Annotated in this window: 55 protein-coding genes and 1 pseudogene; 33 read left to right on the forward strand and 23 right to left on the reverse strand. The window is 46.9% G+C overall.

The window, feature by feature from the left end:
• Positions 1-1449: acetoacetate--CoA ligase (locus tag AC6R0S_RS05435; RefSeq protein ID WP_500637407.1), on the reverse strand; the 1449-nt coding region annotated here is incomplete at its 3' end.
• 225 nt (positions 1450-1674) lie between these two features.
• Here AC6R0S_RS05435 and phhA point away from each other — a divergent pair.
• A complete protein-coding gene (gene phhA / locus AC6R0S_RS05440; RefSeq protein WP_500637408.1) occupies positions 1675-2469 on the forward strand; it encodes a phenylalanine 4-monooxygenase in 795 nt (264 codons plus the stop codon).
• Positions 2459-2785 carry a 4a-hydroxytetrahydrobiopterin dehydratase gene (locus AC6R0S_RS05445; protein ID WP_500637409.1) on the forward strand — a complete coding sequence of 109 codons (327 nt, stop codon included), beginning with the start codon at positions 2459-2461 and terminating at the stop codon, positions 2783-2785. The genes phhA and AC6R0S_RS05445 overlap by 11 nt, the downstream gene beginning before the upstream one ends.
• 68 nt (positions 2786-2853) lie before the next feature.
• Here the strand turns inward: AC6R0S_RS05445 and AC6R0S_RS05450 are convergent, their stop codons facing one another.
• A complete protein-coding gene (locus tag AC6R0S_RS05450) occupies positions 2854-3168 on the reverse strand; it encodes a hypothetical protein (protein ID WP_334552078.1) in 315 nt (104 codons plus the stop codon).
• A gap of 225 nt (positions 3169-3393) precedes the next feature.
• Here AC6R0S_RS05450 and AC6R0S_RS05455 point away from each other — a divergent pair, with 225 nt between their 5' ends.
• The 5 genes from AC6R0S_RS05455 (at position 3394) to AC6R0S_RS05475 (ending at position 9838) form a co-directional block, all read left to right on the forward strand.
• Entirely contained in the window at positions 3394-4059 is a 666-nt protein-coding gene (locus AC6R0S_RS05455) for an SH3 domain-containing protein (protein WP_500633630.1), read from the forward strand.
• Between the two features lie 241 nt (positions 4060-4300).
• Positions 4301-6076 (forward strand): extracellular solute-binding protein, encoded by a 1776-nt coding sequence (locus tag AC6R0S_RS05460; protein WP_500637438.1) that lies wholly within the window; start codon positions 4301-4303, stop codon positions 6074-6076.
• Between the two features lie 41 nt (positions 6077-6117).
• Complete coding sequence (locus tag AC6R0S_RS05465) at positions 6118-7206, forward strand: microcin C ABC transporter permease YejB (RefSeq protein ID WP_500629389.1); 1089 nt, start codon at positions 6118-6120, stop codon at positions 7204-7206.
• Positions 7206-8243 (forward strand): ABC transporter permease, encoded by a 1038-nt coding sequence (locus tag AC6R0S_RS05470; RefSeq protein ID WP_334552075.1) that lies wholly within the window; start codon positions 7206-7208, stop codon positions 8241-8243. The genes AC6R0S_RS05465 and AC6R0S_RS05470 overlap by 1 nt, the downstream gene beginning before the upstream one ends.
• 2 nt (positions 8244-8245) lie before the next feature.
• Positions 8246-9838: an ABC transporter ATP-binding protein gene (locus AC6R0S_RS05475; protein WP_500637410.1), complete on the forward strand. Its 1593-nt coding sequence runs from the start codon at positions 8246-8248 to the stop codon at positions 9836-9838.
• An 82-nt stretch (positions 9839-9920) separates the two neighbouring features.
• On the opposite strand, the gene AC6R0S_RS05480 is transcribed toward AC6R0S_RS05475, so the two are convergent.
• Positions 9921-11699: an EAL domain-containing protein gene (locus AC6R0S_RS05480; RefSeq protein ID WP_500633632.1), complete on the reverse strand. Its 1779-nt coding sequence runs from the start codon at positions 11697-11699 to the stop codon at positions 9921-9923.
• A 303-nt stretch (positions 11700-12002) separates the two neighbouring features.
• Between AC6R0S_RS05480 and AC6R0S_RS05485 the strand changes: the two genes are divergently transcribed.
• Entirely contained in the window at positions 12003-12899 is an 897-nt protein-coding gene (locus AC6R0S_RS05485) for a LysR family transcriptional regulator (RefSeq protein WP_500630727.1), read from the forward strand.
• A gap of 11 nt (positions 12900-12910) precedes the next feature.
• On the opposite strand, the gene AC6R0S_RS05490 is transcribed toward AC6R0S_RS05485, so the two are convergent.
• The 5 genes from AC6R0S_RS05490 to AC6R0S_RS05510 form a co-directional block, all read right to left on the reverse strand.
• Positions 12911-13525, reverse strand: a complete 615-nt coding sequence (locus AC6R0S_RS05490) for a response regulator (protein ID WP_487902300.1) — start codon at positions 13523-13525, stop codon at positions 12911-12913.
• Between the two features lie 166 nt (positions 13526-13691).
• Positions 13692-14192: an RNA-binding S4 domain-containing protein gene (locus AC6R0S_RS05495; RefSeq protein WP_500630729.1), complete on the reverse strand. Its 501-nt coding sequence runs from the start codon at positions 14190-14192 to the stop codon at positions 13692-13694.
• A gap of 89 nt (positions 14193-14281) precedes the next feature.
• Positions 14282-14668: a Cu(I)-responsive transcriptional regulator gene (cueR, locus tag AC6R0S_RS05500; RefSeq protein ID WP_500637411.1), complete on the reverse strand. Its 387-nt coding sequence runs from the start codon at positions 14666-14668 to the stop codon at positions 14282-14284.
• Between the two features lie 166 nt (positions 14669-14834).
• Complete coding sequence (locus tag AC6R0S_RS05505) at positions 14835-15917, reverse strand: porin (RefSeq protein WP_500637412.1); 1083 nt, start codon at positions 15915-15917, stop codon at positions 14835-14837.
• A gap of 364 nt (positions 15918-16281) precedes the next feature.
• On the reverse strand, positions 16282-17895 hold the full coding sequence (locus tag AC6R0S_RS05510; protein ID WP_500637413.1) for a putative bifunctional diguanylate cyclase/phosphodiesterase: 1614 nt from the start codon (positions 17893-17895) through the stop codon (positions 16282-16284).
• A gap of 376 nt (positions 17896-18271) precedes the next feature.
• Here AC6R0S_RS05510 and AC6R0S_RS05515 point away from each other — a divergent pair, with 376 nt between their 5' ends.
• Positions 18272-19465 (forward strand): acetate/propionate family kinase, encoded by a 1194-nt coding sequence (locus AC6R0S_RS05515; protein ID WP_500637414.1) that lies wholly within the window; start codon positions 18272-18274, stop codon positions 19463-19465.
• Between the two features lie 400 nt (positions 19466-19865).
• Here AC6R0S_RS05515 and tyrS read toward each other — a convergent pair whose 3' ends face one another.
• Together tyrS and AC6R0S_RS05525 are read right to left on the reverse strand one after the other, a co-directional pair.
• Positions 19866-21122, reverse strand: a complete 1257-nt coding sequence (gene tyrS / locus AC6R0S_RS05520; RefSeq protein ID WP_500630733.1) for a tyrosine--tRNA ligase — start codon at positions 21120-21122, stop codon at positions 19866-19868.
• An 81-nt stretch (positions 21123-21203) separates the two neighbouring features.
• The gene (locus tag AC6R0S_RS05525) at positions 21204-22025 is read right to left on the reverse strand and encodes a LuxR C-terminal-related transcriptional regulator (RefSeq protein ID WP_500630734.1); all 822 of its coding nucleotides are present in this window, start codon (positions 22023-22025) and stop codon (positions 21204-21206) included.
• A 607-nt stretch (positions 22026-22632) separates the two neighbouring features.
• Between AC6R0S_RS05525 and AC6R0S_RS05530 the strand changes: the two genes are divergently transcribed.
• The 5 genes from AC6R0S_RS05530 (at position 22633) to AC6R0S_RS05550 (ending at position 26023) form a co-directional block, all read left to right on the forward strand.
• Positions 22633-22971, forward strand: a complete 339-nt coding sequence (locus tag AC6R0S_RS05530; protein ID WP_285357904.1) for a metalloregulator ArsR/SmtB family transcription factor — start codon at positions 22633-22635, stop codon at positions 22969-22971.
• A gap of 45 nt (positions 22972-23016) precedes the next feature.
• Positions 23017-24081, forward strand: coding sequence for an ACR3 family arsenite efflux transporter (arsB, locus tag AC6R0S_RS05535; RefSeq protein ID WP_500637415.1), 1065 nt, complete (start codon positions 23017-23019; stop codon positions 24079-24081).
• On the forward strand, positions 24074-24640 hold the full coding sequence (locus tag AC6R0S_RS05540) for a sigma-70 family RNA polymerase sigma factor (protein ID WP_500637416.1): 567 nt from the start codon (positions 24074-24076) through the stop codon (positions 24638-24640). Before arsB ends, AC6R0S_RS05540 begins: the two co-directional genes overlap by 8 nt.
• Before the next feature lie 132 nt (positions 24641-24772).
• Entirely contained in the window at positions 24773-25777 is a 1005-nt protein-coding gene (locus tag AC6R0S_RS05545; RefSeq protein ID WP_500629546.1) for a permease, read from the forward strand.
• Positions 25778-25786: 9 nt separating this feature from the next.
• A complete protein-coding gene (locus tag AC6R0S_RS05550; RefSeq protein ID WP_161441081.1) occupies positions 25787-26023 on the forward strand; it encodes a thioredoxin family protein in 237 nt (78 codons plus the stop codon).
• A gap of 113 nt (positions 26024-26136) precedes the next feature.
• Here AC6R0S_RS05550 and phoU read toward each other — a convergent pair whose 3' ends face one another.
• The 5 genes from phoU to AC6R0S_RS05575 all read right to left on the reverse strand — a co-directional run bounded on the left by phoU (position 26137) and on the right by AC6R0S_RS05575 (position 30584).
• Complete coding sequence (phoU, locus tag AC6R0S_RS05555) at positions 26137-26784, reverse strand: phosphate signaling complex protein PhoU (protein ID WP_500637417.1); 648 nt, start codon at positions 26782-26784, stop codon at positions 26137-26139.
• Positions 26785-26793: 9 nt separating this feature from the next.
• A complete protein-coding gene (gene pstB, locus AC6R0S_RS05560; RefSeq protein ID WP_500637439.1) occupies positions 26794-27558 on the reverse strand; it encodes a phosphate ABC transporter ATP-binding protein PstB in 765 nt (254 codons plus the stop codon).
• 110 nt (positions 27559-27668) lie between these two features.
• Entirely contained in the window at positions 27669-28589 is a 921-nt protein-coding gene (gene pstA, locus AC6R0S_RS05565; RefSeq protein WP_500626703.1) for a phosphate ABC transporter permease PstA, read from the reverse strand.
• Positions 28589-29521, reverse strand: coding sequence for a phosphate ABC transporter permease subunit PstC (pstC, locus tag AC6R0S_RS05570; protein ID WP_102969023.1), 933 nt, complete (start codon positions 29519-29521; stop codon positions 28589-28591). The genes pstA and pstC overlap by 1 nt, the downstream gene beginning before the upstream one ends.
• A gap of 70 nt (positions 29522-29591) precedes the next feature.
• On the reverse strand, positions 29592-30584 hold the full coding sequence (locus AC6R0S_RS05575; protein ID WP_500637418.1) for a PstS family phosphate ABC transporter substrate-binding protein: 993 nt from the start codon (positions 30582-30584) through the stop codon (positions 29592-29594).
• Between the two features lie 172 nt (positions 30585-30756).
• On the opposite strand from AC6R0S_RS05575, the gene AC6R0S_RS05580 reads away from it, so the two are divergent.
• The 5 genes from AC6R0S_RS05580 to arsJ all read left to right on the forward strand — a co-directional run bounded on the left by AC6R0S_RS05580 (position 30757) and on the right by arsJ (position 34345).
• The gene (locus AC6R0S_RS05580) at positions 30757-31128 is read left to right on the forward strand and encodes a hypothetical protein (protein WP_500637419.1); all 372 of its coding nucleotides are present in this window, start codon (positions 30757-30759) and stop codon (positions 31126-31128) included.
• 76 nt (positions 31129-31204) lie between these two features.
• Positions 31205-31546, forward strand: coding sequence for a metalloregulator ArsR/SmtB family transcription factor (locus tag AC6R0S_RS05585; protein WP_500626700.1), 342 nt, complete (start codon positions 31205-31207; stop codon positions 31544-31546).
• A gap of 11 nt (positions 31547-31557) precedes the next feature.
• A complete protein-coding gene (locus AC6R0S_RS05590) occupies positions 31558-32559 on the forward strand; it encodes an ArsJ-associated glyceraldehyde-3-phosphate dehydrogenase (protein ID WP_500630740.1) in 1002 nt (333 codons plus the stop codon).
• A 12-nt stretch (positions 32560-32571) separates the two neighbouring features.
• Complete coding sequence (locus AC6R0S_RS05595) at positions 32572-33069, forward strand: cyclin-dependent kinase inhibitor 3 family protein (protein ID WP_500637420.1); 498 nt, start codon at positions 32572-32574, stop codon at positions 33067-33069.
• A 49-nt stretch (positions 33070-33118) separates the two neighbouring features.
• Positions 33119-34345, forward strand: a complete 1227-nt coding sequence (gene arsJ / locus AC6R0S_RS05600; RefSeq protein WP_500637440.1) for an organoarsenical effux MFS transporter ArsJ — start codon at positions 33119-33121, stop codon at positions 34343-34345.
• Between the two features lie 134 nt (positions 34346-34479).
• Here the strand turns inward: arsJ and AC6R0S_RS05605 are convergent, their stop codons facing one another.
• Positions 34480-34950: an arsenate-mycothiol transferase ArsC gene (locus tag AC6R0S_RS05605; protein ID WP_500637421.1), complete on the reverse strand. Its 471-nt coding sequence runs from the start codon at positions 34948-34950 to the stop codon at positions 34480-34482.
• 622 nt (positions 34951-35572) lie between these two features.
• On the opposite strand from AC6R0S_RS05605, the gene AC6R0S_RS05610 reads away from it, so the two are divergent.
• Both AC6R0S_RS05610 and AC6R0S_RS05615 read left to right on the forward strand, forming a co-directional pair.
• Positions 35573-35827, forward strand: a complete 255-nt coding sequence (locus AC6R0S_RS05610) for a hypothetical protein (protein ID WP_500637422.1) — start codon at positions 35573-35575, stop codon at positions 35825-35827.
• Positions 35828-35859: 32 nt separating this feature from the next.
• Complete coding sequence (locus AC6R0S_RS05615; protein ID WP_500637423.1) at positions 35860-36738, forward strand: alpha/beta hydrolase fold domain-containing protein; 879 nt, start codon at positions 35860-35862, stop codon at positions 36736-36738.
• A 302-nt stretch (positions 36739-37040) separates the two neighbouring features.
• Here AC6R0S_RS05615 and phnX read toward each other — a convergent pair whose 3' ends face one another.
• The 3 genes from phnX to phnW form a co-directional block, all read right to left on the reverse strand.
• A complete protein-coding gene (gene phnX, locus AC6R0S_RS05620; RefSeq protein WP_500637424.1) occupies positions 37041-37856 on the reverse strand; it encodes a phosphonoacetaldehyde hydrolase in 816 nt (271 codons plus the stop codon).
• Between the two features lie 75 nt (positions 37857-37931).
• Positions 37932-39311, reverse strand: a complete 1380-nt coding sequence (locus tag AC6R0S_RS05625) for an aspartate aminotransferase family protein (protein WP_500637425.1) — start codon at positions 39309-39311, stop codon at positions 37932-37934.
• A 26-nt stretch (positions 39312-39337) separates the two neighbouring features.
• Positions 39338-40441, reverse strand: coding sequence for a 2-aminoethylphosphonate--pyruvate transaminase (phnW, locus tag AC6R0S_RS05630; RefSeq protein WP_500629534.1), 1104 nt, complete (start codon positions 40439-40441; stop codon positions 39338-39340).
• A 265-nt stretch (positions 40442-40706) separates the two neighbouring features.
• On the opposite strand from phnW, the gene AC6R0S_RS05635 reads away from it, so the two are divergent.
• The 8 genes from AC6R0S_RS05635 to yjjG all read left to right on the forward strand — a co-directional run bounded on the left by AC6R0S_RS05635 (position 40707) and on the right by yjjG (position 50047).
• Positions 40707-41717: a putative 2-aminoethylphosphonate ABC transporter substrate-binding protein gene (locus AC6R0S_RS05635; RefSeq protein ID WP_138955325.1), complete on the forward strand. Its 1011-nt coding sequence runs from the start codon at positions 40707-40709 to the stop codon at positions 41715-41717.
• Positions 41718-42042: 325 nt separating this feature from the next.
• On the forward strand, positions 42043-43149 hold the full coding sequence (locus AC6R0S_RS05640; protein WP_005395343.1) for a putative 2-aminoethylphosphonate ABC transporter ATP-binding protein: 1107 nt from the start codon (positions 42043-42045) through the stop codon (positions 43147-43149).
• 8 nt (positions 43150-43157) lie between these two features.
• Entirely contained in the window at positions 43158-44882 is a 1725-nt protein-coding gene (locus AC6R0S_RS05645) for a putative 2-aminoethylphosphonate ABC transporter permease subunit (RefSeq protein WP_500629532.1), read from the forward strand.
• Between the two features lie 9 nt (positions 44883-44891).
• Positions 44892-45596: a phosphonate utilization transcriptional regulator PhnR gene (gene phnR, locus AC6R0S_RS05650; RefSeq protein ID WP_017635094.1), complete on the forward strand. Its 705-nt coding sequence runs from the start codon at positions 44892-44894 to the stop codon at positions 45594-45596.
• Positions 45597-45662: 66 nt separating this feature from the next.
• On the forward strand, positions 45663-46565 hold the full coding sequence (locus AC6R0S_RS05655) for an EamA family transporter (protein WP_500637426.1): 903 nt from the start codon (positions 45663-45665) through the stop codon (positions 46563-46565).
• 16 nt (positions 46566-46581) lie between these two features.
• Positions 46582-47280: an HAD family hydrolase gene (locus tag AC6R0S_RS05660; protein ID WP_500637427.1), complete on the forward strand. Its 699-nt coding sequence runs from the start codon at positions 46582-46584 to the stop codon at positions 47278-47280.
• 365 nt (positions 47281-47645) lie between these two features.
• On the forward strand, positions 47646-49214 hold the full coding sequence (locus AC6R0S_RS05665; RefSeq protein WP_500637428.1) for an ATP-binding cassette domain-containing protein: 1569 nt from the start codon (positions 47646-47648) through the stop codon (positions 49212-49214).
• Positions 49215-49372: 158 nt separating this feature from the next.
• Entirely contained in the window at positions 49373-50047 is a 675-nt protein-coding gene (gene yjjG / locus AC6R0S_RS05670) for a pyrimidine 5'-nucleotidase (RefSeq protein ID WP_500626688.1), read from the forward strand.
• Between the two features lie 33 nt (positions 50048-50080).
• Here the strand turns inward: yjjG and AC6R0S_RS05675 are convergent, their stop codons facing one another.
• Positions 50081-51448, reverse strand: coding sequence for an L-serine ammonia-lyase (locus AC6R0S_RS05675; RefSeq protein WP_500633651.1), 1368 nt, complete (start codon positions 51446-51448; stop codon positions 50081-50083).
• Positions 51449-51668: 220 nt separating this feature from the next.
• On the opposite strand from AC6R0S_RS05675, the gene AC6R0S_RS05680 reads away from it, so the two are divergent.
• Positions 51669-52541: a YdcF family protein gene (locus AC6R0S_RS05680; protein WP_500637429.1), complete on the forward strand. Its 873-nt coding sequence runs from the start codon at positions 51669-51671 to the stop codon at positions 52539-52541.
• Positions 52542-52627: 86 nt separating this feature from the next.
• Positions 52628-52813, forward strand: a pseudogene (locus AC6R0S_RS05685) (UTRA domain-containing protein); the annotation flags it as partial.
• Between the two features lie 44 nt (positions 52814-52857).
• Here the strand turns inward: AC6R0S_RS05685 and AC6R0S_RS05690 are convergent.
• Entirely contained in the window at positions 52858-53115 is a 258-nt protein-coding gene (locus AC6R0S_RS05690) for a putative hemolysin (protein ID WP_500626685.1), read from the reverse strand.
• A gap of 198 nt (positions 53116-53313) precedes the next feature.
• Between AC6R0S_RS05690 and AC6R0S_RS05695 the strand changes: the two genes are divergently transcribed.
• Positions 53314-54246, forward strand: coding sequence for an exopolyphosphatase (locus AC6R0S_RS05695; RefSeq protein WP_334552046.1), 933 nt, complete (start codon positions 53314-53316; stop codon positions 54244-54246).
• Positions 54247-54394: 148 nt separating this feature from the next.
• On the opposite strand, the gene AC6R0S_RS05700 is transcribed toward AC6R0S_RS05695, so the two are convergent.
• Positions 54395-55411, reverse strand: a complete 1017-nt coding sequence (locus tag AC6R0S_RS05700) for a GGDEF domain-containing protein (protein WP_500633654.1) — start codon at positions 55409-55411, stop codon at positions 54395-54397.
• 200 nt (positions 55412-55611) lie between these two features.
• Positions 55612-56547, reverse strand: a complete 936-nt coding sequence (locus tag AC6R0S_RS05705) for a chemotaxis protein (RefSeq protein WP_500630751.1) — start codon at positions 56545-56547, stop codon at positions 55612-55614.
• A 206-nt stretch (positions 56548-56753) separates the two neighbouring features.
• Between AC6R0S_RS05705 and ppiC the strand changes: the two genes are divergently transcribed.
• On the forward strand, positions 56754-57032 hold the full coding sequence (gene ppiC / locus AC6R0S_RS05710) for a peptidylprolyl isomerase PpiC (protein WP_334552043.1): 279 nt from the start codon (positions 56754-56756) through the stop codon (positions 57030-57032).
• Positions 57033-57220: the final 188 nt, after the last annotated feature.

Below are 57220 nucleotides of genomic sequence, written 5' to 3' on the forward strand. Positions count from 1 at the left end.
GATTAACTCGCCGCGTTGATCTGTCACGGCTTGTCCCTCTTCATCAAACACTGCGATATCCAGCCCAAGTCCGGGGCCTTGACACTCGCCTACATAAACGGGAGACAACGGGTTACCCAGGACAAAGCAGCCGCAAATGTCCGTTCCTCCCGAAATCGATGCGAGATGGAGATCGGATTTAATCTTATCGTACACATAGTGATATTGGTTGGGGTAGAGCACCGAACCGGTGGAACACAATGTCTTTAGTGACGACAGATTCACGTCATTTTTTGGTGTGTAGCCAGCTTTCTCAATCGCTTCTAGATATTTGGCTGACGTGCCAAATAGGCTGACTTGCGCGCGTTCAGCCAGTGACCAGAGTGTCGCTGGCGTTGGATAAACGGGGCTACCGTCATAAATCACTAAGGTTGCGCCACTGGCAAGGGCAGAGACATGCCAGTTCCACATCATCCAACCGCACGTGGTGTAATAAAACACACAATCATTGGGTTTGATGTCGCAATGCAATTGATGCTCCTTGAGGTGATTCAATGTGGTTCCCCCGACACTGTGGACGATGCATTTGGGTTTGCCTGTGGTGCCTGAGGAGTAGAGGATGAAAAGTGGATCGTTAAAGCCGACCCGTGCGAATTCAATGCCCCTCGGTAAACAACTCGACAGCACCGACTCCCAATCGGAAAAGCCCTCGTTGAAAAACAGATCACAGGCGTGATCCGCGAGGTATTCAATCTGACAGGTGTTGGTAATGCTCGAAATGGCGTCGCAGATCTGGCCATTTTTCTCCACCATAGAATGGGTTTTGCCACTGAATTGATAGCCATTGCAGCAAAACAAGATCTTAGGTTGTACCTGACCAAAGCGCTCGACCACACTGTCTACGCCAAAATCAGGAGAGGTAGAGGTCCACACCGCGCCGAGGCTGGTGGTTGCCAACATGGCAATCACCGCTTGAGGGCAGTGTGGTAGGTAGCCAGCAACCACGTCACCTCGCTCGACGCCATTGTGACGCAGCCACTGCTGTACGATGGAGACTTGATCGCACAAGGCTTGCCAACTCAGCTGCGTTTCTACGCCAGATTCATTGTGAAACCAAATCGCCGGATTATTTGGACGTTGATACGCATAGGCGAGTAAGTTTTCTGCGTAATTGAGCTGTGCTTGAGGGAACCAGATGGTGTCTCGACTGGCACTAAATTGACCGTGTTTCGCTAGACCTTCTCCCTTAATACACTCACCGCGATAGCCAATCACGTCACAGACTTGCCAAATTTCGAGCCAAAACTGGTTGGGGTTTTCAACAGACCAAGTATGCAAATCCTGATAAGACTCAATAGCTTGGCCTTGCATGTTGATGTGCTGAATGAATTGCGCAATGTTGGCGTTACGTTGTCGCTCAGTCGTGGGTGACCAAAGCAGTTCGGGGGAGAGAGCAGAAGAGTCAGTCATTGGCGTATCCAGTGTTTTTATTGTTTTCGTTGTTTTGATTTTTGGTGCAAATATCGCCAAAGTCAAACCTTGCACTTCTTTTCATACCCATGAAAAACAAGTAAAAAAATGGAAAATGTAAAATATTTGTTACATGAGGTTGAGTGTTGATTGAACAAGCCATGATTGTCACTCAATGTCGGTATGGATACGCTTTATGTAACAAAATTGTTATGGATTGACATCATGACCTCGTATCACTCTAAGCCTGTCGATGCGCAAGGGCAGATCGCCTGGACGGCAGAAGAACATCAGATTTGGCAAGCCTTAGTTGAGCGCCAGTTGGCGGTCGTACAAAACCGCGCATGCCAAGCCTACCTAGATGGCCTTAAGCTGCTGGATTTGCCCTGCGATCGGGTCCCGGCACTGCGCGACATTAACCGCGTACTCGCCAGAGAAACTGGCTGGCAAGTGGAGCCAGTGGCAGCGTTGATCAGTTTTGATAAGTTCTTTGCGCTCTTGGCGCAACGGAAATTTCCTGTCGCGACGTTTTTACGCTCACGACAAGAGTTCGACTACCTCCAAGAGCCAGACTTTTTTCATGAAATATTCGGCCATTGCGCCATGCTTACTCATCCCGATTTTGCCGCTTTCACACACACCTATGGCCAAATGGGGTTAGCGGCAACACCAGAAGAGCGTGTCTATCTCGCAAGATTGTACTGGTTTACGGTTGAGTTCGGCTTGGTGAAAGAAGCCGGGGCCACCAAGATTTACGGCGGGGGGATTCTCTCTTCGCCCGGTGAAACCGTGTATGCATTGGATGACGCGAGTGTAAAACGAACCCCTTTTGACCTCCATACTGTGCTGCGGACGCCCTATCGAATTGACATCATACAGCCACAATATTTTGTTTTAGAGGATCTTAAGCAGTTGTATACCCTGAGCAACATGGACTTAATGGCCCACGTCAAGCAGGCAATGCAAGCTGGCTTACTCCCTCCACTATTTGAACCAAAGGAAATCTCCCATGTTGAATGAATTGCGTTGTGAAGCGTGCCACAGTGATGCCACCCCCCTCGGCTCTGAGGAACGAAGATTGCTATTAACGGAGTTGGAGGGATGGAAAATCGTTGATCGAGACGGCATACCCCAATTGGAAAAAGAGTATCGCTTTAAAAATTATCAACTGGCGTGGGCCTTCGCCAATAAAGTCTCTCAGCTTGCTGAAGAGGAGTTCCACCACCCCTCACTACTGTTGGAGTGGGGAAAGGTCACCGTCACCTGGTGGAGCCATTCCATCAAAGGCTTGCACCAAAACGACTTTATCTGCGCGGCCAAGTGTGACCGCTTTTAACGGATAGCATAACGCCCCTCACTAGCATTCGGCTTGTGAGGGGCGTCGTCGTTTCTCAGTGCGGCGTATTAGTTTGCGGTCAGGTAACGCTGCTCTTTGGCGAGTGTTTTATCGCCATCAATAATTTCGAACGTGAAAGTGCGGCCGTTATCAAACAAGTTAGCGGCGTAGAATGTTCCTTTTGAACCACTGACGAAATGTTTGACACCGTTGCCACGGACTGTGACGTCAACACCACTGACGGGTTGTCCGTTGTCAAGTACCGTGACGATTGCGCCGTGATTTGCTGTTGCTACATCAAGGGTGTAGTTGTGGCTGTCGGCAGCAAATGCTGATGTTGCAGTAACCAAAGAGAGTGCAAGAGTGGTGATGATAGTTTTCATAGAGTATTCCTCAACAAGTAGGTGGAATTAAGTTTGCTGGAGTCTGTCTCAGCGCTTGATAGGAATATTAAATGTGATTTTGGTCGCGAAAAATCATGGTTTTTAGTTGGACTAGTTCGAAAAAATTGAACGTAGTTTTGTTTAACTTGTGTACAAAGCTAAAGAGTTACTGATAATGGTCGCTATACTCTTTACAGTAACGACAAAACGCTTGCGTATGGAACTATGAAAAAAATCATCATGGTGTTGTTGCTGCTTGTCGGTATTGCTTGTGCCGGTGGCGGTTATTACATCTTTTATTACAAGCCTCAACAAGATGCGTTGGCACTCGCCGCACAAGAGTCGGAGCCCGAGGCACCAAAGCCTGTGGAAAAAAAAGCGCCACCTGAGCCAGAACCCGAGCCCATCACAGATTATTACGTGAACCCAGCCAAACTTGGGGTGCGTGAGCAACCCGATGAACAGGCGTTTATCGAGAGTGTTGTTTATCGCGGCGATAAACTGCATGTTTTGGAAAAAAAAGACGGTTGGGGACGCATTTCCCCCTATTACGTGTATGAAGAAGGGGGGCCGGAAGTCGCTGAATGGGTGCCGATGGAGGCACTGCTCGAGGTTGCGCCCACGATTACTCGTGAAGAGCGTATTGAGACGGTCAGTGGCTACATCGAAAATTCCGACGATTTTAAAACCTTTTTTGACCGCTTTATCCAGTCCACCGACAGTTTGCTCAAAGAGGGGACTTGCTCGCCAGAAGACTTTGAAGAGTTGGGCGGTTGGGTGCGTTCTGTTACCTTCAGTAGCGACGATATCTACTTTGTCTATTGCGGCGGTTTGAAACAGGCGAACAAAATTTATCTCAACGCGCAAACGGGCGAAATCTTCTATCGCTGATCCCCAAACACATTGACGAAACCATGACGCACAGATGCTTACATCTTGGCGGGAGTTACGTATATACTTATCCAAGTATTTGAATTGCTAAACTATGTGCTCTGAGTACGGTCTTGTGCTCATAGTTTAATGGACATAGTAGGCTCAACGAGGTCGAGTTGGCCTCGTTGACAGGAAAGGATAATAAAGGGAGAGAACGATGGGCACGATCACGCGCACCCTAGTTGCCGTCGCGTTTGCGATGCACATGGCCACGTCATATGCGGCTGTCATTGAAACCACGACACTGGTGGGATTTGGTGACGCAAAATATCCGCAAGATTTCACCCACTTTGATTATGTCAATCCAGACGCCCCAAAATATGGCAAAGTGACGTATGGACAAGTCGGCACGTTCGACAACTTTAACCGTTACGCTTCTCGCGGGGTTGCGGCGGCGGCCAGTGGCGAGCTATACGATCCCTTAATGTTCTCTCCAAGCGATGAGATCGATGCTTATTACCCCTTAATTGCACAGCGTGTCCGATACTCGGATGACTACCGCTGGTTAGAGCTCGACATCAACCCGAAAGCACGCTTTCACGACGGTCAGCCTATTACTGCACATGACGTCGCCTTTACCTTCGATAAGTTTATGAAAGAGGGGGTGCCGCAATACCGCGTCTATTATCAAGACATTCAATCTGTGACCGCTAAAGATGATCTCACGGTGCGGATTGAGATGGCGACGCCCAATCGAGAAAAGTTGTTTAGCTTTGCGCAGTCCACACGTGTGTTGCCCAAACATTTTTGGCAGGACAAAAACCTCTCCGAACCGTTATCGACGCCACCTATCGGCAGTGGTGCCTATCAAGTCACCGATTATCAATCTGGCCAGAGCGTCACCTATTCACTGGTAGAGGATTACTGGGCACGCGATCTTCCCGTCAATGTGGGGCGCGATAACTTTGCGCAGATTCAATACGACTATTACCGCGATGACACCGTGATGCTCGAGGCGTTTAAAGCGGGCGAATTTGATTTTCGTCTCGAGAATTCCGCCAAGTTTTGGGCGAATTCTTACACCGGGATCAACTTTGATAAGGGATACATTGTTAAACAAGAGATCCCTCATGAGAAGCCAGAGAACACCCAAGGGTTCGTGTTTAACACCCAGCGTGATCTGTTTAGCGACCCAAAGGTTCGAGAAGCACTCTCTTACGCGATGGACTTTGAGTGGATGAACAAAAACATGTTCTATGGTCAATACAGTCGCACGCGCAGCTACTTTCAAAATACTGACTATGAAGCTAAAGGGCTTCCTGATGAGGACGAATTAGCGGTGCTTGAACCTTATAAATCTCAAGTGCCAGCGCGAGTGTTTACCCAGGAGTATCAGCCGCCAGTCACCGACGGCAGTGGTCGAATTCGCGCCCAGCTTAGAGTGGCGTTTAAACTGCTCGATGAAGCGGGTTGGGCACTTAAAGACAAAGTGATGACGAACAAAGAGACCGGTCAACCGCTCACCTTTGAACTGCTGATATACAGTCCAACCACGGAGCGTATTGCGATTCCATTGCAAAAAAATCTCAAGCTCATGGGCGTAGAGATGAACATTCGCTCGGTGGATACCACCCAATATATCAAACGCTTGCGTGACCGAGATTTTGACATGGTGTCATCGTCTTACAGCGCCAATCCTTATCCAAGTCCGAACTTAATGATCGTTTGGAACTCCAACTACATTGACTCCACCTACAACACTGCCGGTGTGATGGACCCCGTCGTGGATGCGTTGACGCTTGAGATTTCCAACAGTCAGCAAGATACGCAGGCGTTGTTGTCACTGGGTAAGGCGCTCGATCGCGTACTCCAATGGAACTTTTATGTGATTCCACAGTGGCATGTTGGCGAGTACCGCGTTGCGATGTGGGATAAGTTTGGACGCCCATCTGTGACGCCCAAATACGACCTTGGCGTTGACACTTGGTGGGTCGATAAACAAAAAGCGGACAAATTGCCAGAAAAGCGCCGCTAAACCTGTAAGGCGATATTGACCAAGGCCAATTCGAGGGAAACATGGCAGCGTATATATTTCGACGACTTTTGTTGGTGATCCCCACCTTGTGGGCGATCATCACCATCAATTTCTTTATTATTCAAATAGCGCCAGGTGGCCCTGTCGAGCAAGCGTTAGCCCAGATGGAAGGGCTCGGTTCTGGTGTTATGGAGCGTTTTGCCGGCGGTGGGAGCGAAGTCGACCTGAGTGTCTCCAATGACAATGCCGTGAGTGGTTATAAAGGCTCTCGCGGTTTGGATCCCGAAGTGGTGGAGGCGATTAAAGTCCAGTTTGGTTTTGATAAGCCGCTACTTGAGCGCTATGTCGAGATGCTCAAAAACTACGCGACTTTTAATTTTGGTGAAAGTCTGTTTAAAGGCGGTAACGTCATCGATTTGATTGTCGAGCGGTTGCCCGTCTCCATCTCCCTCGGGCTTTGGAGTACGTTGATCATCTATCTGATCTCGATTCCTTTGGGGATTCTAAAAGCGATTCATCATGGTAGTCGCTTTGATATTTGGTCCAGTGCACTGGTGATCATCGGTTACGCCATTCCCGGTTTCTTGTTCGCCATCATCCTTATTATTTTGTTTGCCAGTGGCAACTACTTCAGCTGGTTTCCCTTGCGTGGCTTGGTGTCGGCCAATTTTGAGCAGCTGAGTTGGTATGAACAAATCCTCGACTATTTTTGGCATTTGGCGCTGCCGATTTGTGCGATGGTGATTGGCGGCTTTGCGACGCTCAGCATGCTGACCAAGAACTCGTTTCTGGATGAGATCAACAAACAGTATGTAGTGACGGCGCGGGCAAAAGGATTGGACGACCGCTCTATCTTGTACAAACACGTATTTCGTAACGCCATGCTTATCATTATCGCGGGTTTTCCTGCGGCATTTATCAGCATCTTTTTTACTGGTTCGATGCTGATTGAAGTCATGTTCTCTCTTGAGGGCATAGGTCTACTCGGTTTCGAGTCGACCATACAGCGGGATTATCCGGTGGTGTTTAGCTCGCTCTACATTATGACGCTGCTCGGACTGTTGCTGAGTATTATTTCCGATCTGACCTATACCTGGGTTGACCCAAGAATTGATTTTGAGGCGCGCTAATGCAAGCGAAGAAAAGACGTAACCCGCTCAACGAAGCTCGCTGGCAACGCTTTAAGGCTAATAAGCGCGGATTTTGGTCGTTGTGGATCTTCTTGGTTTTATTTACCGTGAGTTTGTTTGCCGAGCTGATTGCCAACGATAAGCCATTGCTGGTGGAGTACGATCAGCAGTGGTATTTTCCTATCGTTCAACAATACGCAGAAACGGAGTTTGGCGGTGAGTTTGAGACCGAAGCCGATTACACCGATCCGTATGTGATCGAGCTTATCGAAGAGAAGGGCTATCTGATTTGGCCTCTGATCCGTTTCAGTTACGATACGATCAATTTTGATATTTCCGGTAGCGTGCCATCGGCGCCCGATAGCGTCAATTGGCTCGGCACGGATGACAAAGGCCGCGACGTACTGGCCCGAATTATTTACGGTTTTCGAATTTCGGTGCTGTTTGGTTTTGTGTTGACCATCATTTCCAGCGTGATTGGTGTTGCCGTCGGCGCGACGCAAGGCTACTACGGTGGTTGGCTGGATCTGTTGGGTCAGCGTTTTATCGAAATTTGGTCCGGAATGCCGACCCTATTTTTACTGATCATTTTGTCGAGCTTTGTCGAGCCGAATTTCTGGTGGTTACTGGGGATTATGGTGGCCTTCAGTTGGATGAGCTTAGTCGGCGTGGTGCGCGCCGAATTCTTACGTTGCCGAAATTTTGATTATGTCCGCGCCGCGCATGCGATGGGCGTCAGCGACGGGCGCATCATGCGTCGCCACATGTTGCCCAATGCGATGGTCGCCTCACTGACCATGATGCCGTTTATCTTATCCGGTTCGGTCACAACATTAACCTCGCTTGACTTCCTTGGCTTTGGTTTACCGGCCGGTTCGCCATCACTGGGTGAGTTACTGGCGCAAGGTAAAGCCAATTTGCAGGCGCCGTGGCTCGGTTTTTCGGCCTTCTTTGTTCTCTCTATCATGCTAACCTTGCTCGTTTTCGTCGGCGAAGCGGTACGTGACGCGTTTGACCCCCACCACCAAGGACGATAATCATGAGTACTCCTATTTTACACATAGACGGTTTATCGGTGGGCTTTGGCGCCGGTGATGCGCCTCTGACGGTCACCCATCAAGTGTCACTCAATGTCGCCAAAGGGGAGACGCTCGCCTTGGTCGGCGAGAGCGGCTCAGGTAAGTCGGTGACAGCCAATTCGATTCTCAAGTTGTTGCCAAAAGGTTCAGCCCATTATCTGGAAGGAAGCATTCAGTTTGATGGCATTGACATGCTCAGTTGTTCAGAGCGTCAGTTACGTGGTATTCGCGGCGGTCGAATTGGGATGATTTTCCAAGAGCCTATGGTGTCGTTAAATCCGCTGCATAAGGTGGGCAAACAACTGGTTGAGACCTTAGCGATTCACCGTGGCATGCGTACGACTCAAGCGCAACAGCGAGCGATTGAGTGGCTAGGAAAAGTCGGAATTCGTCACCCTGAGCAAAAAATACAGGCCTATCCGCATGAGTTGTCGGGGGGAGAACGTCAGCGCGTGATGATTGCGATGGCGTTAATTAATGAGCCTGAGCTGCTGATTGCCGATGAGCCGACGACAGCGCTCGATGTCTCTGTCCAAGCGCAAATTCTGGATCTGCTCAAAGCGCTGCAACAAGAGATGGGCATGGCGATGCTGTTTATCACCCATGATCTGAGTATCGTTCGCCGTATTGCGGACCGAGTGGCCGTCATGCAACACGGACATTTAGTCGAGACAGGGGAGTGCAAAGCGATCTTTCAAAACCCGACCCACCCCTACACGCAAAAGCTGATTCACTCAGACCCGAGAGGCTTACCTGTTCCGGTTGAACCCGACTCGCCCGCTTTGTTGACAGTGGATCAGTTGAAAGTGTGGTTTCCCATCACGGGTGGTCTGTTTAAGCGGGTAGTGGATCACGTGAAAGCCGTGACAGAGATGAGCTTTACTTTACGCAAAGGTCACTCCATTGGATTGGTTGGCGAGAGTGGCTCGGGGAAATCGACCACAGGTATGGCGATTCTCAAATTGGTCCACTCGCAAGGGCATATTGAGTATCAAGGACACGCACTGGACACGCTCGATCGCGCGGGTATGCTGCCATTTCGCAGCAAAATGCAAGTGGTGTTTCAAGACCCGTTCTCAGCGCTCAACCCAAGAATGTCGGTGGCTGAAGTGATTGGGGAAGGATTGCGCGTGCACAAGCAATGGAGTGATGAAGAGATCGATGAACAAATCTGCGCAGTGATGAAAGAAGTGGATTTGGATCCGAACACTCGTCACCGTTATCCCAATGAGTTTTCCGGTGGGCAGCGTCAGCGCATCGCCATCGCTCGAGCGTTGGTGCTCAAGCCAGAATTCATTTTGCTTGATGAGCCGACCTCGTCACTCGATAGAACCGTGCAAGCTCAAGTGCTCGATTTGCTCAAATCGCTGCAAGAGAAGTATCAGCTTAGCTATTTGTTCATTAGCCACGATCTCAATGTCGTGAAATCCTTGTGCCATTACACCATAGTGATGAAACAGGGGCAGATTGTCGATCAAGGGGAGACGCAGCAACTGTTTACCTCTCCCGCTCACCCTTATACGCAGGAGCTGGTCTCGCTGTCGTCGTTTTAGCGAGTCAGCGTGTTTTATATAGCAAGCTATTGGGGCCAGTATCAGTGGGCGAACCAAACGGTGTAGTATCGCCTTGTCGCGATTAAATGGTGGTGTAGCGGCTGGCGCTTGCCAGAGAGAGCGGTTTTGAAAACCAATAGCCTTGCAAGTAGGACGCGCCCATATCTGTGAAGATTCGCTGCATTTCGGCGCTCTCTATTCCCTCAATGACAATATCGACGCTGTAGCTTTTGCACAGTTTAGTGATGAAGGCGAGATACTCGAAGGTAGCGGGGTTTTGCAGCGAGCGCCACGCGATGGATTTGTCGACTTTGATCTGTTTTAGCGGCAGGTCAAAAAAACTATTGAGAGAGCTGTAGCCGGATCCGAAATCGTCTAACGAGAGTAAGAAACCATAACCATTGAGGCGGTAGAGTTGGTCAAAAGCACTCTGATTGCCATCAAGGATGATGGTTTCTGTCAGCTCTAGCACAATACTGCTCGTAGGCACGCCGTAGTGGTCTGCCATGGTTTTAATTTTTTTCGGAAAATCCTGTTGCAGCAACTGCAATACGGATACGTTGATATTCACCCGAACGCTCGATTGATGTTGCTGTGAGTAGGCTTTGATGAACTCGCAGGCTTTGGCAAACACAAAGTAGCCCAATTCAGACACTAAGCCTTTCTTTTCCGCTAGCGCTATAAATTCGTCGGGGTAAATTTCTCCCATCTCGCGGCTTTTCCAGCGTACGAGTGCTTCAAAGCTGGCCACGCGGTTTTGCTGGGTACAAATAATAGGCTGAAACTTCACGTTCAGCGTTTCACCTTGAATTGCCTCACCAAGTTCACGTTCGATGTAGAAGTGGCGATCGACCTTATCTTTGGTTTTGTCATCATAAACGCTGATGATTCCGTCACCTTGTTCCACTGCAAAGTGGCAGGTACGCGCAGCGATTTTAAGGGTATCTTCAGGCGCGGCATCGGTAGGGAAGTTAGGGTAGATGCCTATCACCATATCACGGCCGTACAACACGCCCTGTTCGTTGAGCGCATTTTGGTACTGCGTAATAATGCGCTGGGCGAGATCGTTCAGTGCAGCGGTGGTGTAGTCACCTTGACATAGAATCACAAAGTCATCAGAGCGAATACGGTAAATATCCACCAACACATCAGGCAGTGTTTTTAGGCTGATCAACAGGTGATTGAGCACATCGCGCATACTCTGTGAGCCATACAGGCTAAGGTAGGTACGCAGATCGCTAACATGGATATTCAGTAGATGATACTGTTCGCCCACCGGCGCGGTCAGCTGGTTGAGATCGAGGGTCAATTTTTGCTCGTTGGCAAGGCCTGTCGGAATATCAAACAGCGACGTGTGACGTAAAAACGCTTCCATATCTTTTTGTTGTGAGATGTCTTTGTGGCACCCAACCATAAAACGCTTACCGTTGATGGTTTTGGTGATAGACGTCGCTTCTAGCCAAACGTAGTCGCCGGTGGTGGCACGAATACGATATTGCGTGGTCATTTTGAGGTTGTCTTGCGCGATGTGCTCATTGACGCGACCATCGAGCATTTCTCTGTCCAATGGATGCACCAGTTTCAGCCAATCATTCAAACAAGAATGGCCGGTATTGATGCCAAATCGGCGATAAAAGGCGGGGCTATAAAAGCAGACATGTTCATTGTCAGACATGTAAAAGATACCGTCATTAAACACATCAAACATGTGCTTAAAGTGGTTGTCCATTAGGCCGTCGAGCTGAGCGCCCGAGAGAGGATGCTCAGCGTTATGGTCAATCGACTCTACCGCACCGCCGCTTTCAGCCTCTTCTGCAGCTTTGAGCGTATCAAACAGACTGTGGATGGTGTACTTAGACATATCGAAATAAAGACCTAGCCATAGATTGCTTAATCATTGATTTTATTGTGGTTATCTGCGTTAAGCAAAAATTTTGAACATTGTTTCATACATTTGATGCTACTGCCAACAATAAGCGCGTTAACTGATAACGATTCTCTATTAATTTTGATATAGATGCAGTGAATAGACAATATTATTGAGTGAGCATTCAATAATATTGATGAATGTGTGAAGAGAATCACCTAAGGCGCTGCGCATTGGCGAGTATAGTGGATTGTGCTACGGTGGCATTATCCAAAACTATCAAACTCGTCTCTTATTATGAAGTCTCAGCTTGATCTCAATTTACTTAAAGTATTGCTGCTGTTGGCGAAACATAAGCAGTTAAAACCGGTCGCAAAAGAGTTGGGAAAAACCGAAAGTGCGGTCAGTAAGCATCTCGCTAAGTTGCGAGAGCAGCTTGGTGACCCTTTATTTGTCAGAGGAGCACACGAGTTTGAGCCCACTGAGTTCACGCTCAAGCTTTTGCCTGGTGTTGAGCAAGGATTGGAGCTTATCCAATATTCGGTACAAGACAAAACCTTTGAACCTCAGTTGTATCAAAAGCCGATAAAAATCGCTTTGCCGAGCGTGGTGCAATATTTGGTAGGTAAAGATCTTCTGATTGACTTGCTAGACACGTTCCCACGCGCGCCGATTGATATCACCACTTGGAATGACTATTCGGTCAGCCACATTCTTGATGATAAAGTCGATATTGGCGTTCAATACTTTAACGGTGACTTGACGAAGAACCTCTACCAGCACAGGCTCGGGCAGTGTGATGCCAGTATTATCTGCGCCAAGCGCTATGCTGGGCGAACTCTAGACGATTTGCTTGCGATGCCGTTTGTATTAATGGAAATGAAAGGGTGGCAGCATTCGAAAGCCGCCACCAAAGTGGCATTGGCAGAGCGCGGCATTGCCATTAATGACATCGCGACCGTAGACAATATGACCTGTTTGTTTGAGGTACTTGATGAGATCGAGTGCGCCGCTTTCTTACCTAAGCTTCCCGCGCTGACCAAGCGGCCAAATCTGGCGGTGACAGTGCTCCCTGATAGCCTAATGGGAACGCCGCTGCCCCCGATTGTCAGCATATCTCGCTTAAAGAATCGAGGGAGCCCATTACACGATCTGCTGGTGAGTAAACTCAAGCAGCACGTGTTCTCCGGTTAAATCTATCGTACTTAGGCGGCGAGCTGACTTTGCAGACGAGTCAACTCGATGATGGACTCAACTTGGTATTTATCGAGAATGCGGGTCTTATAGGTGCTGATGGTTTTCGAGCTCAAAGAGAGCAGCTCAGAAATCCGCTTGTTCGAGTAGCCTTGAATCAAGTAGTTGAGAACGATGGTTTCTCGACTTGAAAGCGCCGGATGTTTTGCACTTTGCTCAGCGTCTTGCTTGAAAACCAAGTAGCCACGCACCACGCTATTGATCGATTCGGCAATGGTGGTGGTCGATTCTGTTTTTAACACAAACCCATTGGCGCCAATTTTATGCGCAGTATCGGAATAGAGTGGGTGATGGTGGCCTGAGACAAAAACAATTTTGCCTGTGTAACCGCGAGCTCGGGCGCGGCGCACAAATTCAAAACCGTCAGAGTTGTCGAGTTCAACATCAAGCACCACCAAATGACAGGGGTGTTGACGCAAATATTGCAGTGCGCTGAGTGATGAGCTGGTCGCTTCCACCTGCGCATTCGGAAAAAGTGTCTCAATGACCTGAGTAAGGGCTTCTTGAAACATGGGCTGACGGTCGATGATGAGTGTGGTAAACGGTGTGTTGAGCTGTGCGTTCATCTTTCTTTTATCTCTCTTATTGATTTACGTGAAACGCATCCATGCACTAATCGATGGCGTTAATGTAATCCAAATCTGAAAGACGGTGTGGAAAAGAGGAATTTCCGTTTCGGAAAGTCAGTCAGCGGCATGTCAACGGGGTCAACATGCCGACCATATTAATCTCTTAGAAGAAGTCGATCGACTTACGTCCGCCACTTTTGCTTGGTGTTGGCTTATCGGGTGTCGATGATGTTTGTGCGCTCGCTGGTTCGGGCTTGTGCGAAGGGCTCTGCTCAGGCGCCCGAGTCGAGGCTACGGACTTCTCTTCCTCAAGTTCCAGTGCGCTTGGCTGCGTGGCATCCACCGGATTCTCGATGTCGTGCTCTTCGCCAGTGTCATCAGCGTAGTAGTAGTCGTTGACACCGCTGCTTTCACCATCGGCACAAATGATGATGTAGTACTGCTGGTTGAACTCAATCAAATCGCCGTCCATGATCTTACGGCGTTTGCGCGTTTCTATTTCACCATTCACCGCGACATAGCCTTCAGAGATAATGTGCTTGGCTTCACCGCCACCACTGACGAGATTGGCGATTTTAAAGATCTTATAAAGCTCAATAGGTTGCGAGTCGATTTCAATACCGATCGCTTCAATTTCAATCTCTTCTGACTCATACTCAGACATAACGGGTTCTCACAAATCCTGATGCTAAACGTTTCTTGCATTACTATAATCGTGCCGCGCAGTGTACTGGCATCGACCAAAGATGCAATCTATTGCGTTAAATCTTTAATGATCGGGCACTCACTACTTGCATCGCCTGGGCAAGCGGCGACCCACTCTTTGAGCTGCTTTTCAATCTCTTGCAACTGGCGAAGCTTGTTTTGCACTTCATCCAGTTTGACTTGTGCTCTGGCTTTCACTTCACTGCTTTTACGCTGCGGGTTGTGCGCCAGTTGGACGAACTCCTTACATTCTTGCAAAGAGAAACCGGCGTTTTTGGCTCTCGAGATTAAGTTCAGCTCTTGAACCTGTTGCTCGCCATACTCCCGATAGCCGGAATCACTGCGACTTGGCGGGGTAATGAGGCCTTTTTCCTCATACAGGCGGATAGACTTGCTGGATAGGCCAGTCAGTTCTGCGACGCTGCCAATGTTCATGCGCTCTCCTTTCGTCTTATGTTTGGCTATGTTGTACTACGAAATGATCGCTGATGCACTTATCTAGTGCCCAAAATATCTTGGGCCCAAAACGAAAAAGCTCACCCCGAAAGGGGTGAGCATAGCTAGCAATATTCGCCAGCAAGGACAGTCGTTTACCTAGAACTTATAGGTAGATACGTGCGCCGATAACCCACATGTCGTTAGTATCAACTTTCACGTTTTGTGGCTTGTCGTTTAGGTCGAACTGGTAAGCAGTGTAACCTACGAAGTTTGGCTTGAAGTTGTATTCAACTTGTAGAGCCATCTCTTCACGAGTTGTTTCTTTAGCATCACCTTTCTGGAACTTACCTTCAACCATTTCGTAGTTGATGCTGAAGTTTAGGCTGTTTGGAAGTGCGTATGCTGCTAGGAATTCGTATGCCGTGCTTTCTTCCATTAGAAGACTAGATTTCACAGAACCAGTTTTTCCACCCACACTGTTCATGTTTTCATTTGAAGCGTAAACACCAGCAACGTATAGGCCTTTACCGTATGAACCGTAAGCTGCAGATACTACGTGAGATGTAGCATCGTCCTTACCAAAGCCAGATGCTGTGTTCTTGATTTCGCCAGTGTTGTAAGCGTAGCCAAGTTTAGCTCCCATGATCGAGTATGCTACTGTAGCTTGTACGCGGTCTTTTAGATCGAAAGTTAAACCAGCCGGACCTACGTTAGCTAAATCTTTTGCTTGTTGACCTTGCCATGCGAAACCGAAGTCTAGTGCGCCTGCATCACCTAGTTCAACACCGTTGCGGTAAGAGATCATGTTTTCGCCACGACCTGTACCAAATGCACCGTGGTTGTCGTAGATAAAGTCGTTAGCAAACGCGATTGGCATATCTGCTACGCCCGCTACGTCGTAGTAAGGTGCCCACTGAGTACCTGCTACTGCACGGCCGAAATCTTCATGAGTGAGACCAACGTAACCAAGACGAGTTGTGAAAGTGTTGTCACCGCCGTCTAGGTAGTTCAGTTGCCATTCGCCGCGAGCGTCAGCTGTGAAGCCGTTGCCTAGGTCTTGAGTAGCGGTGAAGTTGATGCGTGGAGAGTTCGAGCCAACGCCAGTGTCGCCTTGCTCAGAACCGTTTAGGTTAACTGATACGTGACCGCCAACGGCGAAAGTCGTGCCGTCGTTGTTGTAAAGCTCAACCGCCATTGCTGTTGAAGAAAGAGAGGCAATGGCTACTGCAAGAATCGTTTTTTTCATCATAAAGTCCATATTGAATCAGCCCATTCGATAAACGTAACGAAATGAGCGGGTTATCACGTTTGATTACGTGGGATGCACTTTATCTTGAAAGTTCGATGAAGCTCTCAAAAACATGATAAAACGTTAGAGATTTAAAATAACAAACAAAAACATAAGGTTACTGATTATGTTTTGTGTTTTTATATTTTTTATTGGTTATTTTTAGAGTGTTTTTAGGTGAAGGTGAATATGGTGGGTTTTGTGCTTTTTTGCTCCTATATGGGTCATGAATGAGTGGGTGCGAAATTTTACCTTTAGCTAACTGGTTGTACCTGTCAATTTCTACAAACATAACCTTTTGAACGGTGGTTTGAGCCCCTTGTTAGAGGCTATGGGATTGAGTGAGTGGGGCCGCTGTCTGAGTCGTGTGGTCATGAGTCCAACGAATGGCTTGATCAAGCGCCATGGCTGGGCTGTAGTAATAACCTTGGATATAGTCGCAGCCATAGCCTTTCAGTGTGCGAAGCACCGATTGATCTTCTACACCCTCAGCGACCACGGTATACCCTAAGCCGTGCGCCAAAGTGATGGCGTTGGCGACAATAGAGTCGTTGCGATCATTGGTGTCCAGTTGATATAAAAAAGAGCGGTCGATTTTGATTTGATCGACGGGCAAATCACGCAATAAAGAGAGAGAAGAGTAGCCGGTACCAAAGTCATCCAAGCTGATTTTGAACCCTAACGCCCGAATCGAAGAGAGCAGTTTCTCTGGACTGTGCAAACGGTTGATGGCGGTACTTTCCGTTATTTCCAGTACGATGTAATCGGTAATCGCTGGGTGTTCGTCAACCAATTCACGCAGTTGATTGACCAAACCTTGGCCCATCAAATCTTTGGCGGACAGGTTAATGTGAATAGGATAATGAATGCCACTTTGCTGAAATTGCGCAATATCCTGCGTCACTCGTTTTAGCACCCAATTGGTGATTGAAACGATTTTGTGGCTCTGCTCGGCAATAGGGATAAAGTCGACGGGGCTAATCACCGTACCGTCATCTTTTATCCAGCGAATCAGGGCTTCATAACCACACACCGCCTCTTTTTTACTATTGATGATCGGCTGATAGAAAATTTGGAACTCGTTGGTTTCGAGTGCCGCATCAATCTGACGTGAGATCTGTAGCTTTTGTTTCGCCCCTTGGTACATGCGCTCATCATAATGGGCAATGAGGCTGCCGTTATTTTTCGCCCAATACATCGCCATATCAGCGGATTTCATCAGCGCTTCGGCGCTCAGCCCATGATCGGGAAAGCGGCTAATGCCAATCGCCGCGCTGCTTGTCAGCTCAAACCCTTCGAGCAGAAAGGGTTGGCTCAACGCTTTGTTGATCTTCTTGGCCAATTTAAGCCCTTCTGTTCGATGCTCTAGCTTGGCAATCACCGCAAATTCATCACCACCAAGACGCGCCAACATCGCATCTTGACCCATCAAGGCACTCAATCTGTGACCGATTTGAATCAAGAGTTGATCACCACAAAAATGGCCCATGCCGTCATTGACTTGTTTGAAGTTGACAATATCGAGCAGCAGAAACTGAAAAGTGCGCCCGTTGACAATGTACTCATCTAAGGCGTCGATGCAGTATTTGCGGTTGGGCAACCCGGTGAGCGAGTCATACAGTGAGTTGTATTTCTCTTGCTCGGCTAAATCCTTTAGGCGAGAAATACTGCTTAAGCTAAAACGCGTCACCATAAAGACGAACACACTACCGGCAAAAAGAATGCTGCTGAGTGCAAACATCACATGACCGACATCACTGTCATTAAGCAAAATAAGGAAAATGGCACTGTAGCCAGCGATAAAAAGAAAGATCAGTAATGTCAGCAACCGCCAACCAATGTAGCGAGTGTTGTTGCAGATCTCACGCGCGGTCGCAAGGCTAGCGGCGAGTAGGAGAATGCCAAGGGCAATAAAGCTTATCGCAATGGTTGACACATTTATCTCTCATCAGCGGATTAACAGCAAAGTAGGGCAGCTTCACGGGTACGCAATTGACTGAACACTGCTTTTTAAAGTGTAGGCATGTTCTCGCGGGAATACCAAACGGCGTCTCATCCGACGTTTGCAACATTTAGGGTTTACGCTTGCCTTTTGTCAGATAAGAACACTCTATAGAGCCTAAAGTCGGTGACAATTTGTATTAATTTTTAGCTAAGAAAAAATTCAGACTTTGCGGCAGATCAATAAATTTTATCTGATTTGTTTAATGTTGATAAAATTAGTTGAAAGATTAAAAAAATATTGAATAATGATTTTAAGTAGATGAAGCAGACGGCTTTCCCCACTCACGTTGAAACAGGAACTCTCCCCCATGTCTAATTCGTACGTTCTAGTGATTAACTCTGGCAGTTCTTCACTAAAATTCGCAGTGATTGATTCTGCCACTGGTGACGCAATCGTTTCCGGTTTGGGTGAATGCTTTGGAATGCCCGAAGCGACCATCAGTTGGAAGTTTAATGGCGAGAAAATAGAAGAAGCGATTGACGCGCCAGACAACCATCATCAGCATGCAATTAAACGTATTGTATTACTCATTGAGTCGCTAGGTCTGGACAAGGATTTGGTCGCTGTGGGTCACCGCATTGTTCATGGTGGCGAGAAATTCACCTCAACGGTTCGTATCGATGCTAACGTGCTGGCAGAGATCGAAAACCTTTCTGATCTTGCTCCACTGCACAACCCTGCTGGCGCGAAAGGCATCAAAGCGGCGATGGACGCTTTCCCGGCACTGCCACAGTTTGCCGTGTTCGATACTGCTTTCCACCAAACCATGCCACAAAAAGCGTTTACAGGCGCAATTTCCAACGAACTGTACAAACAATACGGTATTCGTCGCTACGGCTTCCACGGTACGAGTCACTACTTCGTTAGCCGTGAAGCGGCAAAAATGCTGGATAAACCCGTCGAGTCGTGCAGCTTCATCACCGTTCACCTGGGTAACGGCGCGTCTGTGTGTGCCATCAAAGATGGTCAATCAGTCGATACCTCAATGGGCTTCACTCCGCTAGCGGGCCTTATGATGGGTACACGTTCCGGTGACCTAGACCCAGGTATCATCGAGTTCTTGATGAAAAAAGGTTGGACCCAAGAGCAAGTTTTTGAAACGCTGAACAAGAAATCAGGTTTCTTGGGCGTATCGGGTGTGACTTCTGACGCGCGCGGTATTCTTCAAGCAATGGAAGAGGGCCACGAAGGCGCGAAATTGGCATTCGAGGTATTCACTTACCGCGTCGCCAAATACATTGGCTCATACCTGATCCCACTCGATCGCCTAGATGCGGTCATTTTCACCGGTGGTATCGGTGAAAATGCGCTGGATATCCGCCGCGAGATCTTAAACAACCTAGGTCTACTTGGCTTTGTCGAAGATGTGAAGGGTAACGAAGACGCACGCTTTGGCAACGCGGGTATCATTGGTAAGTCTGAGCTGCTTAACGCGCTCGCCCTAGTGATTCCAACTAACGAAGAATTTGTGATTGCCCAACAGTCGGTTGAGTTGCTTTAATTTGATTTAAAATCAAATAGATAGAAGCGAGCCTTGTGCTCGCTTTTTTTGTTATCATATGTTGGATAGACCATCGCAAAGCAGCGCATGACGGTACCTCCATTACTCGCTCTATTGACTTCTGTAGTTCATTTTGTGCCCTTAAGTCTGCAAGGTTCGTGTTGACTTGTTTTTGCCCCTATCTGTGTTGCGAGCGTTTAGCTACTCGGTTCTCTAAAGCGTAATTTGATATACTCTTCCTTATGCCTAGATCTCCAACTAAATTTGCTAATCCACTATAAACTGCTGTGCAATATTAGACCTGCAAATATCACTAAATTATCAGCGTCATCATTTTGCCATTGCAATGTTCAATGGCAAATAATGATTTGAGGTACGGTGTGACCCTAACTGAAGTGTGTTAACCCACTATACGTCTCACCAAGTAAAAGTGCTTTTTACCGCGTTGAAGTAACCAGTACTGGTCGAACAGCGGGAAGTTCAAGTTTGGGTTTTCTGCATCAACTTTCTCGCCATTCACACTGATGGCGTTGCTGCCAATCAGTTCACGGGCAATGCGTTTTGATTTGGCTAAGCCTGACTCAACCAGAAGCTCTAACAAGTCTCGCTCAGCACTTTGCATATTGGGCAAGCCATCGAGTTCCAACTGTTTTAGCTCGCTCAAACTTAGCTGCTGTACATTGCCGCTAAATAGCGCTTGAGTGATTCGCTCTGCACTTGCTAAGCCTTCTTCACCGTGGACAAAACGCGTCATTTGCTCAGCTAGGATACGCTGTGCTTGTGGTTTGCCTTTGCTCTCTTTGTCTTGTGCTTCAATTGCAGCAATCTCATCGCAACTCAAAAAGGTATAGTAGCGCAGGAAGTGGTAAACATCGGCATCTTCCGCAGATAACCAGAATTGGTAGAAAGCGTAAGGCGAGGTCTTACTTGGATCTAACCACACTGCGCCACCTTCGGTTTTACCAAATTTAGTGCCGTCAGATTTGGTGATCAAAGGTAAGGTTAGACCGAAGACCTGCTCACCATTTTGACGGCGAGTAAGGTCAATGCCGCTAACAATGTTGCCCCATTGGTCATTGCCACCGATTTGTAGGCGGCAGCCGTACTGACGGTTTAGTTCTGCGAAGTCGTAAGATTGCAGCAGTGCGTAACTGAACTCGGTAAATGAGATGCCTTGATCTGGACGTTGTAAACGTAGCTTCACCGACTCTCGGCTGATCATGGTATTTACGGAAAAATGCTTACCTACGTCGCGGAAGAAGTCGATCACGTTAATCTTCTTCACCCAATCTGCGTTATTTACCATGATCATTGGCTTGCTGACTTGGTTATTAATCAACTGTTGAATTTGATTCGACAGATCTTGTACCCAGCCCGTTACGGTTTCTTCTGAGTTTAAGCTCCGCTCAGTGGCTTTAAAGCTCGGGTCACCGATCATACCCGTTGCACCACCAATCAGAGCAATGGCTTGATGTCCAGCGTCTTGAAAGCGCTTGAGCATAATTAGTGGTACAAGGTGGCCAATGTGCAGGCTACCTGCGGTTGGATCGAAACCGCAGTACAAGGTTTGTGGCGTAGAAAGCAGTTGTTGAACTTGGTCTAAATCGCTCGCTTGGGCAATCAAGCCGCGAGCTTGTAAATCTTCAATCAGTGTCATCGTCTTATCTTTATCTGGTTTGGTTGTATTCAGATTAAAAGGCGATGCGGAATCGAGATATATCCCTAAAGGGACAGTTTGTTATCTTGATTGAGTGATCAGGTGGTTAAGAAACAGCTGAAAGAACTCGCTCAACGACGCCACATTCAGTTGTGCGTAGATGCGTTTACGGTGGTTCTTAACGGTGCCCTCAGCCACATCTAGCTGCGTTGCAATCTCTTTGCTGTCATAGCCTTGCGCGATCAATGCCGCGATTTCTTGTTCTCGATTAGTGAGGACGGTTTGGCCAAACGATGCCAGTGCGGATTCAATCGCGGCACGCATTTGTCCTGAATAGACGTTAGGGCTGAAGACTGGTTCGGCGAGTGTAAACTCGGTTTGTTTCCAGTGCTGTTGGCACAAAGACTGAATAATCGCGAAGTAAGATTTGAGCTTGGTGACTTGAGCCTTGGTGAAGCGCTTATCGTCCTGCATAAAACCGAAGTAGAGCATCACCCAACGTGTCGGCTCGATTTCGATCAGCATACTAAGTTCATCCTTCCAGCCCGTTTGATGGTAAAACTGCTCACAGTAGACTTGGTAATCGAGATCGTTGCGCGCGACGTCTTTACCTACGACATCTTTGAGCGTGAAGATGCCTTGCTCTTTGTTGGCGTTAAGCTTCTGGTAAAACGGGTCGTTTTGAAAAGAGGTGGTGAGATAACGCTGGAACAAAAGCTCGCGTTCATTTTCAATCGAATCATACAAGTAGATAGGGTGTTTGCCTTCGCGGTAGCCGAGGATCACCGCGCAATCAAAACTCAATAACGAAGCAATAACGCGCATCAGTTTAGGCGTAAAGCTTGGTGAGTTAAGAGCAGAAATTGTCTCTGCAAGTTGAGTGTTGAATGCGTCGTTAGGCATGGGGATTCGCGAGTCAATAAAGATTGGGATAAGCATAACGCAACAGGCTGTTACCCCAAAGTTATCTGTATTGGACAATTGAATTTGGCCCCCTTCATGTCATTCTGAGTGTATGGTTGCAATACTTGAGGTAATCCAAAAAATTAGAGTGTGTTATGGTTCGTAACGCGTTTATGTCCAAATCCCTGTTAGTAGGTGCGATACTAATAGAAACCCAACCAACGAAGAATTTGTGATCGCCCAATAGTCGGTTGGATTGCTTTAATTACATTTAAAATCAAAAAGATAGAAGCGGGCTTTGTGCTCGCTTTTTTTGTGCTCATATGTTGGATAGACCATCGCAAAGCAGCGCATGACGGCACCTCCATTACTCGCTCTATTGACTTCTGTAGTTCATTTTATGTCCTTAAGTCTGCAAGGTTCGTGTTGACTTGTTTTGCCTCATTCCAATTTGGTCTCAATATTAAGACGCTAATTTCTCATAGTTATCGACTTACTTTTCCTAATCTAACTTATCTCTCAGAAGCACTGTTTAATTGGAAAATTGACATATATGAAAGATAAGATATATGATATTTCATATGTTTTATGGCATTGAATGGTTCCTATGTTTGATCCAATCCTTCTTTACAAAGCACTTTCTGAAGAAACTCGGCTTAAGTCTCTGCTGTTGATGCAGAAGCAAGGCGAGTTGTGTGTCTGTGATCTCATGGAAGCGCTAAATCTCAGTCAACCCAAAGTCTCTCGGCATCTTGCCGAATTGCGAAAACACGAGCTTGTTCTGGATGAGCGACGTGGTAAGTGGGTTTACTACCAAATCAACCCCGTGTTAGCTCCTTGGGTCAAGCAAGTGCTGGAGATCACCCTTAAGCATAATTTGACATTTATCGAGTCAGAGTTGCAGTTCATCAAAGGCAAATCATGTACGAATGTTGTGAACGAATAATGCTCTATTCCGTTGGTTTATCAATTTTAAATGAAAGAGGTTTGTATGAGTAATGTCTCAAGCTGTGTCGAAACCAGCGCATCTGAAAAAATGAGTTTTCTTGATCGATACTTAACCGTATGGATTTTTCTTGCAATGGCAGTTGGTGTCGGGATTGGCGTGTTATTTCCTCAAGTCGCTCAGTGGAACGAAAGCCTATCTGTTGGTTCAACCAATATCCCACTTGCTATTGGCCTCATCTTAATGATGTACCCGCCATTGGCGAAAGTGAACTATAGCCTTTTAGGTGAGGTAACTCGTGATAAACGCGCGATAACGCTTTCTTTAGTGATGAACTGGCTCGTGGGACCGATTTTGATGTTCATCTTGGCCATCATTTTCTTACGTGATCAACCTGGCTATATGGTGGGACTTATTCTGATTGGCCTTGCTCGATGCATCGCAATGGTGTTGGTTTGGAATGACATCAGCGGCGGAAACAAAGAGTACGGAGCAACCTTAGTTGCCTTAAATAGCGCGTTTCAGATTGTCACGTACAGTTTTATGGCATGGCTGTTTATTACTGTTTTACCCCCTTACTTTGGTCTTGAAAGTTTCGTTGTTGACATCACTATCTGGGATATTGCACAAAGCGTCTTAATTTATTTAGGCATCCCTTTCTTAGCAGGGTTCCTAAGCCGTAAGCTATTGGTCTCAGCAAAAGGTGAACAGTGGTATAACGAAGTCTTCATCCCTCGTATTTCGCCAATTACCCTGATTGCGCTTTTGGCAACCATCGTTTTGATGTTTAGCCTGAAAGGTGAAATGATCATTGAGTTACCGATGGATGTATTCCGTATTGCAGTACCACTTATCATCTATTTTATGGTGATGTTTTTTGTGAGCTTTTACATTGGGAAGCGTATGGGTATTCCTTACGACCAAAATGCATCCATCGCCTTTACTTCATCTGGTAACAACTTCGAGCTAGCTATCGCCGTATCAATCGCTGTATTTGGATTAAACTCTGACCAAGCATTTGCGGGTGTGATTGGACCTTTGGTAGAGGTGCCTGTCTTAATCGCGTTGGTTAACGTCGCCTTGAGAATGAAGCGTAAATATTATGCCTAAGAGCAGTATTTCGAAACAAACTTCAGCAGTGCCATGTCTCATTGAGACATGGCATCTTTCCGAGTCCGAGCTTTACTACTGGTTGCTTAAGCAAACAGGTGATCCTGAGCTGAGCTTTGATTTACTACAAGATACCTTCTTGAAGGCGTTAAAGCAGAAGCAAGCGTTTTGCGATATTCAAAACCAAAGAGCGTGGCTATATCGGGTAGCGCGGAATATGCTCATTGATAAGCAACGTAAGGCGAATCAAGAACAAGTTCAGGATCTGAGAGATAATGAGCCGATATGGGAAAAACATGAACTTCCCGCCGTCGATAGCCTTGCGCAATGTCTACCTAAAGCGCTATCAAAACTGACTGCGTCTGAAAGCGAAATTATCAAACAGTGTGACCTACAAGGTCTTACTCAAGAGCAGTTTTCCGAGCAAAATGGACTCACTTTAGTGGCAACCAAATCACGTATTCAGCGTGCTAGACAAAAACTCAAACACGTTTTGCAAACGCAATGTCATATACGTTTCGGCGAACAACAGCGTGTTTGTTGCTTTTTTCGAGAATAGATCGTTTCTTGAATCTAATTAAGTATCAGAGCACCCCTGTAAAATAAATATTCATAAAATTCTTTGCATCCTTTCGGCACCGACTTCGTCTTAGTCACAAAAGAAATAAATAACGAGGTTGAAGGAGCCGATATGTTTGAAGTCTTTACCCATCTTGCTGATTGGATGACCTACCAGTTATTTGCTATGCAGCAAGGTACTAAGCTGGCAGATACTATTCATTTTTTTATAGAAGACACTAGTAAAATCATGGCGTTGCTGGTCGTCATGATTTATGTCATTGCTTTGTTCCGCGCTTCTTTAAATGTTGAAAAAGTACGACACTATCTTGCGGGAAAGCGCCGTCTTTTTGGCTATGTGACGGGGAGTGTTTTCGGGGCGATCACCCCATTCTGCTCATGTTCAAGCATTCCCGTTTTTCTTGGCTTTACCTCCGCAGGTATCCCACTTGGGATCACCATGGCATTTTTGATTACCTCGCCATTGATCAATGAAATCGCAGTATTGCTTCTGTTTAGCCTACTTGGGTGGAAATTCACCATCATGTACGTCCTGATTGGAATGCTTATCGGGATGTTGAGTGGCTGGTTGCTGGATCTGATAGGAGCAGAGCGTTGGTTACAGCCATTTGCAGCAAAAGCCATGCAGAAAGCCCAAGCCCAACAGCATACTCAGGGAAATCTGAACGTTAGTAACGAAGAGTCTGCAATCACGCTTTTGTATCGACATCAGTTCGCCAAACAAGAAATGGTTGAAATCATCGGTCGGGTTTGGAAATGGGTGTTTATTGGCGTGGGTATAGGTGCAGGCTTACATGGTTTTGTACCTGATGGCTGGATAGAAGCCCACTTAGGCGCAGGTCAGTGGTGGTCGGTTCCAGCTTCAGTCTTAATTGGTATCCCTTTGTATTCCAATGCCACGGGGGTGATTCCTATCATGGAGAGTTTACTGAGAAATGGTCTTCCCATTGGTACGACATTAGCGTTTTGTATGAGCACTGTCGCTGCAAGTGTCCCTGAATTTGTCATGCTAAAACAAGTGATGCAATGGCGCTTACTGGGACTTCTTTTTAGTCTACTGCTGACAGCATTTACTGTTATGGGGTGGATATTTAACTTACTGTTCTGGCAATTTTAGGAGATAAACATGAAAGCATTTAAAGTACTAGGGTCAGGTTGTGCCAACTGCGTTAATACCGCGAAACTGATTGAGAAAGTTGCGGCAGAGCAAGGCGTTGATGTTTCGGTTGAAAAAGTAACCGACCTTGAAACGATCATGAATTATGGCGTGATGTCTACACCAGGCGTTGTCATGGATGAAGAAGTGGTTCACGCAGGTGGGATCCCAAGCTCCGAGAGCGTGATTAATTGGTTATCTCGTTAACACAATATGAATGATAAAAGCCTTCCGTAAGGAAGGCTTTAGAAACAGGCGATAGATAATTGGTAGCTACTGATAGAACCATTAAACTTTCGTGACTCTCATAAAGTGCGCTTTTAAGCGCCATTCACCATAAACTGTACATCTGTGGCTATGTCACTGATATGATCGCCAGCTCGCTCTAGCCCTTTCGCAATGAACAACAGTTCAACCAGTTGTTGAGATGAAGTGTTTTGCTGGTTAAAGCCCTGAATGAGTAGTGTGTATACATCTCGATAATAGGCATCGAGCGTATCATCGCCTTCCCAGACAACATTCGCCTGAGTGGCATTTTTAGTATTGTATGCCTCAATGACACTACGCAGCATTGTCACTAGGTGTAAATGCATCTGGTGGAATATCTCATTAAGTTCATCAGGAATAACTTGCTTGAATTGACTCGATTTTACCGCCATCGATTTTGCATAATCACCGACACGTTCTAACCTGGGTGCGATGCGCATTGATGAGAGAATAAAGCGCAGGTCATCGGCTACGGCATGTTGACGAGCTAATACTCTGGCCCCATGTTGCTCGATGTTACTCAAGCACTGGTTGGCGATAAGGTCTTGAGCAACAATGTTATCGGCTAGCTCAGTATTAGGTTTATCAAAGACATCAATCGCTTGCTCGAACTCTTTTAACACAATGCTGGCGAGTTCATTGAGTTCGGTTTTTATCTGTTCTAAGTCACGATCAAATTTCTTTAGTGTATGATTTTCCATTTTATCTTCCTAACCAAAACGGCCTGTGATGTAGTCGCGAGTCTTCTCTTTTGCTGGTGACGTGAACAAGGTATCTGTTGGCGCAAATTCGACCATTTCGCCCATATGCATATAAGCGGTATAGTGAGAGATACGCGCTGCTTGTTGCATGTTGTGCGTTACCATGACTACCGTAGTCTCTTTGTGCAAGTCGCTCAGTAGGTCTTCAATCTTGGCTGTTGCGATCGGATCTAATGCCGATGTCGGCTCATCCAGTAGCAACAAATCTGGCTTTGGCGCTAATGCTCGCGCGATACAAAGGCGTTGTTGTTGCCCTCCAGATAACCCATAGGCAGAGGTGTGAAGTCTGTCTTTGACTTCATCCCAAATCGCTGCACCTCGTAGCGACTCTTCTGCACGAGCATCAAGCTCGGCTTTGTTACTGACACCGCGAATACGCAGCCCAGCCACCACATTTTCATAAATGCTTTTCGGGAAAGGGTTGGGCTTTTGGAACACCATGCCGACCGTTAAACGGACTAAGCCAGGATCCATATCAATCAGATTGTGAGCACCAGGATGCAACAGGATTTCTCCTTCATAGCGATTGCCTGGATAGAGGTCATGCATTCGGTTAAAGCTGCGCAACAGTGTACTCTTGCCGCAGCCAGATGGGCCAATCAATGCGGTGATCTTTTTATCCGCAATCGGTAAATTGACATTGTGCAAAGCATGAACCTTACCGCCGTACCAGAAATTGAGGTTTTTGACTTCTGCACGAAGCGTCTCTTTCATTGAGGAAGCAGCCGATATCGTTGAACTGCGTTTCACGCTGTCTTGCTCGGTTGCCGCTGATTGGCTAGAGAAAGTTGAAATGGTTTGTGTCGTCATTGTTTGGTTCTCTCTTACTTCAGGTTACGACGCAGTCGGTATCGGATATAAATGGCAATACCATTCATCAATATTGTCATCGCCATGAGCACAACACCTGTCGCAGCAGCGTTAATGTGGAACTCCGCTTGGGGGCGGGACACCCAGTTAAATAGCTGGATAGGCATCAAAGTGAACGGGCTGGACAACCACTCAAAATTGATAAATGGGAACTCACTTTGGAAAGGTGAACTGGGCAAAAAGGCAATAAAGGTTAGCGCACCAATGGTAATAACAGGTGCTGCTTCACCAATAGCACGAGCCAATCCAACTATCGTGCCAGTTAAAATACCAGGTCTTGCAGCGGGCAATATGTACATGCGCACAGTTTGCCATTGGTCAGCTCCCAGACCATAAGCGGCTTCACGTAGCTCCTGAGGAATGCTGCGAATCGATTCTCGTGTCGATACGATGATGACAGGAAGGATCAGTAGCGCGAGGACTAAGCCCGCCGTAATGATGCTTTCCCCTAAACCAAAACCATAAATAAACAAGCCCAAAGCAAGTAAGCCATAGATAATGGAAGGCACGCCCGCTAAGTTACTGACGTTGATTTCAATGATATTAGTCAGCCAGTTCTTTGGCGCATACTCTTCAAGATACAACCCTGCGGCGACCCCAAAGGGGATGGCGATACAAGCCGTCACCAACATCACAAGACTGGTGCCAACCCATGCAGATAAAATACCCGCACGCTCTGGGTGTCGTGAAGGGAAGTTGGTATAAAAGTCAGCGTCAAAAAGACGAGGAAAACCAGAATAAATCAGCTCGGCAAAAACACTGACCAGCAGTGACATCGCAGTAAGTAGGATAATGATCCCAATCGTTGCTACGGTGAGATCGGCTTGTTTATTTTTACGGACGATTTGGTCGAGAGTTAAAGTGGTGTTCTGCATTAGTAAACCTCTCTGAATCGACGGCGTAGGTAGAAACCGAGGATGTTAAAAATCAGAGTGATGATGAAAAGTACTAAGCCTGCGGCAAAGACAGACTGATAGGCAATCGTGCCATGAGGTAAATCTCCCATCGCCATCTGTACGATGAATGATGTGATGGTGGCAGCACCTTCGGTTGGGTCAAAACCAAATCGTGGGTTTTGACCCGCTGCAATCGCTACAACCATAGTTTCACCAACCGCACGTGACATACCTAGAATACAAGCGGCAGTAATGCCAGATAAGGCAGCAGGTATCACGATATGTGTTGCAACACGAAAGCGAGAATAGCCCAATGCATAGCCTGCCTCTCTTAAGTGCATAGGCACAGAGCGCATCGCATCCTCACTCACTGAGGCCGTATACGGTAGGATCATTATCCCCATCACAATACCTGGCGCTAACAAGTTAAAACCTGACAGGCTTGGAATGAAAGTTTGCAGTAGCGGCGTAACAAAAAGTAGCGCAAAGAAGCCATAAACAACCGTTGGTACGCCTTCTAAAAGCTCCAAGAAAGGTTTAACCACTTCTCGTACTCGGTTGCTGGCGTACTCACTCAGATAAATGGCAAGGCCAATCCCTGCAGGAATGGCGACACCAAGAGCGATACCAGCCACGGTGAGTGTTGCTGAGACTAACGTCATCACACCAAAGTGCGCATTAGCAAACATCGGTGTCCACTGAGTGTCAGTGAGAAAATCGAGAATCGATACATGCTGAAAAAAGGGTAATGATTCTGAAACCAGCACATACACAATACCCACTGTAACAAAAATGGAAGCCAGAGCCGCAGCCAGAAGAAGGTAACGGCTCACCACATTCCAAAATGCACGTCGCTTTAAAAAGGCTTCAGAGACCAAGAGGCTTGAAGAACTGGATTGAGTAGTATTCATATTCATTGCCTGCGTAAAGAGAACAAGGAGGGCAGCAAAGCTTCCCTCCATGAATCAATACAATAATGACTTACTTAGGAGTACGAGCTAACAGCTCTTCAATACCGACACCGACTTCGGCTCCGTGGAAAACAGAACCCGTACGACGTTGCTTAAAGTTTTGTTGCGCTAACTGGTAGGCTTTGTCAGGTAGTGGGACATAGCCAACTTCTTTTACCAGCTCAGGAGCATGTGAAGTATCCATATAGAAGTCTACGAAACGCTCAACGTGCGCTTTTTCATCGGCTGATTTTTTATTCACGTAGATGAAAATTGGACGAGAGAGTGGTTGGTAAGTTGCATTCTTCGCATTTTCAACACTTGGCGCTACAGGTTGACTCCCTTTCCAACTAATTGGTGCGGCTTTTAGTTTGTCTTTGTTTTCTTCATAGTAAGCCAAACCAAAGAAACCCAGTGCATCAACGTCATTAGAGACCCCTTGTACGATGATGTTGTCGTCTTCGCTGGCGGTGAAATCGCCACGGCTAGACTTGCCTTCAACAATCGCTTCAAGGAAGTAATCATAAGTACCAGAGTCCGTACCAGGACCAAAAAGTTTAAGTGGTCGATTAGGGAAAGCAGGATTCATTTGCTTCCATGTCATAACCTTACCTTGAGCCGCTGGTTCCCAAGCCTTTTTCAGATCTTCGACGTTCAGGTGTTTAACCCAATCATTTTTCGGGTTGATAACCACAGTCAGCGCATCAAGTGCTGCTGGTAGTTCGATAAACTCAATGCCGTTTTCAGCACACAGCTTGCGCTCAGAATCCTTAATTGGTCGAGAGGCATTCGAAATGTCCGTTTCACCGCGACAGAACTTTTTAAAACCACCGCCAGTACCAGAAATACCAACGGTGACCATGGTTTTACCTTTCTCTGCAATCTGAAACTCTTCAGCCATCGCCTCAGTAATAGGGAAAACTGTACTAGAGCCATCAATTTTAACCAGATCACGAGCGAATGCGCCTTGACTAGCTGCGAGTAACGTCGCGCCAACTAAGGCTGCTGACAAAGTATGTTTCATGACTTATCTCCATGTTTTGCGTCATTGATAACTTCGATGGTTACGTTACTACTCATTTGTGACGCTTTTGTGTCTGTTTATTTAAATATGCATGTATCCATATGTACGAACCTAAAAATATACTGTATGTTTTTACAACTGTGGAATCTTACTTATTGATGAGAATGCCAGAATGGATAAGAGAACTGTACATTTCATTAGCTACCCAACCTCCGATCTGGCTTGTATTGCTGCGCAGCTTCTTTTTAGTCGTTCTAGTGATCGATATCACATCAGCTATGAAAGGTTGCCCAACGAAGAAGACTGCGGCGATACGCTGGATTGCTTTGGATATTTTGGTTATCTCTTTTTAGATGCCTCGGCTGAGATAGAGCCTGGCTATGACTATGTCATTGACATCAACTACGCGATGCATCGAGTTGGACGGCGTAGAGAGGCATATCAAAAAAACCTTTATTGGGAAGTGACTTGTAATCAAAATGCAATGGAAGAACTACAGAATCACATTAGCTATTTCTCCTCTCGTTGCGATGTCATCCTGTAACGTTCCTGCATTTTTTGTTGACAGATCTTATATATAAAATAATATATACGCATATACATATACCGCAGGACTGAGCATGTTACCTCACCAGTTTTTTAAATTAATTTCAGATGAAACGCGGGTTCGTTGCTTGTTGATGATTGCCCGTGAAGAAAAGGTCTGTGTCGGGGAACTGACAGAAGCCCTTAACGAAAGCCAGCCCAAAATTTCTCGCCACCTTGCATTGCTACGTTCAAGTGGTGTGGTGGTTGATACCCGTCAGGGGCAATGGGTTTTTTACCGCTTATCGGACCAGCTTCCTGGTTGGATGAGAAAACAGATCCAAGGGCTAGTTGACTCTAACTGCCTAAAAGCAGAATACCAGCAAGATATTCAACGCTTATCCGAGATGAAGTCTCGTCCAGAATGTTGTGTTTAAAGGAAAATAAGATGTCTATCAAAGTAGGAATTAATGGATTCGGTCGTATTGGACGTTTAGCGCTGAGAGCGTCGTTTGATTGGCCTGAAATCGAGTTCGTTCAGATTAACGATGTGGCAGGTGATGCGGCAACCTTAGCTCACCTGCTTGAGTTTGACTCAGTGCAAGGTCGCTGGCACCACGAAGTGGCGAGTGAAGGTAACGCCATCATCATCAACGGTAAAAGCATTGCTACCTCACAAGAGAAAGCCATCGATGCGGTAGATTGGTCAGGTTGTGACGTGGTGATTGAAGCAACGGGTAAGCACCGTAAATCTGAGTACTTAAATCTGTATCTGGCACAAGGTGTTAAACGTGTGGTGGTTTCCGCCCCAGTAAAAGAGGATGGGATTGCTAACATTGTTGTTGGTGTTAACGACCACATTTTTGACCCAGAAAAACACCAGATTGTGACCGCTGCCTCTTGTACCACAAACTGCATTGCACCTGTGGTGAAAGTGATTCATGAGAAGCTCGGTATTGAGCAGTCGTCATTTACAACGATCCACGACCTCACTAACACCCAAACTATTCTCGATGCTCCGCATAAAGACCTGCGCCGTGCGCGTGCTTGTGGTATGAGTTTGATCCCAACAACTACAGGTTCTGCGAAAGCGATTATCGAAATTTTCCCTGAACTTAAAGGAAAAATTGATGGTCATGCAGTGCGCGTGCCGTTAGCTAACGCCTCTTTAACCGACATTATTTTTGATGTTAAGCGTGACACTACGGCTGAAGAGGTTAACGACTTACTTAAAGAAGCGTCGCAGAATGAACTGAAAGGCATACTTGGTTTCGAAGAACGCCCTCTTGTCTCTATTGATTACAAAGGGGACCAACGTTCAACGATTGTCGATGCGCTTTCAACTATGGTGGTTGGCAAGCGTATGGTTAAAATCTATGCGTGGTATGACAACGAAATGGGTTACGCAACACGTACCGCAGAACTTGTTCGTAAAGTCGGCCTAGCATAAGGAAGCAAACAAATGACACATCCTACGTGGGAACTGCCTGTTGAAGACAATAACGCAGCGTTAGTACTAACTCCTTGCCCTGGCACTAAAAAAGCGTCGTTAAGTGACAGTATTGATCAACTCAAATCTCAAGGTGTAACTGTCGTTGTTACAGCACTGAGCACTCATGAAATGCAAGAAAAAGGCGTTGGCGATCTGCCTAATATTGTCGAAAAAGCAGGTTTGCAATGGTTTCACACACCGATAGAAGATGACTGTGCTCCAGGTGAAGATTTTCAGGCTCGCTGGAAACATATAGCCCCTTCGCTACACAAAGCTATAGAACATGGCGAAAAGATAGCGATGCATTGCATGGGGGGATCGGGACGGACAGGTTTGCTTGCTGCCCATCTTTTGCTAGAGAAAGGTTGGGATCTGCAAGAAATCATCACCCATGTCCAGTCGTTAAGACCTGGCGCATTTACCAAAGATGTACAAGTTGAGTACATCCACCAATTTGCTAATCAGTAAAAGCCTTAAAGAGCTGCCTAAGGCGGCTCTTTTTTTAAAGAGAGTAAATATGTTGTCGAAGCTCAACCAAAATGTCCGCCAGTACATGTTGGTCACATTTAACTATTGGAATTTCACCGTTACCGATGGCGCACTACGTATGTTGGTGGTGCTCTATTTTTATGACTTGGGGTATTCAACCTTAGAGATCGCCTCCCTGTTTCTTTTTTATGAATTCTTTGGCGTTGTCACGAACCTCATCGGTGGCTGGCTAGGTGCTCGTCTTGGTTTGAACCGAACGATGAATATTGGCTTGGGAATGCAAATCATCGCTCTTTCAATGCTGGCCGTTCCTGCAAGTTGGCTCTCAATTCCATGGGTCATGGCTGCACAAGCCTTGTCAGGTATTGCCAAAGATCTAAACAAGATGAGCGCGAAAAGCTCCATCAAAACCTTGGTGCCAGAGAATGCACAAGGAGCATTGTATAAGTGGATTGCCATACTTACAGGCTCTAAAAACGCGCTAAAAGGTGCAGGATTTTTCTTAGGTGGTGCGTTGTTATCGATGATTGGCTTCCAATATGCGGTAGCTTCGATGGCGGGTGTTCTTTTACTGGTCTTTATCGGAAGTGTGATTAGCCTTAAATCCGATCTTGGCAAAGCGAAAAATAAACCTAAGTTCTCTGAAATTTTTTCCAAATCGAGCAGCGTGAACATTCTATCTGCTGCTCGTATGTTTTTGTTCGGTGCGCGTGACGTTTGGTTTGTGATTGCACTGCCTATTTATTTGGGATCTGTATTTGGATGGGATCATAGCGCCGTAGGTGGATTCTTGGCTATTTGGGTTATCGGTTACGGTATCATTCAAGGGATTGCACCAAAGATCACAGGCAGTAAGTCGGGGCATGCGCCTGATGGTAAAGCCGCGATAGTGTGGGCGCTGATATTGTCTATTGTGACTGGCGTGATTGCTTATAGTATTCAGCAACAATGGCACCCAGAAGTGGTGATTGTCGTTGGACTGATGATCTTTGGCGCTGTGTTTGCGGTTAACTCATCTTTACACTCGTACCTAATAGTCAGCTATGCCAAGGGCGATGGTGTTTCTCTGGATGTCGGTTTCTACTACATGGCAAACGCAATGGGACGTTTGATAGGGACGGTTCTATCTGGATGGGTGTTCCAAATGTGGGGCTTCTCAGCCTGTCTATGGGTATCCTTTGCCTTCTTAGCATTAACGACCATTATTTCGTTTTGGCTGCCTATAGGTACAAATCAAAAACTGGCTCAGCAATAAATAAAACTAAGCAGATTTGTTCACCAATGCCAGCTACGATTGCTGGCATTATTTTTTAGCCTCAAGTCATCGAATAAGCGAGAGCTATAAAAAACGTTAATGAAGTAGTATCAGTTCGTTACGTATACACTTATCTACATTGATTTCAGATCGAGCACATGCTGTTTTATTTCTTCAGAATCGAGATTTTGAAAATCGATGTTTGCAAGAGCTTCAATTCTTCGTTTTAGAGAGGAGTATACTTTATCGCACTGCTTGTTAAATTCGGAGACTGAAGCTTCATAATTAGGCAATGGCTCAAGATCCCAAGCAACACGAATACCAGCAGATAACCAGTTTGGGCAAGTTTCATTGTGCATTGTGTCACACACAGTAATTATTAGATCTGGATGGAAGCTCAGCCTTTCTTCCCATGACGTGCTGTGAAACTCAGAGGCATCAAAACCAAGCATATCAAGGTATTGTGCAATACGAGGATTGATCTGACCCTTAGGATGGCTACCGCCACTTGCGATTTGGAAATTTTCAGGCAGGTATTTTTTTGCAATTGCTTCAGCCAAAATGCTTCTGCTTGCATTATGTTTGCACACAAATAATATTTTCATCAATTGCCCTGCAGATGTTTAGGATTACTAAATTCGACATTTATCATGCTTTCATTACAGTTTGTTGACGGTTGAAAATAGGCATGAGCTAACTCATGGAAATACGCTGAGAAAGCGAGTCGTCTGCACTATCAATATTGCACAATAAATTTTTCCATACCTTAGTAAACCATATAAAACATTTCTGTCCAAATCCCTGTTAGTAGGTGCGATACTAATAGAAACCCGACCAATGAAGAATTTTTGATTGCCCAACAGTCGGTTGAATTGCTTTAATTTCATTTAAAATCGGATGGATAGAAGCGAGCTTTGTGCTCGCTTTTTTTTGTTATTATATGTTGGATAGACCATCGCAAAGCAGCGCATGACGGTACCTCCATTACTCGCTCTATTGACTTCTGTAGTTCATTTTGTGCCCTTAAGTCTGCAAGGTTCGTGTTGACTTGTTTCTGCCCCTTTTCGTGTTAGCACGGAAACTGTCCTGCTACCAGACTTGTGTTTCAATAGTGCCTTGTAGTATCGAAAACACTTACCACAAACTTTAGAGATTTATGTACTATACCACCTACTGGAAGCTTGATGGTGTTGACCACTACACTTCTCACTTAATGGTGATTGGGCAGTGCGTGATGATGTTGCTTCATGGGCCCGCATGAACTATCAAGGCAAAGAGAAAAACAACATCACTAGTGATAGCACAAGAACGTTGGCACCTTCTATTACTTACGTGGATCTCAGTGTGAACTGGCGTGTAACTAAGAATGTGAAGTTAATGGCAGCGGTTTATAACTTGTTCGATGAGCAAACCACAGAGGAAGAGTTTGGCTACATTGAAGATGGCCGACGCTACTGGTTAGCGGCTGAAGCGACTTTCTAATCTACTCACTTTTTTAAGCGAATAATAAAACAATGAATACGAAAATTAAGTCTGCGATGACCTCTCTGCTACTTATGCCCTTTGTCTGTTTGGCTGGGGAGTTCAATGTAGAGAAGGATATCTTGTTCAAAACTGTAGGTGAGAGAGAGATTAAACTCGATCTTTATACTCCTTCGGTTGGATCAAATACTCAGTACCCGTTATTGGTCTGGGTACATGGTGGTGCATGGAAACGTGGGAGCAAAGACGCCATCCCAGAAAAGAACCCATTATTACTTCAGTCTGTGTTGAATGAAGGTTATGCGCTAGCTTCAGTTGATTATCGCTTAAGTGGAGAAGCGATCTTCCCTCAACCAGTACAAGACATTAATGATGCACTGAACTATTTGTACGACAATGCTGAAAAGCTCGGTATTAAAGCGGACAATGTTGTGATCATGGGACGTTCTGCTGGCGGGCACCTCGCTGGCTTTATTGGTGCGACTAACTCGGCATACAACCAAGTAGATTTCTATGAGCCACCAAAGTACAAGGTCTCAGCCGTAGTAAGCTTTTTTGGCCCTACCGATTTACTTGAGTTAAGTAATAAAGGTGGCAAGAAAACAAGCAAAAAATCGTCTGTATCTCGTTTCTTAGGAGATATTCCAAACAATATTCCAAAGCTTGCCAAGAAAGCATCAACGACGAGTTATGTGAATGAAAATACTCCACCATATATACAGTTACACGGCACCTTGGATAAGCGAGTGCCTCTATCTCAAAGTGAGATACTTAAGGCTAAGCTTGATGAGTATGGAGTTACCAACCAACTTTTCATTGAAGAAGGTGTAGGACACAGTGCACCTGTCTTTGATACCGAGAAGCACGTTGCTCATGTTTTGGACTTCTTAAATAAACACTTTCCGAACTAACAGCTCTAGTCAATATAAGGCTTAAAAGTTCAAGGGGGGAATACTGAGCCAACTGTGATTACAGTTGGCTTTTTCATGTATCTCTATTGGGCATTTTATCATTCTGATTAATGGGAGCGGCTGGCTCATTTTCAGGCAGTGGTTGAATCGCAGTAAGGTTGAGTTTAGATAGTGGTAGTTTGGTGATTAGTATGAAGCATCAGAGTTACTCACTTTGATTGCGGATGCAGCGCCTTCAGTCAAAGTGGGTAACTGTCTTCTTTTGAAATTGAAGTATCAGATCTAGTCAGAACCAATACACACTAAGGGCGTTCACCAACGTACAAACGTCTCTCGATATCTTTAATCACACTAGGGAGGTCTGCGATCGTATCGATGAGGTAGTGGGGCGAGCTCTTGAGCAATTTTGCTCGCGCTTTTTCACGAGCAGCATTAAGCGTTGCTTCGTCCGCGGCTTGGTATTCTTCGAACGTTAGACCTGCTTCGTTACCAGAAAGCAGCAAGCCAACGGTCCACATACCGGCGTTGTGACCTTCGTCGATACCCGGTGCTGCGTCATCCACTTTGATACACGCATTAACGTCAGTAACATTCAGCTCAATCACGTTCTTCAGTGCCATAAATGGTGCAGGGCGACCACCTTGCGGTAGGTCATCCGTTGCTACTACGTAATCTGGCTTGTAGCCGTAATTCGCTGCCACTGGAATCAGCACGTCCATCACTTCGCGAGGGTAACCAGAACAAGAACCGATCTTGATGCCTTTGTCTTTCAGACCGTTCACAACTTCAATCGCATTAAGGATTGGGTCTGCATGGTCGGCCACTTTTGCTTTTTGCAGAGGCATAAATGCTGCGTAGATAGCATCGATGTCTTCGCTGGTCATTGAGCGACCAAACTTCTCATTCCAACGCTTATCAACCGCAGGAATACGACCCACAGCTTGGATGTGATCCCACTTACCAAGACCCATTGGTTCGCGCGCTTCTTCAAGGTCGATTTCAAAATCAAAGCCTTGTTTGAATGCTTCCACAAAGATGCTGGTTGGCGCAAAAGAGCCGAAATCGACGATAGTGCCAGCCCAGTCAAAGATCACTGCTTGAATTGGTGAGTTGCTCATGTTCAATCCTTTTTTTGCTTGCCAGAGCGCTTGCCTACACGTCGGAACTGCGCTCTGAATCAATTGGTTTTGAGGTTAGAAGTAGTTAAAGTCTTTGCACACTTTGGCGATGGCTTCTTCGAAGATCGCCAACGCTTCTGTCAGTTGTTCGCGAGTGATGATCAGCGGTGGGCTGAGTTGAATCACATTGCCTTGCGATACCTTGAAGCTCACGCCATTGTTGAGGCATTGGTAAAGCACAGCTTCCGCTTCGTCATACGCGCGTGCTTTGCTTTCGTGGTCGGTGACCAGCTCAATGCCCCACAACATGCCGATGCCACGCACATCACCAATCACTGGGTACTTAGCTTTCATCTCTAGCAGCTTTTCACGCATGAACTGGCTGTCGGCTTTGACTTTATCTAGCAAGCCGTCTTGCTCAATGGCTTCCATGGTTGCCAGTGCTGCAGCACAACCAATAGGGCTTTTCTCATGAGTGTAATGACCCATGGAGATTTGCTCGGCGGTGTTGTACTTGTCTTTGGTGACCATGGCTGCGATAGGCAATAAGCCACCACCTAAACCTTTACCGATGCAGAGCATATCTGGCTCGATGTCGTAGGCTTGGTAGGTAAACCATTCACCGCTGCGACCCATGCCGTTAGGGATGTCGTCGATGATCAGCATGACATTGTGTTTGTCACAGATTTCACGGATGCGTTTCCAGTAGGCTTTACTTGGCACTTGAACATCCGTGTTTCGAACCGCTTCTGCGATAAACGCGCCCACGCCGCCTTCTTTCTCAATCACGTATTCAAGGTAGTCGGCGTAATGCACGTCGCTGCCGTCCGCAGCTGGGAAAGCACCACGGTATGACACCGCTGGTGGAATGCGCTCAACACCTGCCATTAATGGACCCATGCCTTGGCGGAAACACGCTTCGCCACCTACTGAGATGGCATCCAATGATGCGCCGTGGAAGGAGTCCCACAGAGAGACCACCTTGTAGTTGCCCGTGATGTGGCGCGCTAGTTTAAGTGCCATGCCAACCGCAGATGTGCCACCCGGAGCAAACAACACGCGGTTCAATGTGCCGCCACAGATTTGGGTGAGTTTTTCGGCACATTCAATCGCGGTCTCGTTGGTAAAACGACGTGGTGAAAACGGCAGTTTGGCAATTTGCTCTTGCACGCGTTTAATCACATGCGGATGACCGTAGCCCAGTTGATGGACGTTATTGCCATGGAAATCCATGTACTTTTTGCCGGTAGCATCTTGGATGTAGATGCCTTCTGCTGCTTCCAATGTATCTAAGCAAGGCGTTGACATGGCTTGATGAAGAAAGACTTCCGAATCACGCTTCAATAATGCTTGCGTGCGTTCGTCGTCCATCGATGCATTCCAAGCTTGGCGCGCTGGTGTTGTGTTGACATCGCCTTCACTACGAAAATGAGGCGATTTGATATTCTGAGTCATAACGCTCTCTCAATCAGAAGGCTGCTTTACGCAACTTGCCAGTACATTGCTTTTTCAATCGCACCGATTAAGCGCTCGATATCTGCTGGGTAAACTTCGCCAATGTTGCCGATACGGAAGCAATCTGCGTTCGATACCTTACCCGGATAAATCACAAAACCTTGCTCTTTCAAACGCGTGTAGAACGCTTTGAATTGGTAATCACTGTGCGTCGGAGAGTAGAAAGAAGTGATAATTGGCGAGTGCAGATCATCACTCAGTAGTGGTTCGAAACCCAGAGAACGCATACCTGCAACCAGTGTTTTCTGGTTAGTTTGGTAACGGTGATGACGAGCCTCAATGCCGCCTTCTTGTTCCAGCTCTAGTAATGCTTGGTAGAAAGCGCGAACCGTGTGCGTTGGAGACGTGAAACGCCATTTGCCGTGGTTCACTTCCATGCAGTGCCACTGGTCGTAAAGATCAAGGCTTAAAGAACGTGCCTGACCTTGGCACTTTTCGAGCTCAGTTTTTTTTGCAATCACAAAGCCAAAACCCGGTACGCCTTGAATACATTTGTTTGCAGAGCTGATCATAAAATCGATGCCTAGCTCTGCGATATCGATAGGAATGCCACCAAAGCTCGACATGGCATCGAGAATCACGACTTTACCGTGTGCTTTTGCCGCAGAAGCAAATGCCTCAATTGGATTCAGCATGCCAGTGGTTGTCTCACAGTGAACAATCGCCACGTGTGTGATCGCAGGATCCGATGCCAATGCAGTTTCCACCTCGTTCAAGTGTGGCTGTGATGTTTCGCCTGGGGAAACGACATGGCATGGAATATTTAGGTAATCAGCGATCTGAGCGATACGCGCACCGTAAGCACCGTTGTCGACAACCAACAATTTTCCATCTTTGCCAATGGCACTGCCAATCGTTGCTTCGACTGATGCGGTGCCGCTACCTTGCATTAGTACGCTGGTGTAGCCGTCTTGCTCCGTCGCCAGTTTTACAAGCTTAGTGCGGATCACTTCTACAATGTCTTTGTTGTATTCATCATCCCAAGTACACCAGTCTTTTAGCATGGCTTCACGTACCGTTTCAGAAGTAGATAGAGGACCTGGAGTCAGTAGTAGGTATTCGTTTTTCATCTCGATTTCCATCAGAATAGGCTAATTGGTCTACACCAAATTTCGAGTTCACTCTAGCGAGGAAGAAAAGGGCAGTAAATAGGCGAATCTCCAATTTCATAAAACTTTAACATCCAGAAATGGCGGAACAATTGAACAATTATTCAGCGCAAATTTTCGCAAAACTGCCATTTAATGGTCATAAATTCGTCACAAAGGCTCAGTAGGGTGGTTATCGTCAACTGGTACAGACCAAATTAAAACTTAGCCAAATTAACTGGAGAAAATGATGAAAAACCGTTTGATGAAAGGATCGCTGGCTGCACTTGTCTCTCTGCTAGCTACGAATGCAATGGCAGCACAGGAAGTCACGGTTTACACCGCTTTCGAAACTGACATTCTTGCTAAATACAAGTCTGCGTTTGAGAAAGATAACCCAGATATCAAGATTAAGTGGGTTCGCGATTCAACCGGTATCATGACGGCGAAATTGCTGGCAGAAAAGAACAACCCTCAAGCGGAAGTGGTTTGGGGTCTGGCTGGCTCGTCAATGGCACTTCTTAAAGATGAAGGTCTTCTTAAGCCTTACACACCAAAAGGTTTGGAAGAGCTACATGCGAACCTAAACGACCCTCAATCAAACCAAGCTTGGTTTGGTAACGATGCGTTCTTTAACGCAGTTTGTTTCAATGAAGCGGTAGCGAAACAACTTAACCTGCCTAAGCCAACGTCTTGGGAAGACCTAACAAAGCCGGTTTACAAAGGTCACATTGCAATGCCGAACCCAGCTTCTTCTGGCACTGGCTACATGCAGGTTTCTGCTTGGCTACAAAACATGGGTGAAGATCAGGCATGGAACTACATGCGTGACTTAGACAAGAATATTGCACACTACACGCACTCTGGCTCTAAGCCATGTGTTCAAGCGGGTATGGGTGAAGTGGCTATCGGTATTTCGATGGCGAGCCGCGGCGCGAAGCTAAAAACACAAGGCGCACCACTAGCGGTTATCACACCAAAAGGCATCGGCTGGGAATCAGAAGCCGTTGGTCTAGTAAAAGAGTCTGATGCAGCGAAGCGCGTTGTCGACTGGTCAATCTCTAAAGTAGCAAACGAGCTTTACGTAGAAATGTACCCAGTGGTTGCACATAAAGAAGTTAAAGCGACTGTGTCTAACTTCCCTAATGTTCAAGAGAACATGGCGAAGATGGACTTCGCGCAAATGGGCAGCAAGCGTGCAGAAATCCTAGCTGCATGGTCTGAGAAGTTTGACGCGAAATCAGAGCCAAAGTCTTAATTGAATTTGCTTTGAGTTGAATATTGAAGTCCACCTCGGTTGAGGTGGATTTTTTGTTTTCCCTGTTATTTTAGAGTTTGCGGCAAGTAGATTCCTAGTCTCATCTAGGTTTGCTGGAATGACGGACTTAAGAAAGTTGGGATCTTCTATCCGTACTCATAACGTCATTCTCGAGAGCGACGGAGGAGCGAGTCGGGAATCTCTAATTACCACTTGAACAAACCTCATCGCCCTTCATCTATTTGTCATCTTCTGGCTATAAATTTGTCATTGGAACGTAACACTCCAAAACTAAAGTTGGTATATACCATTTGGAGCGTGTGTTATGTCAACTAACCAACATTACCTAAATATTGAAAATGTAGTGAAGCAGTTCGGACAGTTCACTGCATTAAAGAAAATCTCGCTAGCGATCGAAAAGGGCGAGTTCGTTTGTTTTCTTGGTCCTTCTGGCTGCGGTAAAACCACTCTATTACGTGCCATTGCAGGCTTAGACCTACCAACATCTGGTGCAATCTTTCAAAACGGTCAAGAGACCACATTCCTACCACCAGAGAAGCGCGATTTCGGCATCGTATTCCAATCTTACGCGCTGTTTCCGAACCTAACTGTGCAAGAGAACATTGCAGTGGGTTTGAAGAACCAAGGCATGTCGACCAAAGAAGCGTTAGAGAAGGTGGATTACTGGTTAGAAACCATTGGTCTTCCAACCTCTGGCGAGAAATTCCCTAACCAACTTTCTGGTGGTCAGCAGCAGCGTGTCGCTTTGGCTCGGGCGTTGGCGCTGTCACCTGGTCTACTGTTACTTGACGAGCCGCTGTCAGCGCTGGATGCAAAAGTACGTGTTCACTTACGTGACGAGATTTGTAAGTTGCAACGCAAGCTGGGCATCACCACCATCATGGTTACGCACGATCAGGATGAAGCGTTGTCGATGGCGGATCGTATTGTGGTAATGAACCATGGTGTGATTGAGCAAGTCGGTACGCCTCAAGAGATCTACCAGCAACCAGCCACGCGCTTTGTCGCTGAGTTTGTCGGCAGCATGAACTTTATTGAAACCTCAGTAGCAACGGACTCCCAAGTACGAATTGCAGAAACCCTAATGCCAGCGCCAAGCTTGACCAATCGTAAGATACAACGTGGTGACCGCTTTGACCTTGCGGTGCGTCCTGAAAGCATCAAGTTCGTTGAAAACTACAACAACTCTTTACCTGTGCGAGTTACGGCAACCGAGTTTCTAGGGGCGTTTTTCCGCATTGATTGCGTATTGCAAAACGACAGCTCAACGAAAACCATCGTCGTGGATGTGCCTGTAGAAACGGTTCAAAAACTCAATATCAAGGCGGGCGATGTACGTTACATCCAGTTTGCTGAAGAAGGACTGCATGGTTACGCCGTGCCCTCGGTTGATAAAGCGCTAGCAGCGTAGGTGTAAACATGGATGCGAAGACAATGACGATGAATAGCCTGACCACTCAAGACAAAGCAAAATCCCTACTCGGACGTGTCAGCCGCGACAACCTAGTGTTGTTTGGTTTGCTCGCTGGCTTGTCGACCATGATGGTGCTGTTCATCTTAATGCCGCTTTGGGCAATGTTGACCAAGAGTGTGCAAAATGCCAATGGCGAATTTGTTGGATTGGCAAACTTTGCGACGTACTTTTCCTCTTCAAGCTTGTGGGTGTCGGTGGGAAACACCTTCACTTTGGGCGTGATTGTAACCTCGGTGGTGGGTGTACTTGCGTTTGGTTATGCCTACGCGCTGACTCGTTCATGCATGCCGTTTAAAGGTTTGTTCCAAATCTTAGGTACTGCGCCAATCCTTGCGCCTTCGTTGTTACCGGCGATCAGTTTGATCTTCCTTTTCGGTAATCAAGGCATTGCCAAAGAGATGTTGTTAGGAAACTCAGTTTACGGCGTGATTGGTATCTCGATGGGTTTGATTTTCTGGACCTTCCCTCATGCATTGATGATCTTAACCACTTCGCTGCGCACTTCAGATGCCCGTTTGTATGAAGCAGCCCGCGCACTTAAAACCTCACCCATCAAAACCTTCTTTATGGTGACGTTACCTGCGGCGAAATTCGGTTTGATCAGTACGCTTATCGTCGTCTTTACGCTGGTTATCACGGACTTTGGTGTGCCGAAAGTGATTGGGGGCAGCTACAACGTTCTGGCGACTGACATCTTCAAGCAAGTGGTGGGACAGCAAAACTTTGCTATGGGTGCGGTGACCAGCATTATGCTGTTATTCCCAGCGGTAATGGCGTTCGGTGCAGACCGTTGGGTACAGAAAAAACAGAAGAGCTTATTTGACACTCGCTCGGTGCCTTATCAGCCAGAACCCAACAAAGCGCGCGACAGCATTTGTTTGGTTTACTGCAGCATCATTTCTATCGCAGTGTTGGCTGTGCTTGGCATGGCAGTGTATGGCTCGTTAGTTACGTTCTGGCCTTGGAACAAAGCGCTGACGCTAAACAACTACAACTTTGCTGAAATGAGCACTTACGGTTGGAGCCCATTCTTCAACTCGCTAACGCTGGCAGGTTGGACGGCAGTGATCGGCACAGCTATCATCTTTGTCGGTGCATACTGCATTGAGAAAGGGCGTGCGTTTGGTCCAATTCGTCAGGTGATGCAAATGCTTAGCGTGGTGCCAATGGCAGTTCCGGGTATGGTGCTTGGCTTGGGCTACATCTTTTACTTCAATGACGCGAACAATCCTTTGAACGTGCTTTATGGCACCATGGCATTCTTGGTGATTAACACGGTAGTGCATTACTACACAGTGGGTCACATGACTGCACTGACAGCGCTAAAGCAGTTGCCATCGGAGATTGAGGCCACGGCGGCATCGGTGAAGCTTCCTCAATACAAGTTGTTCTTTAAAGTGACATTACCTGTGTGTTTACCTGCGATTTTGGACATTGCGACTTACTTGTTTGTTAATGCATTGACCACCACTTCTGCGGTAGTATTCCTTTACTCAACCGATACGATTCCGGCTTCGGTCTCGATTCTGAATATGGACGATGCAGGTCAAACTGGCGCTGCAGCAGCGATGGCTGTGATGATCATGATGGCTGCCGCAATTGCGAAGATTGTTCAGATGACTTTGGGTAAATTGTTAGAGAATCGCACACAAGCTTGGCGCAAAAGATAAGGACACTTCGTGCAATACGTAAAAATTAAAGATTCGATTGTTGAACAGATTGAAGCGGGCATGCTATCGCCGCGTCAAAAACTGCCAGCAGAGCGTAAGTTGGCGGAGTCGTTCGATACTACACGCGTTACTTTGCGTGAAGCGTTATCACTGCTAGAAGCAGAAGGTCGAATCTATCGCGAAGATCGCCGAGGTTGGTTTATCTCACCCGAGCCATTGCGTTACGACCCAACCCAAACGCTAAATTTCCCGAACATGGCGAAAGCGCAAAATCGCGTGCCAAAAACGGAGTTGGTCGCAGCAAAAGGAACCTTGGCAAACAAACAAGCGGCGCGCTTGCTGGACTTGCAACCTTTCTCGGATGTGTATCGAGTCGACCGTGTGCGATACCTTGAAGACAGACCTGTGGTATTCGTAACAAACTACATTCGCCCAGAGCTGTTTCCGAACCTGTTGGACTACGATTTATCAAATTCACTGACGGACATTTACCGCGAGCATTATGGCGTGACGTATCAAAAGATTCGCTACCGCATTTCAACCAGCACTTTGTTGGGTGAAATGGCTCAGGCACTGCGCGCGACAGCCGGTACGCCAGCGATGGTGGTGGAGCGCATCAACTATAACCAACACGGTGAGTTGATTGATTGCGATATCGAATATTGGCGACACGATGCCATTAGCATTGAATCTCTGGCGGAACTCCATCGTTAAGTGGATTTTCTCATTATCTAAGGCTCCATCTCGGGGCCTTTATTTTATTCAGACAGGAACATTGAAATGGATTTGTTGGCGATTGGTCTCGTCGTTTTTTCTGCTGTTCTCCATGCGGGCTGGAATATCCTTGGTAAAAGTAACTCAGGCTCTGGACTTGCGTTTACGATGGCGGCCAGCTTTTCTGCCTGTGCCATTCTTACCCCTTATCTGATTTGGTATTTGGCGACCATTGGCTGGACATCATTGCAGAGTGAATTTTGGGGATTGCTGTTCATTAGCGGCATTTCACAAATGGTCTATCTGGTCGGTTTGATTGTCGCTTATCAGCACGCAGACGTGGGTGTGGTTTATCCGATTGCTCGGGCACTGCCTGTGATGATGGTCGGCGCAATCAGTGTGGCATTGGGGTATGAATTATCCAGTCAGCAGTGGCTCGGATTCTTGCTGATTACCTTTGGTTGTATGCTGGTACCACTGACAAACTTTCGCCAAATGACGCTGGGCTCTTATTTGAACGTTGGTGTGTTCTGGGCATTGATTGCCGCAATAGGCACAACGGGTTACTCGGTGGTCGACAAAGAAGCGCTGAGTTTACTCACAGAACAAGCATCAGAGATTTTGAATGATCAGTACAGTGCGATCTTTTACTTAGGCGTGCAGTTTTGGGCGATAGGTATTCCTGCCCTTGTGTGGTGCTTGGTTACAGGCAAGCCAGATGAGATTAAGACAGCGTGGCAGATCCGAAAAACAGCCAGCATGGCAGGGGTAATGATGGCATCCACCTACGGCTTGGTGTTGTTTGCGATGACCATGACAGACAATGTGAGTTTAGTGGTGGCACTGAGGCAAATCAGCATTGTGTTTGGACTGTTTATGGGGATCTATATCTTGGGAGAGAGGTGGTATCGAACTCGTTCTGTAGGAATCGTCCTAGTGATAACAGGTTTGATTCATGCTCTGAAATGACTAATTGGAGAAAGAAATGTCTAAACCTTTGTATGTATTTGATTTGGATGAAACTCTCATCAATGCCGACTGCTCTATGATTTGGAACGAGTTTTTAGTCGAGAAAGGTATTGTAACGGATCATAACTTTATTGACGAAGACAAGCGTTTAATGAATCTATATGCGAAAGGAGAGTTAGATATGCAGTGTTACTTAGATTTTTCTTTAGCACCGCTTACGGCTATTCCAAAAGCGCAAGTTAGTGATTGGGTTGAAGAGTGTGTACAACGCTATATTCTTCCCAAGCAGTTTACGCAATCTAAGGTACTAATTGAGAAACTAGTACGCGAACACGCAGAGTTGATCATTATTTCAGCTAGTGTCACTTTTCTAGTCGAAGTTATAGCGCGTTACTTAGGTATTAAAACTGCTCTGGGTATTGATTTGGTAGAGCAGCACGCTTGCTACAGTGCACAAATAAACGGCATAGCGACGTATCGCGAGGGTAAGGTCGCTCGACTAGAGCAGTGGGTGAAGGAAACGAAACAGTCTTATTCGGAGATTCACTTTTTTACAGACTCCATAAATGACTTGCCATTGTGTGAGTATGCGGACTACACCTACCTTGTTAATCCATGCCCTAAACTAAGAATCATAGGGGCAGAGCGCAATTGGCCCATATTGTGTTGGGGGAGCCAATATGGGCGTAATACTTATGGTGTGGTTGCCAAATAATCGATGAGCGGCTGTAAGCATGCCGCTCATCGAATGGAGAAAAGCGAACCTACTACTCGCTTATTCTCAGTGGTGGCTCACGACTCTTCCATTGGCTCATTCACAAGGCTTGACCCAACTTTGGTCATTGGGCTACTCTTCCCACATCACTTCTATCGGAGATTGCGCCGCGATGAACAACTAAACCTGCTTCCATATCACATCGGTTTTTTGGATTCACAGGGTTAGTCGGCGTAGCTCGCTATCAACTATTTGCTATTCGTGTCGTTTAGGATATCTAAACTCAAAGAACGAATTCGCTTATTGCACACATTCGGTTATCTATTGCTGCGGCGAAGGCCCCTGTTACAACAGGAGGCATTGTTATGCCATTTTTACAAGCAAGTTCAGTGAGTTACCAATTTGATAATGGTGAACAACTGTTTGATTCTTTAACTTTTTCTATGACCAAATCCCGCGTTGGTCTTGTCGGGCGTAATGGGGTCGGAAAATCCATGTTAGCCTCAATTTTGTTAGGTGAGGTAGCGCCTAGCTCTGGCCATGTGATGTCTCCGCAAAAGACAGCAATCTATCGCCAACACGCGGGCGGACTAGTGAGCGGGGAGCTTACCATTGCCCAATTTTTGGGTAAGCACGCCATTTTCGAGGCGCTTGAGCGGATTGAAAATGGCGAGTGCGACACGCAGTGGTTTGAACAAGTCGGTGATGAGTGGGACTTGCCGCAGCGCCTATCTGAGCAACTGGTTCTGCTGGGTTTGCCTCCTCTGCCACAGATGTTATGTGCCCAGCTTAGTGGTGGTCAATTGGCTCGTCTTCAGCTTTGGCAACGGTTTGAATCACAAGCGGAGTTATTGATCCTCGATGAGCCCTCTAATCACCTCGATATCAAGGCGAAGCGATGGCTAATTGCGCAAATCAGGCAGTATTCAGGGGCGGTGTTAGTCATCAGTCATGACCGTTCGTTATTGCGGGAGATGGATGAAATATGGGCGCTATCGAGCCTAGGGATGAATATCTATGGTGGTAATTACGATCACTATGCCGAGCAGCAACGCGTTGAACAAAATGCGGTTGAGCGGCAATTATCCCATCTCAAAAAGCAGCAAAAACAGCTCGAGGAGGAGGCGCAACGTAACCGGGAGAAAGCGGAGCAAAGAGCCGCACAAGGCAACCGACTTCGCCGCGGTGGCAGTCAGCCTAAGATTTTGCTCGATGGTAAAAAGGACAAAGCGACGGCTCGTGCCTCAAACCGTAATAAAAATGAGCAGCAGCGACAAACCTATCTCAATAAGACGCAGCGAGCGCTAACTTCAAGGTATGAGGAGAACCGAGCGCAGACATTTTATCTCACCGAGAGAAAGGTTCGCGATAAATCGGTCGTGATGATGGAAAATGGCGTCTTAGCGTATGGTCGCTCAGAGCCGATGACACTGCGCTTAACCGCTAACGATAAGGTACGGCTAGTTGGCGACAATGGCAGCGGAAAATCAACCTTGCTCAAAACCCTACTCGGTGAGTACGCACTGCGTGAAGGGCAGCTTAGAATCAATACTGAGTTCTATTATCTAGACCAGCACTTTGCGGCGTTAAAAGGCGATCGCTCTATGCTTGATAACCTGTTAACCCAGTGCCAGGGTATGACGGAAATGAAGGCGCGCACTCTGTTGGCTGGTGTAGGTTTTCGGCGTGACACTGTCTTTCGGTTGGCGGATGTATTAAGCGGCGGCGAGAAAATGAAACTGGCGATGTTAATTGTCAGTCACCAACTCAATCAGCCCTTTCTTCTGCTTGATGAACCTGAAAACCATCTTGATCTCGACTCGAAACAAGATTTATCGCGTGCACTCAATGAGTATCCCGGGGGATTTTTATTGGTGACTCACGATGACGATTTTGCTTCGGACGCAGGGATTGAATGGCAGATTGGTGAGTAGCGCGCCAAGTCAGAGAGCTGCTCATTGTTATACAAGGATAGGTCGAGTGTTCACCACACTGAAGGGCGGGGTATTGAGCTAAGTCATAGAAGTCAATTTAGCTGCTGCATTTATGCCAAAACAATCTACACTAGCGGCCAACGAGAGAGGAGAGAAGAATGAAATACGATTGGATCTTGTTTGATGCCGATGACACCCTGTTCCACTTTGATGCCTTCAAAGGCATGCAGTTGATGTTTTCGCGTAAGGGTGTGGTGTTTACCGAGCAGGATTATGACCATTACCAAGCCATCAATAAGCCGCTTTGGGTCAAGTACCAAGAGGGGCAAATTAACGCTGATGAGCTGAAACACACACGATTTGTTGAGTGGGCGCAAAAACTGAACACCACTACCGCAGAGCTTAACCGTGCGTTTCTTGAAGCGATGGCAGATATCTGCACATTACTTCCCGGCGCAAAAGAGCTGATGGAAGCGCTGAATGGGCGCGCAAAGCTTGGCATCATCACCAACGGTTTTACCGAGTTGCAAGCGATTCGACTTGAGCGCACTGGCATGAGTGAATACTTTGAACACGTGATCATCTCGGAAGAAGTCGGTGTAGCCAAACCTGATCTGGCGATCTTTGCGCACGCCCATGAAAAAATGGCGCAGCCGTGTAAAAGTAAAGTCCTTATGGTGGGCGATAACCCCCATTCAGACATTTTGGGCGGAATCAATTTTGGTATTGAGACTTGCTGGCTCAACACACATCGCTTGCCAAACGTAGAAGGCATTACGCCAAACTATACCGTAGAGTCTCTGTTTGATCTCAAAGCGATATTGTTGGCGTAATAGGGTATTCAGAGTGGAGACTTAGCCTTAGGGCTATTCACACGGCGCCATGTGAATCACAGCCAAACCACCGAGTGAGGTTTCGCGATATTTACGATTCATATCCTTGCCGGTTTGATACATGGTTGCGATCACCTTATCCAGAGAAATCAGGCATTTGCTGGTTCGCTTGAGCGCCATTCTGGAGGCGTTAATGGCCTTCATTGCGCCCATAGCGTTGCGCTCGATACAAGGGACTTGCACCAAACCGCCAATCGGGTCGCAGGTCATACCCAAGGAGTGTTCCATCGCTATTTCGGCCGCAATGCAAATCTGTTCATTACTGCCTCCTCGAAGTGCGGTCAAGCCCGCTGCCGCCATGGACGACGATACGCCGACTTCACCTTGGCAGCCCACTTCTGCACCTGAAATGGACGCATTGGTTTTATACAAAATGCCGATAGCGCCGGACACGGCCAAGAAGTCTTTGATCTGTTTGAGGTTTAGTTCCTTGATAAAGCGGTGGTAGTACATGAGTACGGCGGGAATGACGCCTGCAGCGCCGTTGGTCGGCGATGTCACTACTTGGCCACCGGCGGCGTTTTCTTCACTGACAGCGAAGGCAAACAAGTTGATCCAATCCATGATTTCCATTGGGTCATTTTCAACGGCGGCGTTGGCTTCCAGCTTTTTAAGCAAGTTTGGCGCGCGTCGCGTTACGTTCAGGCCACCTTCAAGGATGCCTTCGGTATCAAAGCCTCGTTGCATGCACAGTGTCATCACTTTCCAAATTTGCTCGGCTTTTTCGTCAATCTCTTGGCCAGAGAAGAAGCACAATTCATTTTGCAGCACCATTCCACCAAGGCTCAATCCATGTTGCTCCGCCATCTGGATCATTTGATCGGCGCTCTTAAAAGGAAACGGCACGGTAACGGGGGTTATTTTGCTGCCGTTGGTCAGTTCATCTTCCGTTGCGATAAAGCCGCCGCCTATCGAGTAGTAGGTCTCTTTAAGCAGTATGGCGCCCGTTTCATCGAAAGCAGAGATGGTCATGCCATTTTCATGCAAAGGCAGGCTGTCATCGTGGAACAGAATATCCCCTTGGTAATGAAACGCGATGGTTTGGCGACCCGCAAGTAATAGCTGTTGCTCGTCCATCGCTTGTTGCAATAAGGCTTTGGCGCTGGTCATTTTTATGGTGTCGGGGCGGTTACCCAGTAAGCCGAGAATGACGGCCTTATCCGTGTGGTGGCCTTTGCCCGTCAATGAGAGTGAGCCATATAAGTCCACTTGCACCCGAGAGGTGTGGTTGAGCTGCTCGTTTAACGCTTGGGTAAATTGATACCCCGCGAGCATGGGTCCGTTGGTGTGTGAGCTCGATGGGCCCACGCCGATTTTAAATATGTCGAAAATTGACAGCATGTTCATCACTTCCTATTGACCTGTGGTTTCAGGCTCTCTTATTGTTGTACTCGTTGTGCCACGTTCTCCAGCGGTGCGCCGTGAGTAAGCTGTACGAGTATCACTGATCTTTACTTATTCTAGCTACTTTTAGAATAGTCTGCTTTACGCTACGTAATGAGCGAAACTTTGTACAGAGATTATTAATATCTAGAATAAAAAGTTGAGAAGTTGACGATTGATGAATATATCTCATGCCGTCATTGTGTTGGGAAAACGCTTGGTCAACAATCAGTTGACGCTCGAAGGGCAATCAAGAATCGATGCGTTGATCCATCAGGTAGAACGATTGAACCTTGCGCAGAGTGTCGTGGTGCTCTGTGGCGGTCGAACGTCAGGGCAAACGGTCTCAGAGGCGAGCGCGATGTGCGAGGCACTCGAGCAGCGTGCGCCCGATTCGTTTTGGGCCAGCCTGCCTAAAGATCGGCTCTTGGTTGAGGATACATCCACCAATACCATCGAAAATGTTGCCAATGCCGCGAACACCTTGGTGAAAAGTGGATTAGTAGGGGGAAGTACTCCTCTCAACATTTTATTTGTCTCCACCGATTATCACCTCAAGCGTATTTTTGAGATTGAACACTGGCTCCCTGAGCAGGGTTTGCTGGGCATGATGACGCGAGAGTGTGCTCGGCAAGGACTAAGCATCACTATTTGCCCGCAAGCGGACGCTCATGTCTTGGCACCTTACCCATACCCTACACAAGGGATCGGTTTTTTGCTCTGTGATGCGTTGACGACCTACCGTGTTTACTTAGAAGGGGTAGTGGCAGGCAAGATTGATTTTCATCCATCTCCAAGGCGCCAATATTGTGAGCATCAGGCGCATCACGCGCTCGAACAGCTCCAATCGTTGACGCGAGACAGAGTTGGGGCAGCGCTGTTATCTCAGTTAGAGGAGGCGCTGCGCTTCACGAGAGAGGCGATCTCTATTTTACAGCTTAATGGTGCGTTAAATTGCTTTGATCAGTCCCTTAAAGCGCTCAATCGCCATTGGGATCCAGAACAATCACATGACTTTGGCAAGCTTTCTTTCCCAGACAAGGGCGCGTAAACTGACAGCGAAACGAAGAGGAAGAGGGAGAAGGGAGAGAAAGTGCAGTACGCAACCATTAAGCAGGCGATTGTCCAGCAGGCAGAGAAAGCTACGCCATTCGTATGAGCGCGTTGCATGGTGAGATAGCTCAAGCCCTACGCGCAACGGTTGGTACGTCCGCGTTGGTGTTAGAGAAGGTTTATCTGAATAGTGCAGGAGAGCCGGTTTTCACTGATATTGAGTATTGGCGTCATGATGCGATTGCGATTGAGTCTAGCTTGCCCTATTAAAATAAAAGAGCGCCTAATCTAGCGCTCTTCTCCTAAGGAGGCGTTTACTGGCTTTGCTGTTGCTGACTCTCTCGATAGTATTCCCATTGCTCTTGTCGACTGCCATCTGGCAACACACAGTAGGTAACGCGTTTGTCGTTTTCGCTCACGGTATCTAGTTCACCTTGCTGCTGAACACAGTAGACAGCGGCTGGATTTGCGATGGATGTGTACTCTTTCACTTCATATTCGTCGGGTTCGTTGGCGCAACCGGTGAGCACAGCGGCGCCAAGCAATGTCAAAAGCAAAGCGGCATTTCTCATGTAATATCTCCAAATTTCAATTAGATGCATATCGAGTATAGAAGATTACCTAAAGAAACGTGTCTTAACTTTGCCAAAAGTATGTTTTACTCCAAATTTTATTGAGTTAACGGTTTTCAACCTTGCTCTGTTGGTACTAAAGTTTAAGAAGCAGCAGGGAAGGTCTTCCCATTTAGACAGTAGGCAAAGGAAACCAAGATGTCCGAACAAACATATCGACTTGTTACTCGCAGTGATTTTGATGGTCTAGTATGCGCGGTGTTATTGAAGCAGCTTAATTTGATTGATGATATCAAGTTCGTACACCCTAAAGACATGCAAGATGGGCTTGTTGACATAACTCCAAACGATATTGTGACGAACTTGCCCTATGTGGCAGACGCTCATTTGATTTTTGACCACCACTTGTCCGAGACGATTCGCAACGCGGGCGAGCGCCCCAATCACATTATTGACCCTAATGCGCCTTCTGCCGCGCGTGTGGTTTGGGATTACTACGGTGGGGAGGCGGTCTTCCCATCACACTGGACAGATATGATGGAAGCCGTCGATAAGGGTGATTCCGCTCAATTCAATCGAGATGAGGTGTTAGATTCGACCGGATGGAACTTGCTCAACTTCCTCATGGATGCCCGCACGGGCTTAGGTCGTTTCCGCGAGTTTCGTATTTCCAATTACAACCTGATGATGGATCTTATCGAATACTGTAAAAATCACACTATCGAAGACATTCTGGCACTGCCAGATGTCAAAGAGCGTATTGATTTGTATCGCGAGCACGAAGCCCTGTTCAAAGAGCAGATCATGCGCTGCGCCACGGTGTACGACAACTTGGTGCTGCTTGACCTCACCAATGAAGAGACCATCTATGCGGGCAACCGCTTTATGATTTATGCGCTATTCCCACAATGCAACATCTCGATTCACAAGATGTGGGGATTCAAAAAACAAAACACCGTCTTCGCGACGGGAAAATCCATTTTTGATCGCAGCTCTAAAACCAACGTTGGTGAGTTGATGCTGAAGTACGGCGGTGGTGGTCATAAAGCGGCCGGGACTTGCCAAATCGATAACGACAAAGCCGACCAAGTCGAACAAGCACTGATCGCGGCGATCACCGCAGACGGTTAGGCTAAAACGTTGATCACAATAGATAAATGATACAAGCCCCGCTCAGTTGAGCGGGGCTTGTCATTAGGCGTGCGTGTTATCGAGAATCCGTTGCCAAAAAGATGACCAGTGTTCAGGACAAGGTGCACACTTGCTCATCATCCAGCGCTTAAAGCGGCATCACACGGTTGCGTCCGAGCTGTTTGGCTTCGTAGAGTAGCCCATCGGCTCGGCCAATTAGCGATTCAGCACTTTCACCCACTTCAAACTCTGCAACGCCGAGTGACATGGTAATGTTGCCCACCGGTTTGTTAGAGCGCTTGTCACGGATAGAGAGCTTTTCTACCGCGCGGCGTAGGCTATCGGCGAACTGTCTGGCGATCCTCAGTGACTTATTGGGGACAATCAGGGCAAATTCTTCGCCGCCAAAGCGATAGGCATGGATCCCCTCGCGGCAGCTCAATTGGATGCGCTTTGCGATGCCTTTGATGACCGTGTCCCCAAACAAGTGGCCGTAGGTGTCGTTATAGCCTTTAAAATGGTCAATATCAGCCAGAATGAGACACATGTTCTGCTCGGAGCGAATAAGGGTGCGAAGATCATTGTCAAATGCGCGGCGGTTGTAGAGGCTGGTGAGCGAGTCAAATAGCGCGTCTTGCTGCACTTCGGCCAGTTGCGCTTTGAGCAAATTAATTTCAGCGGTCGCTGTCTCAAGTTGGCTGTTTAAAAAACGGGTTGAATGACGAATTTCATGGGAGTCCGACACCAATTGGCGCACCACTTTCATCACTTCGTCGATGGTCATCGAGTTACCATCGACTCGCTCTAAGCTCTCAAAGCTTTTGTCTATCATTTGCGAGAATTGAGAGGTGTCAGTGAGCGTATCGCTAACTGAGCTCGCTACCTCATTGACCAATATTTCGATGTTGGCTCGCAGGTTGCTCATATCGGTTTCGACTTGGCCTGCCACATGGGTTTTGTAGAGTTGCTCGCAGGTAGCGGGTGGGCAGATGCCATAGTTTTCTAGCACGGCATCGAGTTCACGATTCAATCTGGGAATCGCATTATCTACATAAGTGTACCAAAGCGCATAGTTTGAGGGTGTGGCCGCAACATGATGTTTCATCATCAGGGGCACCGCTTTTTTCAAATTCGCCGTCGACTTTTTGAAATCTTCGTCTGTCATCGTTGTTGTATAGTTTTAACCGTAACAGGAGTCTTAAAATAAGATTAGTGGATATTGATGAATGATGCCTAAATTTATTAAAATTAACGAGTTTTTATTTAGGCCATTCATGCAAATGCGTGATGTATATCGTGTAAAAATATCAGCCGAATTGAGCGCTTGGTGTTTAAATCATCACTTTGCCTAGATGCCGGCCGCGCCTAAATGCTGACCGCATCGGCGTTGCGCACGTTTCCTTCTTCCAGTTTGGCCGCCCCGCGCAGCATCGCCTTAATCAGGTCTGCGGCATTGAACTTCTCTAACGCTTCATGGGCGCCGACTTGATGTGCTCTGTCGACACAAATTTCACTCGATAAAGAGGTATGTAAAATGATATACACTCGGCTAAGCTGCTGTTCGCTTTGAGTTTCAAACGCCAGTTCGTAGCCATCCAGGCCCGGCATTTCAATGTCGCTCACCAAGAGTTCAATCGGTTTGCCGCGCGCGGCCTCTTCACGCATCAACTGCAATGCATCGAGTCCATTGTTACAAATCTTGTAAGGGATATTTATGCTGTCGAGCGCATCCCCCAGTTGCTTACGTGCAATGGAAGAGTCATCCACCAACAAAATATTGAGCGCTTTTAGGCGCTCGCGCTCAATGTCTGTGAGCATTGGAATTTTGGTTGATTCGTACTGCGGGTAAATCTTGGCGAGCAGCAGCTCAACATCCAACATCTGCACAATTTTGTCTTGATAGCGTGTGATCCCCGTGACGAACACATTGTTGCCGGCACTTTTGGGTGCCGATTCGATCGCTTTCCAGTCACATTCGATAATTTTTTCAATCGAGCGCACCATAAACGCCACGACAGTACGCAGACAATCGGTCACGATCAGGTAGCAATCGTTGTATTCCTCCGGCTGAATAGGACGAAAGCCAATCGCGGCCGGCATATTAATCACAGGTATGGTCTTGTCGCGAATGGTCACAGTGCCAATCACATGATGATGCGAGTAGGGTATTTGAGTGGTTGGCTGAAAAGGTACGATTTCGCGTACTTTCAGTGTGCCGATCGCAAACAGTTGTTTGTTGCTGGTCAACGTGAACATCAACATGCCTTGTGACTGATTTGCTTTACTCGGAGTTTTCGCCATTTACTTCATACTCTCGTTGGGTCTCTATCTATATTAAAGGGTAATGGATCTTGAGGTAGGTTCAATGATATCGGGCAAATTTAGTCTTACTTGAATGGCATTCGCAGCATTAATGACACTCAAGCTTCAAACATGGGGTGAAGATCTCACTTTGTTTGGTTACAATCACGCTCCGTTGAAATCTACCTAACATTGAGGTTTGTACTATGGCCAACACTGCCGCCGCACTCCATATTCTGGTTAAGCACAAAGAGCAAGCCGAAGACATCATTAAACAGTTGAAAAAAGGCGCGAAATTCCAGACTCTGGCAAAGAAATACTCCACCTGTCCATCTGGCAAACGCGGCGGTGATCTCGGTGAATTCCGTCGCGGTCAGATGGTGCCTCAGTTTGACAAAGTCTGTTTTCAGGGTGAGACACTGGTCCCGCACCTAGTGAAAACCAAGTTTGGTTGGCATGTGGTAAAGGTTCTATACCGCACCTAATACTTTATTAATCGCTATTTTCATACCACCGCTGTCCGTAAGCTGAGATCTTTCGAGCGCTTTGTAAACAAGTTGATTGACCGGGGTAGGAATATCGGTTATTCCCATTAACGCTCAGATGAGAATTAGACTAAATGGTCTAAATTTCTAAATATTGTAATGAGTGTTGGCATGAAACGGACTTTGAG

This window comes from Vibrio sp. R15-SG3-ISO1B (genome assembly GCF_059833835.1).

Bases quoted from the DNA above. Each gene is read 5' to 3' on its own strand.
- phhA (WP_500637408.1), top strand. From the start codon at position 1,675: ATGACCTCGTATCACTCTAAGCCTGTCGATGCGCAAGGGCAGATCGCC.
- AC6R0S_RS05445 (WP_500637409.1), top strand. From the start codon at position 2,459: ATGTTGAATGAATTGCGTTGTGAAGCGTGCCACAGTGATGCCACCCCC.
- AC6R0S_RS05450 (WP_334552078.1), bottom strand. From the start codon at position 3,168: ATGAAAACTATCATCACCACTCTTGCACTCTCTTTGGTTACTGCAACA.
- AC6R0S_RS05455 (WP_500633630.1), top strand. From the start codon at position 3,394: ATGAAAAAAATCATCATGGTGTTGTTGCTGCTTGTCGGTATTGCTTGT.
- AC6R0S_RS05460 (WP_500637438.1), top strand. From the start codon at position 4,301: ATGCACATGGCCACGTCATATGCGGCTGTCATTGAAACCACGACACTG.
- AC6R0S_RS05465 (WP_500629389.1), top strand. From the start codon at position 6,118: ATGGCAGCGTATATATTTCGACGACTTTTGTTGGTGATCCCCACCTTG.
- AC6R0S_RS05470 (WP_334552075.1), top strand. From the start codon at position 7,206: ATGCAAGCGAAGAAAAGACGTAACCCGCTCAACGAAGCTCGCTGGCAA.
- AC6R0S_RS05475 (WP_500637410.1), top strand. From the start codon at position 8,246: ATGAGTACTCCTATTTTACACATAGACGGTTTATCGGTGGGCTTTGGC.
- AC6R0S_RS05480 (WP_500633632.1), bottom strand. From the start codon at position 11,699: ATGTCTAAGTACACCATCCACAGTCTGTTTGATACGCTCAAAGCTGCA.
- AC6R0S_RS05485 (WP_500630727.1), top strand. From the start codon at position 12,003: ATGAAGTCTCAGCTTGATCTCAATTTACTTAAAGTATTGCTGCTGTTG.
- AC6R0S_RS05490 (WP_487902300.1), bottom strand. From the start codon at position 13,525: ATGAACGCACAGCTCAACACACCGTTTACCACACTCATCATCGACCGT.
- AC6R0S_RS05495 (WP_500630729.1), bottom strand. From the start codon at position 14,192: ATGTCTGAGTATGAGTCAGAAGAGATTGAAATTGAAGCGATCGGTATT.
- cueR (WP_500637411.1), bottom strand. From the start codon at position 14,668: ATGAACATTGGCAGCGTCGCAGAACTGACTGGCCTATCCAGCAAGTCT.
- AC6R0S_RS05505 (WP_500637412.1), bottom strand. From the start codon at position 15,917: ATGAAAAAAACGATTCTTGCAGTAGCCATTGCCTCTCTTTCTTCAACA.
- AC6R0S_RS05515 (WP_500637414.1), top strand. From the start codon at position 18,272: ATGTCTAATTCGTACGTTCTAGTGATTAACTCTGGCAGTTCTTCACTA.
- tyrS (WP_500630733.1), bottom strand. From the start codon at position 21,122: ATGACACTGATTGAAGATTTACAAGCTCGCGGCTTGATTGCCCAAGCG.
- AC6R0S_RS05525 (WP_500630734.1), bottom strand. From the start codon at position 22,025: ATGCCTAACGACGCATTCAACACTCAACTTGCAGAGACAATTTCTGCT.
- AC6R0S_RS05530 (WP_285357904.1), top strand. From the start codon at position 22,633: ATGTTTGATCCAATCCTTCTTTACAAAGCACTTTCTGAAGAAACTCGG.
- arsB (WP_500637415.1), top strand. From the start codon at position 23,017: ATGAGTAATGTCTCAAGCTGTGTCGAAACCAGCGCATCTGAAAAAATG.
- AC6R0S_RS05540 (WP_500637416.1), top strand. From the start codon at position 24,074: ATGCCTAAGAGCAGTATTTCGAAACAAACTTCAGCAGTGCCATGTCTC.
- AC6R0S_RS05545 (WP_500629546.1), top strand. From the start codon at position 24,773: ATGTTTGAAGTCTTTACCCATCTTGCTGATTGGATGACCTACCAGTTA.
- AC6R0S_RS05550 (WP_161441081.1), top strand. From the start codon at position 25,787: ATGAAAGCATTTAAAGTACTAGGGTCAGGTTGTGCCAACTGCGTTAAT.
- phoU (WP_500637417.1), bottom strand. From the start codon at position 26,784: ATGGAAAATCATACACTAAAGAAATTTGATCGTGACTTAGAACAGATA.
- pstB (WP_500637439.1), bottom strand. From the start codon at position 27,558: ATGAAAGAGACGCTTCGTGCAGAAGTCAAAAACCTCAATTTCTGGTAC.
- pstA (WP_500626703.1), bottom strand. From the start codon at position 28,589: ATGCAGAACACCACTTTAACTCTCGACCAAATCGTCCGTAAAAATAAA.
- pstC (WP_102969023.1), bottom strand. From the start codon at position 29,521: ATGAATACTACTCAATCCAGTTCTTCAAGCCTCTTGGTCTCTGAAGCC.
- AC6R0S_RS05575 (WP_500637418.1), bottom strand. From the start codon at position 30,584: ATGAAACATACTTTGTCAGCAGCCTTAGTTGGCGCGACGTTACTCGCA.
- AC6R0S_RS05580 (WP_500637419.1), top strand. From the start codon at position 30,757: ATGGATAAGAGAACTGTACATTTCATTAGCTACCCAACCTCCGATCTG.
- AC6R0S_RS05585 (WP_500626700.1), top strand. From the start codon at position 31,205: ATGTTACCTCACCAGTTTTTTAAATTAATTTCAGATGAAACGCGGGTT.
- AC6R0S_RS05590 (WP_500630740.1), top strand. From the start codon at position 31,558: ATGTCTATCAAAGTAGGAATTAATGGATTCGGTCGTATTGGACGTTTA.
- AC6R0S_RS05595 (WP_500637420.1), top strand. From the start codon at position 32,572: ATGACACATCCTACGTGGGAACTGCCTGTTGAAGACAATAACGCAGCG.
- arsJ (WP_500637440.1), top strand. From the start codon at position 33,119: ATGTTGTCGAAGCTCAACCAAAATGTCCGCCAGTACATGTTGGTCACA.
- AC6R0S_RS05605 (WP_500637421.1), bottom strand. From the start codon at position 34,950: ATGAAAATATTATTTGTGTGCAAACATAATGCAAGCAGAAGCATTTTG.
- AC6R0S_RS05615 (WP_500637423.1), top strand. From the start codon at position 35,860: ATGAATACGAAAATTAAGTCTGCGATGACCTCTCTGCTACTTATGCCC.
- phnX (WP_500637424.1), bottom strand. From the start codon at position 37,856: ATGAGCAACTCACCAATTCAAGCAGTGATCTTTGACTGGGCTGGCACT.
- AC6R0S_RS05625 (WP_500637425.1), bottom strand. From the start codon at position 39,311: ATGACTCAGAATATCAAATCGCCTCATTTTCGTAGTGAAGGCGATGTC.
- phnW (WP_500629534.1), bottom strand. From the start codon at position 40,441: ATGAAAAACGAATACCTACTACTGACTCCAGGTCCTCTATCTACTTCT.
- AC6R0S_RS05635 (WP_138955325.1), top strand. From the start codon at position 40,707: ATGATGAAAAACCGTTTGATGAAAGGATCGCTGGCTGCACTTGTCTCT.
- AC6R0S_RS05640 (WP_005395343.1), top strand. From the start codon at position 42,043: ATGTCAACTAACCAACATTACCTAAATATTGAAAATGTAGTGAAGCAG.
- AC6R0S_RS05645 (WP_500629532.1), top strand. From the start codon at position 43,158: ATGGATGCGAAGACAATGACGATGAATAGCCTGACCACTCAAGACAAA.
- AC6R0S_RS05655 (WP_500637426.1), top strand. From the start codon at position 45,663: ATGGATTTGTTGGCGATTGGTCTCGTCGTTTTTTCTGCTGTTCTCCAT.
- AC6R0S_RS05660 (WP_500637427.1), top strand. From the start codon at position 46,582: ATGTCTAAACCTTTGTATGTATTTGATTTGGATGAAACTCTCATCAAT.
- AC6R0S_RS05665 (WP_500637428.1), top strand. From the start codon at position 47,646: ATGCCATTTTTACAAGCAAGTTCAGTGAGTTACCAATTTGATAATGGT.
- yjjG (WP_500626688.1), top strand. From the start codon at position 49,373: ATGAAATACGATTGGATCTTGTTTGATGCCGATGACACCCTGTTCCAC.
- AC6R0S_RS05675 (WP_500633651.1), bottom strand. From the start codon at position 51,448: ATGCTGTCAATTTTCGACATATTTAAAATCGGCGTGGGCCCATCGAGC.
- AC6R0S_RS05680 (WP_500637429.1), top strand. From the start codon at position 51,669: ATGAATATATCTCATGCCGTCATTGTGTTGGGAAAACGCTTGGTCAAC.
- AC6R0S_RS05690 (WP_500626685.1), bottom strand. From the start codon at position 53,115: ATGAGAAATGCCGCTTTGCTTTTGACATTGCTTGGCGCCGCTGTGCTC.
- AC6R0S_RS05695 (WP_334552046.1), top strand. From the start codon at position 53,314: ATGTCCGAACAAACATATCGACTTGTTACTCGCAGTGATTTTGATGGT.
- AC6R0S_RS05700 (WP_500633654.1), bottom strand. From the start codon at position 55,411: ATGACAGACGAAGATTTCAAAAAGTCGACGGCGAATTTGAAAAAAGCG.
- AC6R0S_RS05705 (WP_500630751.1), bottom strand. From the start codon at position 56,547: ATGGCGAAAACTCCGAGTAAAGCAAATCAGTCACAAGGCATGTTGATG.
- ppiC (WP_334552043.1), top strand. From the start codon at position 56,754: ATGGCCAACACTGCCGCCGCACTCCATATTCTGGTTAAGCACAAAGAG.